Annotated in this window: 39 protein-coding genes and 1 rRNA gene; 18 read left to right on the plus strand and 22 right to left on the minus strand. The window is 73.1% G+C overall.

Features of this window, described 5'->3' with window-relative positions:
* Positions 1–161 precede the first annotated feature (161 nt).
* Positions 162–278 (plus strand): 5S ribosomal RNA (rrf, locus tag ACZ3KJ_RS00005).
* A gap of 100 nt (positions 279–378) precedes the next feature.
* On the opposite strand, the gene ACZ3KJ_RS00010 is transcribed toward rrf, so the two are convergent.
* The 5 genes from ACZ3KJ_RS00010 to ACZ3KJ_RS00030 are packed head-to-tail and all read right to left on the minus strand — an operon-like array spanning position 379 to position 6091.
* The gene (locus tag ACZ3KJ_RS00010) at positions 379–1689 is read right to left on the minus strand and encodes a DUF58 domain-containing protein (protein ID WP_467523400.1); all 1311 of its coding nucleotides are present in this window, start codon (positions 1687–1689) and stop codon (positions 379–381) included.
* Complete coding sequence (locus tag ACZ3KJ_RS00015) at positions 1689–2678, minus strand: AAA family ATPase (protein ID WP_467524748.1); 990 nt, start codon at positions 2676–2678, stop codon at positions 1689–1691. Before ACZ3KJ_RS00015 ends, ACZ3KJ_RS00010 begins: the two co-directional genes overlap by 1 nt.
* Entirely contained in the window at positions 2678–3880 is a 1203-nt protein-coding gene (locus ACZ3KJ_RS00020; RefSeq protein ID WP_467523402.1) for a DUF4350 domain-containing protein, read from the minus strand. Before ACZ3KJ_RS00020 ends, ACZ3KJ_RS00015 begins: the two co-directional genes overlap by 1 nt.
* Positions 3877–4719: a DUF4129 domain-containing protein gene (locus tag ACZ3KJ_RS00025; protein ID WP_467523403.1), complete on the minus strand. Its 843-nt coding sequence runs from the start codon at positions 4717–4719 to the stop codon at positions 3877–3879. The genes ACZ3KJ_RS00020 and ACZ3KJ_RS00025 overlap by 4 nt, the downstream gene beginning before the upstream one ends.
* Before the next feature lie 4 nt (positions 4720–4723).
* The gene (locus ACZ3KJ_RS00030) at positions 4724–6091 is read right to left on the minus strand and encodes a glycerophosphoryl diester phosphodiesterase membrane domain-containing protein (protein ID WP_467523405.1); all 1368 of its coding nucleotides are present in this window, start codon (positions 6089–6091) and stop codon (positions 4724–4726) included.
* A gap of 140 nt (positions 6092–6231) precedes the next feature.
* Between ACZ3KJ_RS00030 and mtnA the strand changes: the two genes are divergently transcribed.
* The 7 genes from mtnA (at position 6232) to ACZ3KJ_RS00065 (ending at position 15676) form a co-directional block, all read left to right on the plus strand.
* Positions 6232–7374 (plus strand): S-methyl-5-thioribose-1-phosphate isomerase, encoded by a 1143-nt coding sequence (mtnA, locus tag ACZ3KJ_RS00035; protein WP_467523407.1) that lies wholly within the window; start codon positions 6232–6234, stop codon positions 7372–7374.
* A 354-nt stretch (positions 7375–7728) separates the two neighbouring features.
* The gene (mtrA, locus tag ACZ3KJ_RS00040) at positions 7729–8418 is read left to right on the plus strand and encodes a two-component system response regulator MtrA (RefSeq protein WP_187283109.1); all 690 of its coding nucleotides are present in this window, start codon (positions 7729–7731) and stop codon (positions 8416–8418) included.
* Position 8419: 1 nt separating this feature from the next.
* Positions 8420–10483 (plus strand): MtrAB system histidine kinase MtrB, encoded by a 2064-nt coding sequence (gene mtrB / locus ACZ3KJ_RS00045; protein ID WP_467523409.1) that lies wholly within the window; start codon positions 8420–8422, stop codon positions 10481–10483.
* A gap of 142 nt (positions 10484–10625) precedes the next feature.
* Complete coding sequence (locus ACZ3KJ_RS00050; protein ID WP_467523411.1) at positions 10626–12410, plus strand: LpqB family beta-propeller domain-containing protein; 1785 nt, start codon at positions 10626–10628, stop codon at positions 12408–12410.
* A 219-nt stretch (positions 12411–12629) separates the two neighbouring features.
* Positions 12630–13721, plus strand: a complete 1092-nt coding sequence (locus ACZ3KJ_RS00055) for a ComF family protein (RefSeq protein ID WP_467523412.1) — start codon at positions 12630–12632, stop codon at positions 13719–13721.
* Between the two features lie 309 nt (positions 13722–14030).
* On the plus strand, positions 14031–14723 hold the full coding sequence (gene hpf / locus ACZ3KJ_RS00060) for a ribosome hibernation-promoting factor, HPF/YfiA family (RefSeq protein WP_467523414.1): 693 nt from the start codon (positions 14031–14033) through the stop codon (positions 14721–14723).
* Positions 14724–14929: 206 nt separating this feature from the next.
* Positions 14930–15676, plus strand: a complete 747-nt coding sequence (locus tag ACZ3KJ_RS00065; RefSeq protein ID WP_399420105.1) for a response regulator — start codon at positions 14930–14932, stop codon at positions 15674–15676.
* 58 nt (positions 15677–15734) lie between these two features.
* On the opposite strand, the gene ACZ3KJ_RS00070 is transcribed toward ACZ3KJ_RS00065, so the two are convergent.
* Together ACZ3KJ_RS00070 and ACZ3KJ_RS00075 are read right to left on the minus strand one after the other, a co-directional pair.
* The gene (locus tag ACZ3KJ_RS00070; protein WP_467523416.1) at positions 15735–16931 is read right to left on the minus strand and encodes a winged helix-turn-helix domain-containing protein; all 1197 of its coding nucleotides are present in this window, start codon (positions 16929–16931) and stop codon (positions 15735–15737) included.
* A gap of 49 nt (positions 16932–16980) precedes the next feature.
* Entirely contained in the window at positions 16981–17565 is a 585-nt protein-coding gene (locus tag ACZ3KJ_RS00075; RefSeq protein ID WP_467523418.1) for a GNAT family N-acetyltransferase, read from the minus strand.
* Positions 17566–17844: 279 nt separating this feature from the next.
* Here ACZ3KJ_RS00075 and secA point away from each other — a divergent pair, with 279 nt between their 5' ends.
* Positions 17845–20655 (plus strand): preprotein translocase subunit SecA, encoded by a 2811-nt coding sequence (gene secA, locus ACZ3KJ_RS00080; protein WP_467523420.1) that lies wholly within the window; start codon positions 17845–17847, stop codon positions 20653–20655.
* 111 nt (positions 20656–20766) lie between these two features.
* Here secA and ACZ3KJ_RS00085 read toward each other — a convergent pair whose 3' ends face one another.
* Positions 20767–21318, minus strand: a complete 552-nt coding sequence (locus ACZ3KJ_RS00085) for an Rv3235 family protein (protein WP_467523422.1) — start codon at positions 21316–21318, stop codon at positions 20767–20769.
* Between the two features lie 337 nt (positions 21319–21655).
* Here ACZ3KJ_RS00085 and ACZ3KJ_RS00090 point away from each other — a divergent pair, with 337 nt between their 5' ends.
* A complete protein-coding gene (locus tag ACZ3KJ_RS00090) occupies positions 21656–22171 on the plus strand; it encodes a DUF6912 family protein (protein ID WP_467523424.1) in 516 nt (171 codons plus the stop codon).
* Positions 22172–22309: 138 nt separating this feature from the next.
* Positions 22310–22972, plus strand: a complete 663-nt coding sequence (locus tag ACZ3KJ_RS00095; protein ID WP_467523426.1) for an HAD family hydrolase — start codon at positions 22310–22312, stop codon at positions 22970–22972.
* A gap of 103 nt (positions 22973–23075) precedes the next feature.
* Here the strand turns inward: ACZ3KJ_RS00095 and ACZ3KJ_RS00100 are convergent, their stop codons facing one another.
* Positions 23076–23642, minus strand: a complete 567-nt coding sequence (locus ACZ3KJ_RS00100; protein ID WP_467523428.1) for a DJ-1/PfpI family protein — start codon at positions 23640–23642, stop codon at positions 23076–23078.
* A gap of 611 nt (positions 23643–24253) precedes the next feature.
* Between ACZ3KJ_RS00100 and ACZ3KJ_RS00105 the strand changes: the two genes are divergently transcribed.
* Entirely contained in the window at positions 24254–29197 is a 4944-nt protein-coding gene (locus tag ACZ3KJ_RS00105) for an NAD-glutamate dehydrogenase (protein WP_467523430.1), read from the plus strand.
* A gap of 66 nt (positions 29198–29263) precedes the next feature.
* Here ACZ3KJ_RS00105 and ACZ3KJ_RS00110 read toward each other — a convergent pair whose 3' ends face one another.
* Together ACZ3KJ_RS00110 and ACZ3KJ_RS00115 are read right to left on the minus strand one after the other, a co-directional pair.
* Entirely contained in the window at positions 29264–30124 is an 861-nt protein-coding gene (locus ACZ3KJ_RS00110) for an ABC transporter ATP-binding protein (protein ID WP_467523432.1), read from the minus strand.
* Positions 30117–31034, minus strand: a complete 918-nt coding sequence (locus ACZ3KJ_RS00115) for an ABC transporter permease (protein ID WP_467523433.1) — start codon at positions 31032–31034, stop codon at positions 30117–30119. The genes ACZ3KJ_RS00110 and ACZ3KJ_RS00115 overlap by 8 nt, the downstream gene beginning before the upstream one ends.
* A gap of 308 nt (positions 31035–31342) precedes the next feature.
* On the opposite strand from ACZ3KJ_RS00115, the gene ACZ3KJ_RS00120 reads away from it, so the two are divergent.
* Complete coding sequence (locus ACZ3KJ_RS00120) at positions 31343–31969, plus strand: TetR/AcrR family transcriptional regulator (protein ID WP_467523435.1); 627 nt, start codon at positions 31343–31345, stop codon at positions 31967–31969.
* A 146-nt stretch (positions 31970–32115) separates the two neighbouring features.
* On the opposite strand, the gene ACZ3KJ_RS00125 is transcribed toward ACZ3KJ_RS00120, so the two are convergent.
* Complete coding sequence (locus ACZ3KJ_RS00125; RefSeq protein WP_467523437.1) at positions 32116–32637, minus strand: MarR family winged helix-turn-helix transcriptional regulator; 522 nt, start codon at positions 32635–32637, stop codon at positions 32116–32118.
* Between the two features lie 141 nt (positions 32638–32778).
* Here ACZ3KJ_RS00125 and ACZ3KJ_RS00130 point away from each other — a divergent pair, with 141 nt between their 5' ends.
* Positions 32779–33192, plus strand: a complete 414-nt coding sequence (locus ACZ3KJ_RS00130; protein WP_389523808.1) for an organic hydroperoxide resistance protein — start codon at positions 32779–32781, stop codon at positions 33190–33192.
* An 82-nt stretch (positions 33193–33274) separates the two neighbouring features.
* On the opposite strand, the gene ACZ3KJ_RS00135 is transcribed toward ACZ3KJ_RS00130, so the two are convergent.
* From ACZ3KJ_RS00135 to ACZ3KJ_RS00175, 9 genes are all read right to left on the minus strand, one after another.
* The gene (locus tag ACZ3KJ_RS00135) at positions 33275–34828 is read right to left on the minus strand and encodes a hypothetical protein (RefSeq protein WP_467523439.1); all 1554 of its coding nucleotides are present in this window, start codon (positions 34826–34828) and stop codon (positions 33275–33277) included.
* A gap of 87 nt (positions 34829–34915) precedes the next feature.
* Positions 34916–36184 carry a hypothetical protein gene (locus ACZ3KJ_RS00140; protein WP_467523441.1) on the minus strand — a complete coding sequence of 423 codons (1269 nt, stop codon included), beginning with the start codon at positions 36182–36184 and terminating at the stop codon, positions 34916–34918.
* Positions 36185–36540: 356 nt separating this feature from the next.
* Positions 36541–38754 (minus strand): bifunctional glycosyltransferase/CDP-glycerol:glycerophosphate glycerophosphotransferase, encoded by a 2214-nt coding sequence (locus ACZ3KJ_RS00145; RefSeq protein ID WP_467523443.1) that lies wholly within the window; start codon positions 38752–38754, stop codon positions 36541–36543.
* Between the two features lie 8 nt (positions 38755–38762).
* Positions 38763–40967, minus strand: a complete 2205-nt coding sequence (locus ACZ3KJ_RS00150; protein ID WP_467523445.1) for a bifunctional glycosyltransferase/CDP-glycerol:glycerophosphate glycerophosphotransferase — start codon at positions 40965–40967, stop codon at positions 38763–38765.
* A gap of 121 nt (positions 40968–41088) precedes the next feature.
* Positions 41089–43368 carry a bifunctional glycosyltransferase/CDP-glycerol:glycerophosphate glycerophosphotransferase gene (locus ACZ3KJ_RS00155; protein WP_467523447.1) on the minus strand — a complete coding sequence of 760 codons (2280 nt, stop codon included), beginning with the start codon at positions 43366–43368 and terminating at the stop codon, positions 41089–41091.
* A gap of 150 nt (positions 43369–43518) precedes the next feature.
* Positions 43519–44400, minus strand: a complete 882-nt coding sequence (locus tag ACZ3KJ_RS00160; protein WP_467523448.1) for a carbohydrate ABC transporter permease — start codon at positions 44398–44400, stop codon at positions 43519–43521.
* Complete coding sequence (locus ACZ3KJ_RS00165) at positions 44397–45680, minus strand: carbohydrate ABC transporter permease (RefSeq protein ID WP_467524750.1); 1284 nt, start codon at positions 45678–45680, stop codon at positions 44397–44399. The genes ACZ3KJ_RS00160 and ACZ3KJ_RS00165 overlap by 4 nt, the downstream gene beginning before the upstream one ends.
* Before the next feature lie 70 nt (positions 45681–45750).
* On the minus strand, positions 45751–47130 hold the full coding sequence (locus ACZ3KJ_RS00170; protein ID WP_467523450.1) for an ABC transporter substrate-binding protein: 1380 nt from the start codon (positions 47128–47130) through the stop codon (positions 45751–45753).
* A 371-nt stretch (positions 47131–47501) separates the two neighbouring features.
* A complete protein-coding gene (locus ACZ3KJ_RS00175) occupies positions 47502–51233 on the minus strand; it encodes an FHA domain-containing protein (protein ID WP_467524752.1) in 3732 nt (1243 codons plus the stop codon).
* Between the two features lie 323 nt (positions 51234–51556).
* Here ACZ3KJ_RS00175 and ACZ3KJ_RS00180 point away from each other — a divergent pair, with 323 nt between their 5' ends.
* The 4 genes from ACZ3KJ_RS00180 (at position 51557) to ACZ3KJ_RS00195 (ending at position 57286) form a co-directional block, all read left to right on the plus strand.
* Positions 51557–53242 (plus strand): serine/threonine-protein kinase, encoded by a 1686-nt coding sequence (locus tag ACZ3KJ_RS00180; RefSeq protein ID WP_467523452.1) that lies wholly within the window; start codon positions 51557–51559, stop codon positions 53240–53242.
* Between the two features lie 396 nt (positions 53243–53638).
* Positions 53639–54886, plus strand: a complete 1248-nt coding sequence (locus tag ACZ3KJ_RS00185; RefSeq protein ID WP_467523454.1) for a serine/threonine-protein kinase — start codon at positions 53639–53641, stop codon at positions 54884–54886.
* A 114-nt stretch (positions 54887–55000) separates the two neighbouring features.
* Positions 55001–56107, plus strand: a complete 1107-nt coding sequence (gene prfB / locus ACZ3KJ_RS00190) for a peptide chain release factor 2 (RefSeq protein ID WP_467523456.1) — start codon at positions 55001–55003, stop codon at positions 56105–56107.
* A 330-nt stretch (positions 56108–56437) separates the two neighbouring features.
* Complete coding sequence (locus tag ACZ3KJ_RS00195) at positions 56438–57286, plus strand: hypothetical protein (protein ID WP_467523457.1); 849 nt, start codon at positions 56438–56440, stop codon at positions 57284–57286.
* 84 nt (positions 57287–57370) lie between these two features.
* On the opposite strand, the gene ACZ3KJ_RS00200 is transcribed toward ACZ3KJ_RS00195, so the two are convergent.
* Entirely contained in the window at positions 57371–57562 is a 192-nt protein-coding gene (locus ACZ3KJ_RS00200; protein WP_385073572.1) for a hypothetical protein, read from the minus strand.
* Positions 57563–57671 lie beyond the last annotated feature (109 nt).

The raw sequence follows: 57671 nt of genomic DNA on the forward strand, positions 1-57671 counted from the left end.
GTTGATAGGCCGGATCTGGAAGCACGGTAACGTGTGGAGGTGACCGGTACTAATAGGCCGAGGGCTTGTCCTCAGTTGCTCGCGTCCACTGTGTTGGTTCTGAAACCACGAACAGCCCCGTCAGGGTTTACCTGGCGGTGCGGCTGACAGTTTCATAGTGTTTCGGTGGTTATAGCGTGAGGGAAACGCCCGGTTACATTCCGAACCCGGAAGCTAAGCCTTACAGCGCCGATGGTACTGCAGGGGGGACCCTGTGGGAGAGTAGGACGCCGCCGAACAATTTTTGAGAAATCCCCCGTGCCGGACGGCACGGGGGATTTCTGCGTTCAGGGTCGAGGACATGGACTACGGGCTCTCCTGCGAGAGCCCGTTTTTGCGTTACAGACGTCCGGCCGCTTTCAGGGACAGATAAGCGTCCGCCAGAGTTGGCGCCAGTTCGTCGGGAGGGGCGTCGACGACCGTCACTCCATGGCGGCGGAGGTGTTCGGCGGTGCGGTGACGTTCTGTCTGAGCCTGGGCGGCCGCCGCCGCTTCGTAGACGGCATCGATGGAGCCGCGGGCCTGAGCCATACCGGCGATGCGGGGGTCGGCGACCGAAGCGAGGAGAACGGTGTGGCCTCGGGTGAGCTGCGGGAGGAGCGGTAGCAGACCCGCCTCGATGGGGGCGGCGTCCAGCGCCGTCAGGAGCACGATCAGCGAGCGGCGACGGGCCGTACGAAGGGCGGTGGCGATGAGGCCGCGGGCGTCCGTCTCGATCAGCTCCGGTTCCAGGGCGGCCGTCGCCGCAACCAGTGACGGGAGCAGGTCGCGGGCCGTTCTGCCCTGGACGAGGGCGCGTACGCGGCGGTCGTAGGCAAGGAAATCGACGTGGTCGCCGGCGCGGGAGGCCAGTGCGGCCAGAAGCAGGGCCGCGTCCAGGGAGGCGTCGAGGCGGGGGGCGTCTCCGACACGGCCGGCGGACGTGCGCCCGGTGTCCAGGACGAGGAGGAGGCGGCGGTCGCGCTCGGGGCGCCACGTGCGGACGGCGACCGTCGACTGACGGGCGGTGGCACGCCAGTCGATGGAACGGGTGTCGTCACCGGGGACGTATGCGCGGAGACTGTCGAACTCCGTGCCCTCGCCGCGGGTCAGGGCGCTGGTGCCGCCGTCGAGGTCGCGGAGGCGGGCCAGTTTCGAGGGGAGGTGCCTGCGGCTGGTGAACGGAGGGAGGACCCGTACGGTCCAGGGGACTTTGTGGGTGCCCTGACGGGCGAAGAGGCCGAGAGGGCCGTACGAGCGGATGGTGACGCGGTCGGCGTGGCGGTCGCCGCGGCGGGTCGGGCGCAGGCGGGTGGTGAGGCGGCGCCGTTCGCCGGCCGGGACCGTGAGCCGGTGGCGGGAGGCGGCGAACTCGGTGCCGGGCAGCCAGCTGCTGGGCGGCCAGGCGTCGCGGAGGCGGGCCCGCAGGAGGCGGCCGGACGGATTGGTGATGGTGAGGGTGACGTCGGCGGTGTCGCCGAGGCGTACGGAGGTGTCGCCGGAGCGGGTCAGGCGCAGGCGGCGTACGGGGGCGGCGAGGGCGTAGTCGCAGGCGCAGGCCGCGGCCAGGGAGGCGTTGACGGCGAGGACGCCCGTCCAGCCGGGTTCCCAGATGCCGACGGGGAGGGAGCCGAGGGCCGCGAGGAGGGCGGCGCGTCCGGTGAGCGCCATCAGCGGGGGACGGGAACGTGGGCGAGGACGGCGTTGATGACCGAGTCGGCCGTAGTGCCGTCCATCTCCGCTTCCGGGTGGAGCCGCACGCGGTGGCGGAGGGCCGGCAGGGCGAGGGCTTTGACGTCGTCGGGGATGACGTAGTCGCGGCCGGTCAGCCATGCCCAGGCGCGGGCGGTGGACAGCAGGGCGGTCGCGCCGCGGGGGGAGACGCCGAGGGTGAGGGAGGGGGACTCGCGGGTGGCCCGGCAGATGTCGACGACGTAGGCGGTGATCTCCGGGGCGACGGTGGTGCCGGCGACGGCCGTTCGGGCGGCTTCGAGGTCGGCCGCGCCCGCCACCGGGCGTACGCCGGCGGTGTGCAGGTCGCGCGGGTCGAAGCCTTCGGCGTGGCGGGTGAGGACGTCGATCTCGTGTCGGCGGGAGGGGAGGGGGACGGTGAGTTTGAGGAGGAAACGGTCCAGCTGGGCTTCGGGCAGGGGGTAGGTGCCCTCGTACTCGACCGGGTTGTGGGTCGCGGCGACCAGGAACGGGTCGGGGAGGGGGCGGGGGGTGCCGTCGACGGTGACCTGGCGTTCCTCCATGGCTTCGAGGAGGGAGGCCTGGGTCTTCGGCGGAGTGCGGTTGATCTCGTCGGCGAGGAGGAGGTGGGTGAAGACCGGGCCGGGCTGGAAGGAGAACTCGGCGGTGCGGGCGTCGTAGACGAGGGAGCCGGTGATGTCGCTGGGCATGAGGTCGGGGGTGAACTGGACGCGTTTGGTGTCCAGGTCGAGTGCCGCGGCGAGGGCGCGGACGAGCAGGGTCTTGGCGACGCCGGGGACCCCTTCGAGGAGGACGTGGCCGCGGCACAGGAGGGCGACGACGAGGCCGGTCACGGCGGGGTCCTGGCCGACCACGGCCTTGGCGATCTCGGCCCGCAGGGCTTCCAGGGACGCGCGGGCGTCGCCCGGGTCCCCGGTCTTCCCGGCGTTGTCAGTGGTCGGGTCCATCATGGACGGCGTACCTCTCTTTCGAGGGCGTCGAGTCGGTCGGCGAGCGTGATCAGCGCTTGGTCGTCGCCGGGTGGCGGGCCGAAGAGGAGGGGGTGCAGGGCCTGTCCGTCGCCGTGGAGGCGGGCGGACAGGGCGGGGAGGAGCGTCTCGGGCGTGTGGGCCTGGGCGACGGGGAGGCCGACGAGAGGGGCGAGGCGGGTGCGGGTCGTGGAGCGAAGAGCGGTGGCCGCGCGGTCGCGTGCGCGGGTCTTGCGGTAGAGGCGGGCGCGGCCTTCGGCCGTTTCGGAGGCGCGGATCGCGACGGGGAGTCTCTCCGGCACGAGGGGGCCGAGTCGGCGTGCCCTCCACAGGGCGGTGATGGCTGCCGCGACGAAGAGCTGCACGGTGCCCCAGAGCCAGCCCGAGGGGAGCAGCTCTATGAGGCTCTTCTCGTCGTCCGGGGCGGTGGCGGAGGAGTCGGAGAGCGAGGGGAGGTACCAGACCAGGTGAGGGCGGGAGCCGAGGAGCTGGAGGGCGAGCGAGGCGTTGCCCTGTTCGTCGAGGCGGTCGTTGAAGAGGATGTCGGGGGCGCCGAGCACGATCGTGTCGCCGTCGCCGTCGCCGGAGGGTGTCGGGAGGCGCAGGAGGGTGGCGAGGCGGTTGCTGGGGTAGCACTCGTCCGCGTCGCGGAGGGTGGTGGTGTAGCGGATGCCGCCGGTGTCGGCGGTGCCGGCGCGGCGGGCGGCGGGCAGGGCGCAGCTTGGGGAGAGGGTGGGCTCGCGGCTGACGGCGGGGTCCGCGGCGACGCCGGGTGCGAGGGTCTGCACCGACCAGCCGCCGGGGGCGACGAGGACGGTGCGGCCGCCGGAGTCGGTGGTCGCCGCGTGCAGTCGGCGCTGCTGGCGTTTCGTCAGCAGATCGGGGTCGGCGACGAGGAGGGTGGTGTCCGGGCCGGTGGCGGCTCGGGCGTCCGCCACGGTGGTGACGACACGCGTGGCGACCCCGTGCTGGGAGAGCAGTTCGGCCACGGCGCGGCTGCCGTAGGGGTCGGCGGAGCGCGGGTCGAGGGCGCCGTGCCGGGCGTCGGAGCGGAGCGCGGCGAGGGCGACGGCCCCGGCCAGCAGGAGTGCGAGGGCGAGGACGACGCCTCGTGCGCGGGTCCACAGGTGGCGGGCGGTGGGCGAGGCCGAGGTGGACGGGAGCGTGGCCTCGGTCGTCATGCGGGCGCTCCGGGGCGGGTGTGGTGGTCCGCGCCGGGGGTGCTGCTGTGGAGGGCCTGGGGTGTGGTGTCGTCCAGGTCGCGGTCGAGGCCGGCGATGCGGTGGTACGTCTGGCCGGTGGCGGTGCGGCCGCCGTACGTGACGTCGTCGAAGTCGCGGGCGGCGGCGTGCAGCCGCTCGGTGTGGGCCGGAAGGGAGCGGCCCGCCTCCGCGGCGGCCTCGTCGGCGGTGCGTCCGGGGCGGACGTCGAGGAGTGCGCGTTCCTCCAGGGCGCGGACGACGGCGCGCATGCGTTCCTGGACGGCCTGGTTCCAGTGGCCCTGGGCGGCGTGTGCCTCGGCGGCCGCGCGGTGGTCGGCGGCGCTGCGGGGGCGGTCGTCGAACAGGGCGGCGGCGGAGGCGGGCCGGCGGCCCGGGGTGCCCAGGCGCCACCAGAGGGCGGCCAGGGCGGCGACGGCGGCCAGGACGATCACGACCAGGCCGACCGCTCCGCCCGGGGTGGCGGTGGAGGCGGCGGTGAGCAGGTCGCCGATCCGGTCCCACAGGCCGTTCATGAAGCGTTCGAACAGGCTGGGGTCGTTCTCGTGGTACAGCCCCTTGGACAGCTCGCGCCGGGCCGCTTCCCGCGCTGGATCGCGAGGCACGGTCACCGGCGGCTCGTCGCCCCGCAAGGACACGGGCAGGCCGTCGCCCGCCCGCAGCAGTATGCGTACGGCCCGGTCGGCGGCGTGGGAGAGGGACGACGGGGCGGAGGCGGGCGTGCCGTGCGGCACCGTCGCGGGCACCGGACTGCCCGGCGGTGCCGGCAGGGCTGTGAGGACTCCCCCCGTCGGGCTCACCGCATCAGCTCCGCGGCGGGGCGGCGGGGGAGGCGGTCCCGTAGCCCTGTATGCCGGCGGCGTCGGCCAGGTCGAGGTCGAGGGCCTCGCGGCGGATGCGCAGGTCGACGTAGAGGAGAGCGGTCACGCCCGCCGTGATCGGGAGCGTGATCATGGAGCCGATCACCGAGCCGATCCCGCTGACGACGAGGTACGACCAGCCGAGGTCGGTGTCGCCCTGTGTGAAGGCGGAGATTCCTCCCTCGCCGAGGGCGGCGCCGAGAAGGGCGAAGGGGACCACCACGATCGTCGCGATGAGGTTGGCGAGGATCATGGAGAGCAGCTGGATCCCGAAGACCCGCCACCAGGAGCCGCCCACCAGCTTCGCGGAGCGGGCGAGCGCTTTCTTGATGCTCTGCTTCTCCAGCATCAGCGCGGGCGAGGCGAGCGAGAAGCGGGTGAGCAGCCACGCCACGACGACGAGGGCCGCGATGACGCCCAGTGCGGACAGCCCGTCACCGGCGGCACCGCCCACCAGGACGCCGGGCAGGGCGCCCACGACGACGATCGCGACCGCCGTCAGCATCAGGAAGAAGACCAGGCCGAACAGTCGGGGTACCTGGGGGCGGGCGTCGCGCCAGGCCTGGCCGGTCGTCACCGGCCGGCCGATGACCGCGCGGCTGGTGACGGTCGTCAGGAGCGCGGTCGCCGTGATGCTGCCGACGAGGGCGATCAGGAAGACGACGCCCGAGTCGCGCGCGACGTCGACCATGGCGCGCCACTTCTCGTCCATGGTGGCGTACGGGTCGCTGAGGGCGGCCGTGCTCGCGCTGTCGTTGAGGAACAGGCCCTGGACGAGGACGACGGCGACCTCTATGACGACGGCGACGGTCAGGGAGATGCCGAGGACGGTGCGCCAGTGGGCGCGCATGGTGGAGACGGCGCCGTCGAGGATCTCGCCCACGCCGAGGGGGCGCAGCGGGATCACGCCGGGCTTGACGGCGGGCGGGGGGCCGCCCCAGCCGGCACCCCAGCCGCCGTAGCCGCTGTAGCCGCCGTGTCCGCCGGGGGTGCCGTGACCGCTGTGGCTTCCGTGTCCGCCGGGGCCTGTGGGACCGGGGTCGCCGGGCGGGCGGGTGCCCCAGCCGGGGGCGGGCGGGGGCGGCGGGGGAGACTGCGCCGGGTCGCGGGGGCCTGCGGGCGCGGACCACGGGGCCGGTGGCGGCTGTTCCTCGGACCACTTCGTGCCGGGGTTCTGCGGGTTCGCGGCCGGCTGGTCCGTGGGCTGCGTACCGCCGGGTCGGTCGGCGGAATCGGCAGGGTGGGACGCCCCGGGCTCCTGTCCGTCGGACGGGGCGGATCCGGGCGATGCCCAGCCCGGGGTGTCGTTCATCGTCGCTCCTTCACGGTGCCCGACCGCGGGCGCGGCGGCAGTTCGGGAGCCATCGTGCCATGGGCCGGTCGTCGACGGACCGGCCGCGGTCGGGGCTGCACGGCATCAATTGTCCGCCGGATAACGGGCAGACTGACGGCATGGCTGATCCGTACGCGCGACCCGGCGAGCACAAGCGGCCCACCGACATACCGGCGATCCGCTGGGAGGAACCGCCCGAAGGCCCGGTACTGGTGCTCCTGGACCAGACGAGGCTGCCGGCCGAGGAACAGGAACTGGTCTGTACGGACGCGTCCGCGCTGGTGGAGGCGATCCGCTCGCTCGCCGTGCGCGGGGCGCCGCTGCTCGGCATTGCCGGGGCGTACGGCGTCGCGCTCGCCGCCGCGCGTGGCTTCGACGTGGACGAGGCCGCGGCCGCGCTCGAAGGGGCCCGGCCCACCGCGGTGAACCTCTCCGTAGGGGTGCGCCGGGCCCGCTCCGCCTACCGGGCGGAGCTCGCCCGGGGCGGCGGTCACGAACAGGGCGCCCGGGCCGCGCTGGCCGCCGCGCGCCGGCTCCACCGGGAGGACGCCGAGGCGAGCGCACGGATGGCGGGGCACGGACTGGCCCTCCTCGACGAGCTGCTGCCCGGGGGCGGGCACCGGGTCCTCACGCACTGCAACACCGGTGCGCTGGTGTCGGGCGGAGAGGGGACGGCGTTCGCGGTGGCGCTCGCCGCGCACCGGGCCGGGCGGCTCCGGCGGCTGTGGGTGGACGAGACGCGGCCCCTCCTCCAGGGCGCCCGCCTGACCGCGTACGAGGCGGGCCGCAACGGCATGGCGTACACGCTGCTCACGGACAACGCGGCGGGGTCGCTGTTCGCGGCCGGTGAGGTGGACGCCGTGCTGATCGGGGCGGACCGCATCGCGGCCGACGGCTCGGTGGCGAACAAGGTGGGCAGCTATCCGCTCGCCGTGCTCGCCCGCTACCACCACGTGCCGTTCATCGTGGTGGCGCCGGTGACGACGGTGGACCCGGACACCCCCGACGGGGCGTCGATCGAGGTCGAGCAGCGGCCGGCGTTCGAGGTGACGGAGGTGACGGCGCCGCAGGTGCCGGTGGCGGGAGCAGGCGGGGGGATTCCGGTCGCGCCCCTGGGGACGCAGGCGTACAACCCGGCGTTCGACGTGACGCCGCCCGAGCTGGTGACGGCGATCGTCACGGAGGACGGCGTGGTGTCGCCGGTGACCGCCGAGGGCCTCGCCGAGCTGTGCGCCCGGCCTCGCCGGGTGGCGGCCGGCTGATCGTCGCGCCGCGGGAGAGGAGGGGAGGGGAGGGGTATGGCCGGGGGAGGGGCTTCCGTGCGCCGCCCTGTGCCGCCCTGTGCCGCCCTGCCCCGCGCTGGGGCGACGGTGATGGCCTTGGAAGGGCATCGGCCTGTACGGCCGTGTGTGGCAAGGGGCGGCCTGGGCGGAGAGCGGCCCGCACGGCCGCGTGGGCGGCGGGACGGCCTCGGCGGGAGCCGGCGCGCACCGCCGCGGCGGGCGGCGGTGAGGGGGGACCGGGGGACGGGGGCAGACAGTGACGGTTCGGTGCGGCTAAGGTCACTGGCCGGTGACGCTGCTCACCTGCGCCACCTTCACCGTTATGAGAATGGGATGATGTCGTTTATGAAGGGACGAGTCCTTGTCGTCGACGACGACACCGCACTGGCCGAGATGCTCGGCATCGTGCTGCGTGGTGAAGGTTTTGAACCGTCTTTCGTAGCCGACGGCGACAAGGCGCTGGCCGCTTTCCGGGAGGCCAAACCCGACCTGGTGCTGCTGGACCTGATGCTGCCCGGGCGGGACGGTATCGAGGTGTGCCGCCTGATCCGGGCGGAGTCCGGGGTGCCGATCGTGATGCTCACGGCCAAGAGCGACACCGTCGACGTGGTCGTCGGACTGGAGTCCGGCGCCGACGACTACATCGTGAAGCCGTTCAAGCCGAAGGAACTGGTCGCCCGGATCCGGGCGCGGCTGCGGAGGTCGGAGGAGCCCGCGCCGGAGCAGCTCGCCATCGGCGACCTCGTCATCGACGTGGCCGGGCACTCCGTGAAGCGGGACGGGCAGTCGATCGCGCTGACGCCGCTGGAGTTCGACCTGCTGGTCGCGCTCGCCCGCAAGCCCTGGCAGGTGTTCACGCGGGAAGTCCTGCTCGAACAGGTGTGGGGCTACCGGCACGCGGCCGACACCCGCCTGGTCAACGTGCACGTGCAGCGGCTGCGGTCCAAGGTCGAGAAGGACCCGGAGCGGCCGGAGATCGTGGTGACCGTCCGTGGCGTCGGATACAAGGCAGGACCGAGCTGACATGTCCGGAGACAGCGCCGCTTCGGCTCCCGGCCGGTCCGGGGCCCGTCCGGGGCGGCCTGTCGGCCGGAAGGCGGCCGGATCCCGCCTCGGGCATCTCTTCGACGGAGGGCTGCTGCACGGCGGGATCCGCAACAGCCCCGTCCTCAGGCTCCTGCTGCGCTGGGTGCGCCGGCCCCTGCTGCCCGTCATGCGGCTGTGGCGGCGCAACATCCAGCTCAAGGTCGTCGTCACCACCCTGCTGATGTCGCTCGGCGTCGTCCTGCTGCTCGGCTTCGTCGTCATCGGACAGGTGCGCAACGGACTCCTGGACGCCAAGGTCAAGGCCTCCCAGAGCCAGGCCACCGGAGGCTTCGCCGTCGCCAAGCAGAAGGCCGACGAGGCCGCCAGCGCCGCCGCCGACGCCGACAGCACCGTGGACGGCGGAACCTCCCAGAACGTCATCGAATGGATGAGCGAACTCGTGTCGTCGCTCTCCAGCGGCGGCCAGGGCGCCTTCGACGTCGTCACCCTGCCCCCCGGCGACGACAGCGGCGGCGGACGCGGACCACGCGCCTCCGGCTACGTCGACCCCAACAAGAGCGTCCCCGACGACCTCCGCACCCGCGTCAACACCAGCACCGGCGCAGCCCAGAGCTACACCCGCATCATCTACAGCAACGACAAGGAGTCCCAGCCGGCCCTCGTCATCGGCAAACAGCTCAACGACCCCAACGGCGAGTCCTACGAGCTGTACTACCTCTTCCCGCTCACCCAGGAGGAGAAGTCCCTCAGCCTCGTCAAGGGCACCCTCGCCACCGCCGGCCTCTTCGTCGTCGTACTCCTCGGCGCCATCGCCTGGCTCGTCGTGCGGCAGGTCGTCACCCCCGTGCGGATGGCCGCCGGGATCGCCGAGCGGCTGTCCGCCGGACGCCTCCAGGAACGGATGAAGGTCACCGGCGAGGACGACATCGCCCGGCTCGGCGAGGCCTTCAACAAGATGGCGCAGAACCTCCAGCTGAAGATCAACCAACTGGAGGACCTGTCCCGGATGCAGCGACGGTTCGTCTCCGACGTGTCGCACGAACTGCGCACCCCCCTGACGACCGTCCGCATGGCCGCCGACGTCATCCACGAGGCCCGCGAGGACTTCGACCCCGTCACCGCACGGTCGGCGGAACTCCTCGCCGACCAGCTCGACCGCTTCGAGTCGCTCCTCGCCGACCTGCTCGAGATCAGCCGCTTCGACGCCGGCGCCGCCGCCCTGGAAGCCGAACCGATCGACCTGCGCGAAGTCGTGCGCCGTGTCGTCAGCGGGGCCGCACCGCTCGCCGAGCGCAAGGGCACCACCGTACGGATCCGCGGCGACCAGCAGCCCGTCATCGCCGAGGCCGACGCACGCCGCGTCGAACGCGTCCTGCGCAACCTCGTCGTCAACGCCGTCGAACACGGCGAGGGCAAGGACGTCGTCGTCCGGCTCGCCGCCGCCGGCGGCGCGGTCGCCGTCGCCGTACGCGACTACGGCGTCGGACTCAAGCCCGGCGAGGCCACCCGCGTCTTCAGCCGCTTCTGGCGCGCCGACCCCGCACGCGCGCGCACCACGGGCGGCACCGGGCTCGGCCTGTCGATCGCCCTGGAGGACGCCCGGCTGCACGGCGGCTGGCTCCAGGCCTGGGGCGAGCCGGGCGGCGGCTCACAGTTCCGGCTGACCCTGCCCCGGACCGCCGACGAGCCGCTGCGAGGCTCCCCCATACCGCTGGAACCCAAGGACTCGCGCCGCAACCGCGGACTCGACGACGCCGGCCTGCCCCGCGGCGCGGGCGAGAAGAGCGCCACCGTGCCCGTGCAGCCCGCGCCCGGTGAACAGCGAACCCCGCTCACCCCCCGGCCGGCCCCGCCCGCCCCCACCGCCGACCCCACCGCGCTGCCCGGCAACGGCGCACGCGTCGTGCCCCGGCCCACGACCGGCACCCGCCGGCCGGACGAGCCGCCCGCCACCGGGACGGCCCACGGGGAGACACCCGAGCGGACGGGCACACGACCGGCCGGCCCGGACCAGCAAGGGGAGGCATTTCGTGAGCGCTGACCGCCAGGGGAGACATGTGGTGGGCGCCGACCTGGAGGGGGGACGTGCGGTGCCGTCTGCGGTGCCTATCGGTCGTGAGGGAACGCGTGCCGCGGGCGCGAGCCGACCCGGGGGGAGCCGCCGGCGCACGACGGCGCGCGCGATGGCGTACGCCGCCTGCGGTGCCGTACTGCTGGCCGGCTGCGCCTCCATGCCCGACAGCGGGGACCTCCAAGGCGTCGAGTCCACCCCGCGCCAGGACACCCAGGTGCGGGTGTTCGCCATGCCGCCCCGCGACGACGCCCCGCCCTCCGAAATCGTCCAAGGCTTCCTCGAAGCGCTGACCAGCGACGACCCGCGCTACTCCACCGCCCGCCAGTACCTCACCACCAAGGCCGCGCAACGCTGGGAACCCGACAGCTCCACGACGGTCCTCGCCGACGGGCCCGGCACCGAGGTCGTCCAGTCCGGCGACAGGGACGACGGCGACGACTTCGCCTTCGAACTGACCGGCACCGAAGTCGCCACCCTCGACGCACAGCAGTCCTACGCGCCCGCCTCCGGCAACTACCGCCAGACCGTGTACCTCACGCGCGACAAGAAGACCCGGCAGTGGCGCATCGACGCACTCCCCCAGGGCATCGTCATGGGCAAGTCGGACTTCCAGCGCAACTTCATGTCCGTCAACAAGTACTACTTCGCCTCCAACACCACCGCCACCGGCGCCGGCCGGCCCATGGCCGTCGCCGACCCCGTCTACGTGCGCGAACGCGTCGACCCCATGACCCAGATGGTGCGCTCCCTGCTCAACGGGCCCACCAGCTGGCTGGAGCCCGTCGTCCGGTCCAGCTTCCCCACCGGCACGGCACTCACCGAGGACGTCACCGCGCTCACCCTGGACGACCGCAACAAACTCACCGTGCCGCTCAACGCCAAGGCGGCCCGCATCGGCCAGGGCAAGTGCGACGAGATGGCCGCCCAGCTGCTGTTCACCCTCCAGAGCCTCAGCCCCACCGTCGACGAGATCGAACTGCGCGCCGGCGGCAGACAACTGTGCACCCTCAGCGACGACCGCGCCACAGCCGTCGCCGACCGCGGCGCGGAGACCAGCCCCGACTACCTGTACTTCATCGACGGCGGCCACCGGCTCGTCCGCATGCCCAACAGCGGCAGCGGCAGCGCCCGGGCCGAAGCCGTACCCGGAGCACTCGGCGACGGCAGCAAACAGCTGCGCTCCGTGGCCGTGGCCCGCGACGAGGACACCGCCGCCGGCGTCTCCCTCGACGGCAAGGCCCTCTACGTCACCCCCACCACGGCCGGCACCGCCCTCGGCCAGCCCCTCCTCCAGAGCAAGGGCAAGACCGAGGCCGACCGGCTCACCACACCCACCTGGGACGCCCAGGGCGACCTGTGGGTCGCCGACCGCGACCCCACCGCCCCCCGGCTGCTCCTCCTGGAGAAGGGCGGCGGCCAGCCCCTCACCGTGCTCACCCCCGGCCTCGACGGACGGATCAACGCCGTCCGGGTCGCCGCCGACGGAACACGCATCGCGCTCGTCGTGGACAAGGACGGCAAGCAGTCCCTGCTCATCGGACGCATCGAACGCGACCGGACCGGAACGCAGCCCACCGTCAGCGTCCAGGAACTGCGCTCCGCCACACCCGACCTCGAACAGGTCACCGCCGTGTCCTGGGCCGGAGACAGCCGGCTCGTCGTCGTCGGGCGTGAGACCGGCGGCGTCGAACAGGTGCAGTACGTGCAGTGCGACGGCTCCATCCCCGAAACCGGCACCCTGCCCGGTCTCACCGAAGTGACCAGCATCGCCGCCTCCGAGGACAGCGACGCCCCGCTCTTCGCCACCTCCAAGGACGGACTGCTGTGGCTGCCCGGGGGAAGCGGATGGCGGACACTGAAGGAGACCGCTTCGGTGGCCTTCTACCCGGGATGAGGGCGGTGTTCCGGCGGGGGTGGATGTTCTCGGGGAAACACCAGGGAACTTTGTCCCGCATGTGCGCGGCCGGCCTGGATCGTTCGTGCGGCTCGTCCGTTTGTTCGTAGAGCCGGTTTCTTTCGAGCCGGTTTCTTTCCCCGCCGCCTTTCGGGACTTTTCCACAGGCGTTTTCCACAGGGGTGGTCGACTCACTCCCACCCCGGCACAGTAGTCCCCATGGAAGGCCTTCGGCAGTGGTGGCGGGAACTGGCCGGGCTGGTGCTGCCGGCCGAGTGCGCCGGCTGCGGACAAGCCCGTACGGTGCTCTGCCCCGCATGCCGTACCGCACTCGGCGCAACCACGCCGCGCCGCGTACGGCCGGACCCCGAACCACCCGGGCTGCCCGCCGTGCACGCGGCGGCCCGGTACGCCGACGAGGTACGCGCCGTGCTGCTGGCACACAAGGAACGCGGGGCGCTGGGCCTGGCACGGCCGTTGGGGGCGGCGTTGGCGGGGGCGGTGGGGGTGGGGTTGGGGGAGGGGGAGGGGCCCCCACCCCTCGGAGAAGCCGGAGAGAACACAACCGGAAACAGCCCCCGCCCCCGCCCCCTCCCCCGCACCGCCCGCGCCGACATCCTCCTCGTCCCGATCCCCTCCTCCCCCCGAGCCGTCCGGGCCCGAGGGCACGACCCGGCTCGTCGTATCGCCCTCGCGGCCGCCGCCGAGTTGCGCAGGGCGGGGGCGTCGGTGCGGGTGGCCGCGGTGCTGCGGCAGCGGCGGGCGGTGGCCGACCAGTCGGTGCTGAGCTCCCGGCAGCGGCTCGAGAACCTGGTGGGCGCGCTGGCCGTGGTGCCCGGTGGGGCGCGGGTGTTGTGCGGCGGTCCGGTGGTACTCGTCGACGACCTCGTCACGACGGGTGCCTCACTGGCCGAGGCGGCGCGCGCCGTGCGTGCGGCGGTGGCCCGGGAGCGGGAGACGGAGAACGCGGCGGCCGCACGGGTCGCCGGTGCGACCGGCTCGACCGGTGCGACCGGGTCGGCCGGATGGGTCGGGTCGGCCGGGTGGGTCGGGTCGGCCGGGTGGGTCGGGCAGGACCGGCCGACCGGTGCGGTCGGGTGGCCGGCACGGGTTGAGGGCGCGACGGCTGTGTACGGGCGCGTCACCCGGGAAGGCAGAGAGGTACGGCCGTCCGGAGCACGGGAGGGAGGTGCGGGACGGGTGCCGGCGGGGACAGTCGGCGTCGGCGGTGCAGGTCAGGTGGTCTGCGCGGCCGTGGTGGCAGCGCCGCCGGACGCTTTCGAAATAAACCGGAACCGGCGACGGAGTTGAGTCGTTGCAGGTAATAGGAGCGTGAATTCACCTGATCGGAGGTACGTCGCAGTAGAGGGTGACGACATCCGTCCGGGCGAGATATGTTCGGTTGTGAGGGAAGCCGCAGGCCACACCCCTCCATTGCGAATGCTGTGCTGCGTGCTGCGGTTTTTGCTAATCACTCGCAGCACCTGGGTGGAGATCTCGCTCATTGGGGGAGGAGGAGGTGGAAGTCACCGAGTCCGAGGTTCCGGTGCTCGCCGGAGTCTGGTGCAAAAGGGAGATGCTCCGCCGTGGAAGCGGAGCGATCCGGGAACGGAGTTCTGCGTGGACATCGTCGTCAAGGGCCGCAAGACCGAGGTGCCCGAGCGGTTCCGCAAGCACGTGGCCGAGAAGCTGAACCTGGAGAAGATCCAGAAGCTCGACGGCAAGGTGATGAGCCTCGACGTCGAGGTGTCCAAGGAGCCCAACCCCCGACAGGCCGACCGGAGCGACCGAGTGGAGATCACGCTCCGCTCCCGTGGTCCGGTCATCCGGGCGGAGGCAGCGGCCAGCGACCCGTACGCGGCACTCGACCTGGCGGCGGAGAAGCTGGACGCCCAGCTGCGCAAGCAGCACGACAAGCGTTACACGCGGCGCGGCGCACGCCGGATCTCGGCAGCGGAGGTCTCCGACCAGGTCCCGGGTGTCGCGACCCTCGACGGCACCGGCCGTCTCACCTCGGCCGAGGAGTCGGAGAGCGTCCCCACCAAGCGGATCGGCTCGCTCGAGGTGCAGGGCGACGGCCCCCTCGTGGTGCGCGAGAAGACCCACGTCGCCGCACCCATGACCCTTGACCAGGCTCTCTACGAGATGGAACTGGTCGGGCACGACTTCTACCTCTTCGTCGACTCCGAGACGAAGGAACCCAGCGTCGTCTACCGGCGCCACGCCTACGACTACGGCGTGATCCACCTCAGGACGGACACGATGGTCACGCAGACGCACGCGCCCGAGGCGGGCGGTGCGCTGGGCGGCTGACCCGGTCCCGTGACAGCTGAGCGGGTGCCCCTGGAGCGCTGGTATGCGCCCCCAGGGGCACCCGTGTGCGACCCCTTCGCGCACCGCTCTGTCACACCGTTGTCGTCCTGGCATGGAATCATGGCGGCAACGGCTCAACCGGTGGGCCGTTGCCTTGCGTTGGCGATGGCACTGGACCACGGCCACAGCCTTCAGGGGGAGGAACGATGGCGGACAGCTTCGGACCGATGCATGACGGGGATGCCGTCGACGGCGTCGTCGGCACGGGCCCGGACGCGGGCACTCCCCGCAAGGAGCCGATCAGAGTCCTTGTCGTGGACGACCACGCCCTGTTCCGTCGTGGACTGGAGATCGTGCTCGCGGCCGAGGAGGACATCCAGGTCGTGGGTGAGGCGGGCGACGGCGCCGAGGCCGTGGACAAGGCGGCCGATCTGCTGCCGGACATCGTGCTGATGGATGTGCGGATGCCCAAGCGCGGTGGTATCGAGGCGTGCACGTCCATCAAGGAGGTGGCCCCCAGCGCGAAGATCATCATGTTGACGATCAGTGACGAGGAGGCCGATCTCTACGACGCGATCAAGGCGGGCGCGACCGGATACCTCCTGAAGGAGATCTCCACGGACGAGGTCGCGACGGCGATCCGCGCCGTGGCCGACGGGCAGTCGCAGATCAGCCCTTCCATGGCGTCGAAGCTGCTCACCGAGTTCAAGTCGATGATCCAGCGGACCGACGAGCGGCGGCTCGTCCCCGCCCCCCGGCTGACGGACCGTGAGCTGGAGGTGCTCAAGCTCGTCGCCACGGGGATGAACAACCGGGACATCGCCAAGGAGCTGTTCATCTCCGAGAACACCGTGAAGAACCACGTGCGCAACATCCTGGAGAAGCTTCAGCTGCACTCCAGGATGGAGGCGGTGGTGTACGCGATGCGGGAGAAGATCCTCGAGATCCGCTAGCGGCGTGGAGCGGTCCGGCAGCGCCGTCGCAGGTGGAGCGGTCCGGTGGTGCCGTCGGTCAGGCGAGGGCGCGGGCGAGTTCGTGGGTGAGGGGATCGCGCAGGTCCGGGGCGTCGACGCGTTCCACCCGTACGTCCGTGCAGTCGACCCAGGTCGCCGCCTCGACCAGGGCGCGGGCGACCGCCGGGACCGCCTTCGGGCCGTCCAGGGTGACCTGCCTGGCGACCAGGGTGCGGCCCTCGCGAGCCGGGTCCACGCGGCCGACGAGGCGGCCGCCGGCCAGGACCGGCATCGCGAAGTAGCCGTGGATCCGCTTCTGCCGGGGGACGTACGCCTCCAGGCGGTGGGTGAACCCGAAGAGGCGTTCGGTCCTGGCCCGTTCCCAGACGAGGGAGTCGAAGGGGGACAGCAGGGTGGTGCGGTGGCGGCCGCGCGGTGGTGTCCGCAGCGCCTCCGGGTCGGCCCAGGCCGGTTTCGCCCAGCCCTCGACGGTGACGGGGACCAGCCCGGAGTCGGCGATCACCGCGTCGACCTGGTCGCCCCTGAGGCGGTGGTAGTCGGCGATGTCGGCGCGGGTGCCGACGCCGAGGGACCGGCCGGCCAGGCGGACCAGGCGGCGCAGGCATGCGCGGTCGTCGAGTTCGTCGTGCAGGAGGTCGGCCGGGACGGCGCGCTCGGCCAGGTCGTAGACGCGTTTCCAGCCGCGGCGTTCGACGCAGACGACCTCGCCGTACATCAGGGCGCGTTCGACGGCGACCTTGGTGCCGGACCAGTCCCACCACTCGCTGGTCCGCTTCGCGCCGCCCAGTTCCGTCGCGGTGAGGGGGCCCTCGGTGCGGAGTTGCTTGACGACCTGGTCGTAGGTGCCCTCGGGGAGGTGGTGGTTCCAGTGGGGGCGGTTGCGGTAGGCGCGGCGGCGGAAGGCGAAGTGGGGCCATTCCTCGATGGGGAGGATGCAGGCGGCGTGGGACCAGTACTCGAAGGCGTGGGGGCCTGCCGCGGGCGTGCCGGGGGACGGCTTCCAGTAGGCGTCCTCGACCGTGCTCCGGCCCACGGCTCCCAGGCGGGCGTAGGGGACGAGTTCGTGGGACCGGGCGAGGACGGAGATGGTGTCGAGCTGGACGGCGCCGAGGTGGCGCAGGACGCCGCGGACGCCGGCTCTGCGGTCGGGGGAGCCGAGGAAGCCCTGGGCCCGCAGGGCGATGCGGCGGGCTTCGTCTGCGGAGAGCTCTGCGGTCGCGCGCGGGGTCGTCATGGTGCGCACGATAGGGGGTGGGTCTGACAGCGGGGCCGTCCGGGGAAGGTCAGGGGTGCGGCCCGTTCGTGGGTGCCGGGAGGTACGGGGCGGTGGACGGCAGGCCCAGGTCCGACGGGAGCAGGGAGCCCACCCAGCAGTCGCGGCGTACCCCCTTGTTGTCGATGGCGGAGCGCAGGGTGCCCTCCAGGGTGAAGCCGGCGTGCTCGGCGACCGCGCGGGAGGCGGTGTTGCCGACTTCGGCGCGCCATTCGACGCGGTCCACGGCGAGGTCGGTGAAGGCCCAGCGGGAGGCGGCGCGGGCGGCCTCGGTGGTGTAGCCGCGGCCGCGGTGTTCCTTGGTGGCCCAGTAGCCGATCTCGGCCGTGCCGAGGGAGCGCCTCATGAGGCTGTTGACGCCGACGAGGGTGCCGTCGGGGAGGAACACGCCGAAGGTGAACAGGGTGCCGTCGGCCCAGCCCGCCGGGGCGACCTCCTCGGTGAAGGTGCGGGCGTGTTCGGGGAGGTAGGGGGAGGGGATGGTGGTCCAGCGCTGGATGTCGGGGTCCTGGGCGGCGGTGTGGACGGCTTCGGTGTCCTGGGGGCCGACCGGGCGCAGGACCAGGCGGTGGGTGGTGAGCGTGACGGACTGCATCGGCCGATTCTGCGCGGGGCGCGGGACGGGCGCCATGAGTTTGCGGCGGGTGAGCGGGTGATCACAATTCGCGCAATTCGTCTGCGGGGGGCGGCACCATCCGCGGGGCCCGGCCGTTGTCCTTTTCGAAGCCGAACGTGAAGTCGCGCGCGGCGCCGTGCGGTCCTCGTCACGCCAGACCTCCCGGCGTGGTGGGGTCCTCGCATACGATGGCCGTTGCTCAGTAAGTCAAATGGAAACCGACCGTCCCAGGCCCGACCGGCAAGGAGACCAACCCCCGTGTCCGTCCTCTCGAAGATCATGCGTGCAGGCGAAGGCAAGATCCTGCGCAAGCTGCACCGCATCGCGGACCAGGTCAACTCCATCGAAGAGGACTTCGTCGACCTCTCCGACGCCGAGCTGCGGGCCCTCACCGATGAGTACAAGCAGCGGTACGCCGACGGCGAGAGCCTCGACGACCTGCTGCCGGAGGCGTTCGCCACGGTGCGTGAGGCGGCCAAGCGCGTGCTGGGCCAGCGCCACTACGACGTGCAGATGATGGGCGGTGCCGCCCTGCACATGGGGTACGTCGCCGAGATGAAGACCGGTGAGGGCAAGACCCTGGTGGGTACGCTGCCGGCCTATCTGAACGCCATCTCCGGGGACGGCGTCCACCTCATCACGGTCAACGACTACCTGGCCGAGCGCGACTCGGAGATGATGGGCCGCGTCCACCGGTTCCTGGGACTGAGCGTCGGCTGCATCCTCGCCAACATGACGCCCGCGCAGCGCCGCGAGCAGTACGCCTGCGACATCACGTACGGCACGAACAACGAGTTCGGTTTCGACTACCTGCGCGACAACATGGCGTGGTCGAAGGACGAGCTCGTCCAGCGCGGGCACAATTTCGCGATCGTCGACGAGGTCGACTCGATCCTGATCGACGAGGCCCGTACGCCGTTGATCATCTCCGGTCCGGCGGACCAGGCCACCAAGTGGTACGGCGACTTCGCGAAGCTGGTGACGCGCCTGAAGCGCGGTGAGGCGGGCAACCCGCTGAAGGGTCTCGAGGAGACCGGCGACTACGACGTCGACGAGAAGAAGCGCACGGTCGCCATCCACGAGGCGGGTGTCTCCAAGGTCGAGGACTGGCTGGGCATCGACAACCTCTACGAGTCGGTGAACACGCCGCTGGTGGGCTACCTGAACAACGCCATCAAGGCGAAGGAGCTCTTCAAGAAGGACAAGGACTACGTCGTCATCGACGGCGAGGTCATGATCGTCGACGAGCACACGGGCCGTATCCTCGCCGGCCGCCGTTACAACGAGGGCATGCACCAGGCGATCGAGGCGAAGGAAGGGGTGGACATCAAGGACGAGAACCAGACGCTCGCCACGATCACCCTCCAGAACTTCTTCCGCCTGTACAACAAGCTGTCGGGCATGACCGGTACGGCGATGACCGAGGCCGCCGAGTTCCACCAGATCTACAAGCTCGGCGTGGTCCCGATCCCGACGAACAAGCCGATGGTCCGCAAGGACCAGTCGGACCTGATCTACCGCACCGAGGTGGCGAAGTTCGAGGCGGTCGTCGACGACATCGCCGAGAAGCACGAGAAGGGGCAGCCGATCCTGGTCGGCACCACGTCGGTCGAGAAGTCCGAGTACCTGTCGCAGCAGCTCAGCAAGCGGGGCATCCAGCACGAGGTGCTGAACGCCAAGCACCACGAGCGTGAGGCGCAGATCGTCGCCCAGGCCGGCCGCAAGGGTGCCGTGACCGTCGCCACGAACATGGCCGGCCGTGGTACGGACATCAAGCTCGGCGGCAACCCCGAGGACCTCGCGGAGGCGGAGCTGCGGCAGGGCGGCCTCGACCCGGAGGAGCACATCGAGGAGTGGGCCGCGGCCCTGCCGGCCGCCCTGGAGAAGGCCGAGCAGGCCGTCAAGGCGGAGAAGGACGAGGTCGAGGACCTCGGCGGGCTGTACGTGCTGGGCACCGAGCGGCACGAGTCACGCCGGATCGACAACCAGCTGCGGGGCCGTTCCGGCCGTCAGGGCGACCCGGGCGAGTCGCGTTTCTACCTGTCCCTGGGCGATGACCTGATGCGGCTGTTCAAGGCGCAGATGGTCGAGCGCGTGATGTCCATGGCGAACGTGCCGGACGACGTGCCGATCGAGAACAAGATGGTCACGCGGGCGATCGCGTCGGCGCAGTCGCAGGTCGAGCAGCAGAACTTCGAGACGCGGAAGAACGTCCTGAAGTACGACGAGGTCCTCAACCGGCAGCGTGAGGTCATCTACGGTGAGCGGCGCCGCGTCCTGGAGGGTGAGGACCTCCAGGAGCAGGTCCAGCACTTCATGGGCGACACGATCGACGCCTACGTCACCGCGGAGACCGCCGAGGGCTTCGCGGAGGACTGGGACCTGGACCGGCTGTGGGGTGCGTTCAAGCAGCTCTACCCGGTGAAGGTCACCATCGAGGAGCTGGAGGAGGCGGCGGGGGACCGGGCCGGTCTGACCGCCGAGTTCATCGCCGAGTCCATCAAGGACGACATCAGCGAGCAGTACGAGGCGCGTGAGGCGCAGCTCGGTTCCGAGATCATGCGGGAGCTGGAGCGTCGGGTCGTGCTGTCGGTGCTGGACCGCAAGTGGCGTGAGCACCTCTACGAGATGGACTACCTCCAGGAGGGCATCGGTCTGCGCGCGATGGCGCAGAAGGACCCGCTGGTGGAGTACCAGCGTGAGGGCTTCGACATGTTCACCGCGATGATGGAGGGCATCAAGGAGGAGTCCGTCGGCTACCTGTTCAACCTGGAGGTCCAGGTGGAGCAGCAGGTCGAGGAGGTTCCGGTCGAGGAGGCCGAGCCGGTCGACATGGAGAAGCAGGACGTGGTTCCGGCGCAGGCGAGCGGGCGGCCCGAGATCCGGGCCAAGGGCCTGGACGTGCCGCAGCGGCGGAACCTGCACTTCTCCGCGCCGACCGTGGACGGTGAGGGCGGCACCGTCGAGGGCGACCTCGTCGACGAGGAGCCGGTGCGGTCCGAGGCCGACGGTCTCACGCGTGCGGAGCGCCGCAAGCAGGCCAAGGCGGGGCGGCGCCGCAAGAAGTAGGAGCAGGGCGCTGGGAGCCTGCTGAGGCTTCGCAGGGCGTGAGGGCCGGGTCACCTGGGGGTGGTCCGGCCCTTCCGCGTGTGTGCTTCGCCGGTGCGGGAGGGGGTGGGGTCAGTCGTCCGTGGGGCGGGGGCTGCGGGGGCCGCCCAGTTCGACGGCCGTGCAGCGCCAGCGGCGGTCGGCGCCCAGTTCCAGGCGGAAGGCCATCGCGCGCAGGCGGTCGCCGGCGCTGATGCGGGCGAAGGCCTCGATGGCGCCGGGGCGGGGCATCTCGTAGCCGATGTCGCGGACGACCGGCCGGAGGCCGTGGGTGGTGCGCAGGGGCCCGCGTTCGGCGAGGTGGGCCAGGTCGTCGTAGGCGCGGCCGAGGGTGTGGCGGAGCATGGCGTGGACCGGGCGCTGGCCGCTGAGGACGGCGACGAGGAGGTCGGCGAAGAGGTCGGTGGGGCGGGGCTGGGGGAGGTGCCGGTGGGGGGCGGGGGCCGGGGCGGTGGGGGAGTCGGGGCGCGGGGTGGTGCGGGGGGTGCTGCCGTTCGGGGAGCGCGGTGGTGCGCCGGCGGGGCGGCGGGTGTCACGGCGGCCGGGCGGACGCGTGCCGGCCGGACGGGTGCCGGGCGGACGGGCGCCGGGGGTGTGCTGGGCCCTCGTCATGACCTTGTTCATGGGTGTCCCCGTTCGGTGGTTGCCCGGCCGGTCGTCTACCGGGCGGTAACTTCCTGCTGCGGATCTTGTACGGGGTCGCGGTGCGTGACGGCAAGGCGGCGGAGGGTGCCGGTGGCCGGGCGTGCGGGTTCACCTATCAGGGTGGCCGGGGAGGGAAAGTCCCTGGAAGACGGGGCGGGTGGGGTGAATCGGCGGGCGTGGGGCTGACGTCTGCGGGGGCGTGGGCCGGAACTCGAAAGGGGACTCCCGCACGTATCCTGAAGGCGCTCCGGAGGCGCGGACCGCGCCCTCCCCGGGGCCTCGAACGGAGCCTCCGACCAGGAAAGAGCGGCCCACCATGCGTGTCTACGTCCCCCTGACCCTCCCCGGTCTCGCCGAGGCGCACGAGACGGGGCGGCTGGGGGCCGGGCCGCTCGTCGCGTACGCCGTCACGCCCGCGCTGCGCGAGTGGTACCTCTCCGACGACATGGAGGAGCTGGAGTACGCGGCCCTCGGCCGGGCCGGGCTCGCCTCGCTGCGGCTGCTGGCGGCGGACCCGGGCGCGCCGCGCCGCCGGGTCGTCGTCGCCGTGGACGTACCGGACGGCGCGGCCACGGCCGACCCCGGCCGGGGGTCCGACCCGGCCGCGCCCGGCGAGGTGCGGGTGGCCGGCGTCCTGCCCCTGGCCAAGGCGGCCTCGGTGCACGTCGACGCGCCGGACGCGGAGACGGACGTGACCGCCGCGGCCCGGGCCCTGGCGGCGGCGGACGGCGGCGACGACGACGCGCAGTCCGTCGTGGACGGCGCCGAGGAGCACGAACTGCTGTGGTTCGCCACCCAGGAGATTCCCCACCTGGTCGGATCCGGGCACTGAGACCGCCCGGGCCCGGCCGGCCGACGGCCGGGCCCGGCGCTCTGCCCGGCGCTCTGCCCGGCGTTCTGCCTGGCGCTCTGCCTGGCGCTCTGCCCGGCGCTCTCTTGATTGTCGGTGGCGGCGGGTACGTTTGCGGACATGGGGAAGTCAGCGGCGCACATCGTCTGGGACTGGAACGGCACGCTGTTCCACGACAACGACGCGATCATCGGGGCGACGAACGCGGCGTTCGCCGAGTTGGGGCTGGAACCGATCACGATAGAGCGGTACCGGGCGCTCTACTGCGTGCCGGTGCCGAAGTTCTACGAGCGGCTGATGGGCAGGCTGCCCACCGACGCCGAGTGGGAAGTCATGGACGACATCTTCCACCGGTACTACGCCGAGCACCGGACGCGGTGCGGGCTCACCGAAGGCGCGGCCGACCTGCTCGCGCGGTGGCGGTCGGAGGGGCGCAGCCAGTCGCTGCTGAGCATGTACGTCCACGAGGAGCTCGTTCCGCTGGTGCGCGGTTTCGGGATCGAGCCGCATTTCCTGCGGGTCGACGGGCGGACCGGGCCGTCCGGGGGCAGCAAGGCGGAGCACATGGTGCGCCACCTCCTGGCGCTGGCGGACGTGGACCCCGAGCGCACGGTGGTGATCGGGGACGCCGCCGACGACGCGGTGGCGGCGCTGCACGTGGGGGCGCGGGCCGTGCTGTACACCGGCGGCTCGCACGGCCGGGCCAGCCTGGAGGAGGTGGGCGTGCCGGTGGTGGACTCGCTGGAGGAGGCCGTGGAGGTGGCGGAGCGGATCGCCGCGTGAACCGGACGCCGGCCGGTGGGGTGCGGCGCCTCCGGGAGGCACCGCACCCGTGCCTGCTGCGGGCCGGTGGTGGCTGCGGGGGCGCGGGGTGTCGGCGGGCGGTTCAGACCGCCGGTGCCTTCGCGCGCAGCACGGTGAGGAACTCGCGCATCCAGGCCGGGTGGTCCGGCCAGGCGCGGGAGGAGACCAGGGTGCCGTCGACCACGGCCTCGGTGTCCTGGAAGGTGGCGCCGGCGGTCTGCATGTCCGGCTCCAGCGCCGGATAGGCGGTGACCCGGCGGCCGCGGAGGCTGTCGGTGGCGGCGGTGAGGAGGGGGCCGTGGCAGATCTGGGCGACCGGCTTGTCCGCGTCGAAGAACGACTTGAGGATCTTGCGGAGTTCGGGGTCGTTGCGCAGGTACTCGGGGGCGCGGCCCCCGGGGACGACGACGGCGGCGTACTGGCCGGGATCGACCTCGGAGAAGGCCAGGTCGGCCGGCCAGGTGTAGCCGGGCTTCTCGGTGTAGGTGTCGAAGCCGGGCTCGAAGTCGTGGACGACGAAGCGGAGCCGCTTGCGGGTGGGGGCGGCGATGTGGACCTCGTAGCCCTCCTCGCGCAGGCGTTGGTAGGGGTAGAGGACCTCCAGGGACTCCGCTGCGTCGCCGGTGACGATGAGGATCTTCGCGGTCATGACGGACGGCTCCTCTCGGGCGGGCGCTCTTGCAGCAACGTGCCTCTTGGTGGCGGCCCTGCCAAGAGGTGGGGTGCTTTCAGGTTGCCCCGGCGGCGGGCCGCGCGTCGACTTTTCCCCTTGAGGCCCGAGGGCGGGGGCCGGCCGGCGGCCGGTCCCTCACACACGGTCCCGCACCCCGCCGCTGTGCAGAACGTCAAACTTCCAGCCCCTGTTTTGTACACATACGGCTCATGACGGGCCCCCGGTGGAGAGCGATAGCCTTGGTGGCGTGATCAGCGCGATATCTCGCGGGGGCGCTGCTGCCCCTGCCCCGCGCCCGGTGACCGCGGACGACGACCGCGACCGGGTGGCAGTCGCTGGTCCGCACGGGCGGGACGGGGCCGCGAGGGCCCCCAGGACGCCGTACCCACCCGGGGCGCGAGTGGCACGGAGATCAGCGTCACACCCCGGAGCGGCGTCGAGAATGGCTGATAATGCCCCGCTCATCTCCCCTTGCGGCATAGCGTCGGAGCAGACCGGAGACCCCGGGACGTGGCGTCGAGCCGCAGGGGAAGAGACCGTACTTCCTTCTACGTCACGCAACGGCGCGCGACAGGAGTCAGAGGACAATGCAGACCAAGCTGGACGAAGCCAAGGCCGAGTTGCTCGAAAGGGCGGCCCTGGTCGCTGAGAACAGCCCGGTCGGGGGGTACCTACCGACCGGGACGACGGACGAGGGCACTCCGGGGATCCCGGACCGCGACGCCGTGCTGTCGTTCCTCCAGCGCTACTACCTGCACACCGCCCCGGAAGACCTCACCGGCCGCGACCCGGTCGACCTCTTCGGAGCCGCCTTCTCCCACTACCGGCTGGCCGAGAACCGCCCGCAGGGCACCGCGAACGTCCGCGTGCACACCCCGACCGTCGAGGAGAACGGCTGGACCTGCTCCCACTCCGTCGTCGAGGTCGTCACCGACGACATGCCCTTCCTGGTCGACTCGGTGACGAACGAGCTGACCCGGCAGGGACGGGGCATCCACCTCGTCATCCACCCGCAGGTCGTCGTCCGCCGCGACCTCACCGGCAAGCTCGTCGAGGTGCTCACGGCACCGCCCGCCGAGGGCCTGCCGCACGACGCGCACGTCGAGTCCTGGATCCACGTCGAGACGGACCGCGAGACCGACCGCGCCGACCTCAAGCAGATCACCGCCGACCTGCTGCGCGTCCTGTCCGACGTCCGCGAGGCCGTCGAGGACTGGGAGAAGATGCGGGACGCGGCCCTGCGCGTCGCCGACGGGCTCGAGGACGAGCCCGTCCCCGGCGACCTGCCCGCGCCCGAGGTCGAGGAGGCCCGCGAGCTGCTGCGCTGGCTGGCCGCCGACCACTTCACCTTCCTCGGCTACCGGGAGTACCAGCTGCGGGAGGACGACTCCCTCGCCGCCGTCCCCGGCACCGGCCTCGGCATCCTGCGCTCCGACCCGCACCACGCCGAGGGCGACACCCACCCCGTGAGCCCGTCCTTCGAGCGGCTCCCGGCCGACGCCCGCGCCAAGGCGCGCGAGCACAAGCTGCTCGTGCTGACCAAGGCCAACAGCCGCGCCACCGTGCACCGGCCGTCCTACCTCGACTACGTCGGCGTCAAGAAGTTCGACGCGGACGGCAACGTCGTCGGGGAGCGGCGCTTCCTCGGCCTGTTCTCCTCCGCCGCCTACACCGAGTCGGTGCTGCGCGTGCCGGTCGTCCGGCGCAAGGTCGACGCCGTCCTGACGGGCGCCGGCTTCTCGCCCCACAGCCACGACGGCCGCGACCTGCTCCAGATCCTGGAGACGTACCCGCGCGACGAGCTGTTCCAGACGCCGGTGGGCGAGCTCCGGTCCATCGTCACCTCCGTCCTCTACCTCCAGGAACGCCGGCGGCTCCGCCTCTACCTGCGGCAGGACGAGTACGGCCGCTACTACTCCGCGCTCGTCTACCTGCCCCGCGACCGCTACACCACCGGTGTCCGGCTGCGGATCATCGACATCCTCAAGGAGGAGCTCGGCGGCATCAGCGTCGACTTCACCGCCTGGAACACCGAGTCGATCCTCTCCCGCCTGCACTTCGTCGTCCGCGTCCCGCAGGGCACCGAGCTGCCCGAGCTGTCCGACGGCGACAAGGAGCGCATCGAGGCCCGGCTGGTGGCGGCGGCCCGGTCCTGGGCCGACGCGTTCTCCGAGGCGCTCAACGCCGAACTGGGCGAGGAGCGGGCCGCGGAGCTGCTGCGCCGGTACGGCAACGCCTTCCCCGAGGGCTACAAGGCCGACCACATCCCGCGCTCCGCGGTCGCCGACCTGGTCCACCTCGAACGCCTCGACGAGCAGCGGGACTTCGCGCTCAGCCTGTACGAGCCGGTGGGCGCGGGACCGGACGAGCGCCGCTTCAAGATCTACCGCAAGGGGGACGCGATCTCCCTGTCGGCCGTGCTGCCGGTCCTCAACCGGCTCGGCGTCGAGGTCATCGACGAGCGGCCGTACGAGCTGCGCCTGGCCGACCGCAGCGTCGCCTGGATCTACGACTTCGGTCTGCGCATCCCGCGCTCCCTGGGCGGCGGCAACGGCGACCACCTCGGGGACGACGGCCGTGAGCGGTTCCAGGAGGCGTTCGCCGCGACCTGGACCGGCAGGGCGGAGAACGACGGCTTCAACGCCCTGGTGCTGAGCGCCGGCCTGAACTGGCGGCAGGCGATGGTGCTGCGCGCGTACGCCAAGTACCTGCGGCAGGCCGGCTCCACCTTCAGCCAGGATTACATGGAGGACACCCTCCGCAACAACGTCCACACCACCCGGCTGCTGGTCTCCCTGTTCGAGGCGCGGATGTCGCCGGACCGGCAGCGCGCCGGGCACGAGCTCGTCGACGCCCTCCAGGAGGAGCTCGAGGCCGCCCTCGACCAGGTGGCCTCCCTCGACGAGGACCGCATCCTGCGCTCCTTCCTCACCGTCATCAAGGCGACCCTGCGCACCAACTTCTTCCAGCGGACCGCCGACGGCACACCGCACGGCTACGTGTCGATGAAGTTCGACCCGCAGGCCATCCCGGACCTGCCGGCGCCCCGCCCCGCCTTCGAGATCTGGGTGTACTCGCCGCGCGTGGAGGGTGTGCACCTGAGGTTCGGGAAGGTCGCGCGCGGCGGTCTGCGCTGGTCCGACCGGCGGGAGGACTTCCGCACCGAGATCCTCGGCCTGGTCAAGGCGCAGATGGTGAAGAACACCGTCATCGTGCCGGTCGGCGCCAAGGGCGGCTTCGTCGCCAAGCAGCTGCCCGACCCGGCCGTGGACCGCGACGCCTGGATGGCCGAGGGCATCGCCAGCTACCGGACCTTCATCTCCGCCCTGCTCGACATCACCGACAACATGGTCGCCGGCGAGGTCGTGCCCCCGGCGGACGTGGTCCGGCACGACGAGGACGACACCTACCTGGTCGTCGCCGCCGACAAGGGCACCGCCACCTTCTCCGACATCGCCAACGAGGTCGCCGAGACGTACGGCTTCTGGCTCGGCGACGCCTTCGCCTCCGGCGGCTCCGCCGGGTACGACCACAAGGCGATGGGCATCACCGCGCGCGGCGCCTGGGAGTCGGTGAAGCGGCACTTCCGCGAGCTGGGCGTGAACACGCAGGTCGAGGACTTCACGGTCGTCGGCATCGGCGACATGTCCGGTGACGTGTTCGGCAACGGCATGCTGCTGTCCGAGCACATCCGCCTGGTCGCCGCCTTCGACCACCGGCACATCTTCATCGACCCGAACCCGGACGCGGCGACGTCGTACGCCGAGCGCCGCCGCCTGTTCGACCTGCCCCGCTCCAGCTGGGCCGACTACGACACCGCCCTGCTGTCGGCCGGTGGCGGCGTCTTCCCCCGCACGGCGAAGGCGATCCCGGTCAACGCGCACGTCCGCGAGGCCCTCGGCATCGAGGGGGGCGTCACCAAGCTGACCCCGGCCGACCTGATGCGGGCGATCCTCGCCGCGCCGGTGGACCTGCTGTGGAACGGCGGCATCGGCACGTACGTCAAGGCGTCCACCGAGTCGAACGCGGACGTCGGCGACAAGGCGAACGACGCCATCCGCGTCGACGGCGCCGACCTGCGCGTCAAGGTCGTGGGCGAGGGCGGCAACCTGGGCCTGACCCAGCTCGGCAGGATCGAGTTCGCCCGGCGCGGCGGCCGGATCAACACGGACGCCATCGACAACAGCGCGGGCGTGGACACCTCCGACCACGAGGTGAACATCAAGATCCTGCTCAACGGCGTGGTCGCCGACGGCGACATGACCGTCAAGCAGCGCAACAAGCTGCTCGCCGAGATGACCGACGAGGTCGGCGGGCTCGTCCTGCGCAACAACTACGCGCAGAACACGGCGATCGCCAACGCCCTCGCCCAGTCCAAGGACATGCTCCACGCCCAGCAGCGGTTCATGCGCCACCTGGTGCGCGAGGGCCACCTCGACCGGGCGCTGGAGTTCCTGCCCGCCGACCGGCAGATCCGCGAGCGTCTCGCCGCCGGCCAGGGCCTGACCGGGTCGGAGACGGCCGTCCTCATGGCGTACACGAAGATCACGGTGTCGGACGAGCTGCTGCACACCTCGCTGCCCGACGACCCCTACCTGCGGACCCTGCTGTACGCCTACTTCCCCGGCGCGCTGCGCGAGCGGTTCCCCGAGCACATCGACAGCCACCCGCTGCGCCGCGAGATCACCACGACCGTCCTGGTCAACGACACCGTCAACACCGGCGGTACGACCTACCTGCACCGGTTGCGGGAGGAGACCGGTGCCTCGCTGGAGGAGATCGTGCGGGCGCAGACCGCGGCCCGGGCGATCTTCCGTTCGGCTCCCGTGTGGGACGCGGTGGAGGACCTCGACAACAAGGTCGAGGCGGCTGTCCAGACCCGCATCCGCCTGCACTCGCGCCGCCTGGTGGAACGCGGCACGCGCTGGCTGCTCAACAACCGGCCGCAGCCGCTTCAGCTCGCCGAGACGGTGGAGTTCTTCGCCGACCGCGTCGAGCAGGTCTGGTCGCAGCTGACGAAGCTGCTGCGGGGCGCGGACCTGGAGTGGTGGCAGATGATCCACGACGAGCTCACCGGCGCCGGCGTGCCCGACGAGCTCGCCACCCGGGTGGCCGGGTTCTCGTCGGCGTTCCCGGCGCTCGACATCGTGTCGGTGGCCGACCGCACGGGCAAGGACCCGCTGGACGTCGCCGAGGTGTACTACGACCTCGCCGACCGGCTGCACATCACCCAGCTGATGGACCGCATCATCGAGCTGCCGCGCGCCGACCGCTGGCAGTCCATGGCCCGCGCCTCCATCCGCGAGGACCTGTACGCGGCCCACGCGGCGCTGACCGCGGACATCCTGTCCGTCGGCAACGGCACCTCGACGCCCGAGCAGCGGTTCACGGCCTGGGAGCAGAAGAACGCGGCGATCCTGGGGCGGGCGCGCGTCACCCTGGAGGAGATCCAGGGGTCGGAGACGTTCGACCTGGCCAACCTGTCGGTGGCGATGCGGACGATGCGGACCCTGCTGCGGACGCATGCGTAGGGCGTGACCGCACCGCGTGAGGGCGCCCCCCGAGGCATCGGGGGGCGCCCTCACGTCTGACGGGACCTACGCCGGCTCCGGGCGCGGCTTCTTCTTCGGCTTGTCGCCGGTGAACGCCTCGTAGGCCTGCATGACCTCTTCCGTGGGGCCGTCCATGCGCAGTTCGCCGCGCTCCAGCCACAGCACCCGGTCGCAGGTGGTGCGTATCGTGTTGTTGCTGTGGCTGACGAGGAAGACGGTGCCGGCGTGCCGGCGCATCTCCTGGATGCGCTCCGCCGACCGCGTCTGGAAGCGCGCGTCGCCGGTGGACAGCGCCTCGTCGATGAGCAGGACGTCGTGGTCCTTGGCGGCGGCGATGGAGAAGCGCAGCCGGGAGCCCATGCCGGAGGAGTAGGTGCGCATGGGCAGGGAGATGAAGTCGCCCTTCTCGTTGATGCCGGAGAAGTCGACGATCTCCTGGTAGCGCTCCTTGATCTGCTCGCGGGACATGCCCATGGCCAGGCCGCCGAGGTAGACGTTGCGCTCGCCGGTCAGGTCGCCCATGAGGGCCGCGTTGACGCCGAGGAGGGAGGGCTGGCCGTCGGTGTAGATCTTGCCGCGCTCCACGGGGAGCAGGCCGGCGACCGCCTTGAGCAGGGTCGACTTGCCGGAGCCGTTGGTGCCGATCAGCCCGATCGCCTCGCCCTTGTGGGCGACGAAGGAGACGTTCTTGACGGCGTGCACGGTGCGGACGCCCGCCGCCTTCTCGGTCTGCTTGCGGCGCAGGATGCGGTTGAGGGCGGCGGTCGCGGAGCCGCGTCCGGCGCCGGTGCCGTTGACCCGGTAGACGATGTCGACGCCGTCCGCGACGACGGTGGGGACGCGCTCGTCGGCGGTGACGCGTCCGCCGGTCGGTGTCGGCTCGGTGAGTCCTGCGGTGTCAGCCACGGCCGTACGTCTCCTCAGCCTTCCAGAAGTAGATGAAGCCGCCGACGCCGGCGAGCAGCGCCCAGCCGGCCGCCCAGGCCCACACGTGCGGGGGCAGCTGGCTCGCGGTGAACGTGTCGATCAGCGCGAAGCGCATCAGGTCGATGTAGATGGCGGCCGGGTTGGCGCGCAGCAGGTCGGCGATCCAGGGCGGCAGGTCGCCGTGCTGGCTGAGCAGGTTGTCGATGCTCCACATCACGCCCGAGGTGTACATCCAGGTGCGCAGGACGAACGGCATCAGCTGGGCGATGTCCGGCGTCTTGGCGCCGAGGCGGGCCAGGATCATCGAGACGCCCGCGTTGAAGACGAACTGGAGCACCAGGGCGGGCACCGCCAGCACCCAGGAGACGGCGGGCGGGACGCCGACGCACAGCAGGATGACCACCAGCGCGGCCATCGAGAACAGCAGCTGTTGCAGCTGCTGGAGGCAGAAGGAGATCGGCAGGGCGGCGCGCGGGAAGTGCAGGGCCCGCACCAGGCCGATGTTGCCGGAGATGGCCCGGGTGCCCGTCATGATCGAGCTCTGGGTGAACGTCCACACGAACACACCCGTGACCAGGAACGGGATGAAGTCCGGCACGCCCTCCTTGGTCTCCAGCAGGACGCCGAAGATGAAGTAGTAGACCGCCGCGTTCAGCAGCGGGGTCATGACCTGCCAGACCTGGCCGAGCTTCGCCTGGCTGTACTGCGCGGTGAGCTTGGCGGTGGCGAACGCGCTGATGAAGTGGCGGCGGTCCCACAGCTGGCGGACGTATTGCGGCAGGGACGGGCGGGCGCCGCTGACCGAGAGGCCGTGCCGGGCCGCGAGGGCGGCGAGGTCTTCGTGGACCTCGGGCCGCGTCGGGGGCGGTGTGTGGAGGACCTGGCTCACATCCGCTGCTTTCACTCGGGGGGTGGGGTGCGTGCGTCCGGCGTGCGCCCGTCGTCGCCCGGCGTTTCCTTACGCTTCTCTTCACGTTCTCTTACGTCGGGACGGGACCGTATCGTCGCAACGTGAGCGTAAGGCGAGCGGGCGTCGGAACGCAACCGTTTCGTCGTCACGGCGAGGCCGTCCGGCCGGGGCCGCGCGGGGGAGGGGCGCGAGGGCGCGTGGGGGAGGGGCGTGAAGAGCGCGTGAGGAGGGGCCTGGAGGGCGCGTGGGGACGGGCCCGTATCGTCGCAACGCCCTATGCTGTCCGCATGACGACGAACGCCGACGGTCCCCAGACGCGTCCGCGCCGCCGGACCCCCGCCGGAGCGGCCGTGCTCCGGGAGGACGTGACGGAGGCCATCCGGGCGGCCGTGTTCGAGGAGCTCGCGACCGTCGGCTACGCGCGGATGTCCATCGAGGGCATCGCCCGGCGCGCCGGCGTCGGCAAGACCGCGGTGTACCGGCGCTGGCGCTCCAAGCTGCACCTGGTGCTGGACGTCGTCTCGGCGATCGCCGTGCAGGGGCTGCCGGCCCCGGACACCGGGAGCCTGGAGGGGGACCTGCGGCTGCTGTACGAGGTGACGTCCCGGGCGCTGCGGCATCCGGTCGCCTCGCAGATCATCCCCGACCTCCAGGCCGAGGCGGCCCGCAACCCGGAGATCGCCGAGGCGATGCAGAAGGCGCTCCGGGACGGGCAGGAGGGGGTCGCGCTGAAGATCGTGGCGGCGGCGGCCCGGCGCGGCGAGGTGCGCGAGGGACTCAACGGCGAACTGGCGCTCGACCTGATCTCGGGACCGCTGTACTGGCGCTCGGTGGTGATCCGTGCCCCGAAGCTGCCCAAGGGATACCTGGACGCCCTGGCGCGCGCGACCGCGGAGGCGATCAAGGCCCTGTGAGCGGGGCCGGCCCTGGGACCACGCCCGAGGCCTGCACCCGAGGCCTGCACCCATCCCTCCCAGCGGAGACGAGCACGTCCTGGACGTCGTGCCTCCCCCTCCTCGGCCGCGAGTCGTCCGTCTCGCAGTCGAACAGGCGCCCGGCCCTACCGCCCCGGCCGGTCGTGGCCCTCCTCGCCGCCGGTGTCCGCCACCGCCGCCGCGTCCAGCGCCTCGGTGAGCCGGTCGAGGCGTTCGCGCAGCTCGCGGATCTCCTCCAGGTCGAAGCCCGTGGCGCCGGCGATCCGGCGCGGCACCCGCAGGGCCCGTTCGCGCAGCGCCGTGCCCTCTTCGGTCGGCCGGACCACGACCGAGCGTTCGTCGCGCGCGTTGCGCTCCCGCCGGACCAGGCCGGCCGACTCCAGCCGCTTCAGCAGCGGTGAGAGGGTGCCGGAGTCCAGCCGCAGGTGTTCGCCCAGCTTCTTGACGGGCAGCTCTCCCTCCTCCCAGAGCACCAGCATCACCAGGTACTGGGGGTAGGTCAGCCCGAGGTCCTTGAGGATCACGCGGTAGACGCCGTTGAACGCGCGCGAGGCGGCGTGCAGGGAGAAGCAGATCTGGCGGTCCAGGCGGAGCCAGTTCTCCTCGGGGGCGGCGGCGCCGGTGTCGGGCGGCGGGGGCGGGGTCATGGCTCCAGGGTAGCTCTTGGAAGCCATTTAGTTGTGCACAACTTAATTGTGTGCTTCACTTCTCGTGGGACGGCCCGGACGCCACCGCGCGAGGACCGGCCACCCCCCGACACCGATCTCCGTAAGGGATGGTTCATTTCCATGGACGCGCTCTACACCGCGGTCGCCACCGCCACCCACGGCCGCGAGGGCCGCACCGTCTCCTCCGACGGCAGGATCGACCTCCAGCTGGCCATGCCGGTGGAGCTCGGCGGCAACGGCCAGGGCACCAACCCCGAGCAGCTCTTCGCCGCCGGGTACGCGGCCTGTTTCGGCAGCGCCCTCGCACTGGTCGGCCGCCAGGCGAAGGCCGACGTCAGCGACGCCGCGGTGACCGCCGAGGTCGGCATCGGCAAGCAGGGCGAGGGCTTCGGCCTCAAGGTCACCCTCCGCGTCGAGCTGCCGGACACCGTGGACGAGGAGACCGGCCGCAAGCTGGTCGAGCAGGCCCACCAGGTCTGCCCCTACTCCAACGCCACCCGCGGCAACATCGAGGTCGACCTCGTCATCGAGTGACGGCCGCGAGTACACGGTGACGGCCGGGAGTACGCGGTGACCGCCGGGAGTACACGGTGAGGCGCCGGGAATCCCCGGCGCCTCACCCGACCCGCGCCAGCACCTCCCCCGTCCGCCGGCTCCACGTCACCACCACCGCCTCCTCGGGCACCCGCTGCCGGCGGGTGAGCAGCAGCCAGCGGACGCGGTGGCGGCGGACGATCGCCGACCGCTCGGCGCGGGTCGACCCCGGGGAGAGGTAGGCGCGGACGTCCGCGAGCCGCCGCAGCCGCTCACCCTCCCCGACCGCCGCGTCCGGCCAGGCGGGCGCGGCGAGGTTCGGCCCGTACCCGGCGATGGCGTGGACGGCGTAGTACCCGTCGGTGATCACCACCTCGCCGGGCCGGATGTACGCTGCGGCCCAGTCGTACGCGGGCCAGCGCGGCGGCTGCGCGAAGCCGACCGGATCCAGCGAGCGCGGTACGACCGCCCCGGCGTGCACGGTCAGGAAGCCCAGGCAGGCCGCGCCCGCCGCGGCCGCCCCCAGCACCCGCCGCCCCGCGCCCCACGGCCGGGGCGCCGCCAGCTCCACCGCCAGCGCGAACTGCGGCGCCACCAGCGTCAGCCCCAGGATCCGCCCGTAGGTGTAGTGACCGCTGACCCAGCCGTACGCCACCACCAGACAGTCCGCGGCGAACATCAGCACCAGCGGATCGCGCGCCGAGACCCGCCCGCGCAGCCACAGCGCCGGCAGCCCCAGCAGCGCCAGCCCGAAGTGGTCCACGAGCCCCTCGTACAGCCGCCGGTGCATCGCGTCCACGCTGCCGTCCCCGGCCAGCGCGAACACGTCGAAGTACGGCCAGGACGCCGCGACGAGCAGCGCCGCCGCGCCCGCGGCCGCCCACCGCAGCACCACCGCCGGCCGCCACCGCCGCTGCCGGCCCAGGACGAGGGCCGCGCCCCCGGTCACCGCCGCCACCGACGTGATCGGATGCACCAGCAGGACCACCCCGTACAGCGCGCCCACCGCCGCGTAGCCGGTGAAGCCGCGCAGCCCGCCCGGCCCCACGAACCGCACCCGCCGCGCGTCCCGCGCGCGTGCCCCCGTCAGCGCCCACGCCCAGAAGGCGAGCCCGATGGCGAACGTCGACGGGTAGCCGAGGTTGCCGGTCATCGACATCAGGCCCAGGTAGCCGCTCCACCACGCCCGCTCGGTGCCCCACAGCAGGGTCATCGCGCCCAGCGCGAACACCGGCGCCCACGGCCGGGGCGTCAGCACCCGCGTGAAGCGGCCGATCCCGGTCAGCAGCACCAGCAGGTTCACCGGCCCCGCGACCCGCAGCACCTCCCAGCCCCGCAGACCGGTCAGCCGGGCGAAGGCGCCCTCGGCCACCGCGTACGGCGAGTAGTAGGGGCTGCCCGCGCCCGGCAGGTCCGCCGTCGGATGGCGCGGACGGAGGAGGTCGGCCCTCAGCCGCTCGACGACCGCCGCGTGCTGGCCCGCGTCGCAGCACAACGGCACCCGCCAGAACGCCAGCGACACCACCAGCCAGAACAGGAACCCGCACACCTGGTACGGCGTCGGACGCCACAGGCGCCCGCCGCGCAGCGCCGTCGCCCCGCGCACCGGACGCCGGATCAGTACGCCGACGCTCATCGGACCGGGAGGAGCGGGAACAGGGGACGGGGCATGGGAGACATCGGCCGTATGTGTTCCCGCCCGCGTCAACAGCCTTGCCGACTGTCACCTCATCGAGTGAGCCTTGACGGTTCCGGTCCGGTCCCGGGGTGCCGGCGGCACGGCCCGCTCCCGGACCGCGGACTGAAGCAGCAGCGGCAGGCCCAGCACCGGCAGCAGCCAGGCCAGCACGATCAGCCGGCCGCCCCAGATGGCGATGTCCGGGTGCCCGGCCTGGGTGAGGACCCCGGTGCAGGCGGCCGCCACCAGGAACACGCCGAACGTCCGCCGCCGGCCGCCCAGCGCCCCCCACGCCCCCGCCGCCAGCGCCGCCGGGAACAGCGGATCTCCCAGCTGCCGCCGCGCCCACTCCCCCCAGAAGTTCCCCTGGAGCTGCCAGAACTCCGGCCAGGGACGGACGCGGTCGGGCCGGGTGAAGTGGTGGGTCAGCAGGTCCTGGAGGCTCTCCGACGCCGACGGGTAGTGCAGCAGCCAGGCCAGCAGCACCGTCCCCAGCACCCCGCACCCGCCCACCGCACCCAGCACCGCCACCCCGCGCCCCACCGGCCCCCCGCGCCGCCGTCGCCGTACGGCGACCAGCGCGCCCGCACCCGCCAGACACAGCCCGAGGAACAGCGCCTGCGAGTGCTTGACCGTGAACAGGGCGGCCAGCGCGCCGCCCACCAGCCCCGCCCCCCACCGCACCCGCCCGTCCAGGGCCAGCGCGCAGCCCCACACCGCCGTCAGCGTCAGCGCCAGCAGCAGCCCCTCGGTCATCGGGCGCATGGCGGTCGCACCGCACGGCAGGACGTAGTACAGCACCTGACCGGTCAGGCAGAACCGGGCCGGCGCGCGCAGGGTCCGCAGGATCAGGAACGCCAGCATCCCGCCCGCCACGGTCACCGCGACGCCCGCCGCCCACATCCCCCACACCACCCCGAACACGGTGACGAACGGGACGAGGAACACCGGATAGCCCGGCCGCACCTCGAAGATCCGCATGAAGCGTTCTGACATGAACGGCACGGTGTGTCCGCCGGTCTGCCCCGCCGCCAGCCGGGCCCCGGCGTTGCGCCACTCCCGCGCGCGGCAGTCGCCGCCGACCCGGGCGCCGGGGTCGGGACGGTGGAAGCGGATCACGTCCACGCTCTGCCGCCGGACGGCGATCGAGGCCTGCCCCGCGCACGCCCAGTCGATCGTGGCGGCCGCCGCCTCCCGCTTGCCCTCCCCCCGCAGGCTCAGCGCGTACGACAGGTAGTTCTTGCTGTCCGGGGTGTCCCGGCCGGTGACGCTCGTGAGCTGCACCAGCGCGAACACGACCGCCAGGACCAGCACCCAGACACGGGGCCGCGAACGGAACCAGGCCCGGACGCCTGTCGGCCCCGGACGCGTTCCCACCCGTGCGCCGACGGGCCGGAGGCGGAACCACATCCGTGCGCCGGCTGGCCGGAGGCGGAACCACATCCGTGCGCCGGCGGGCCGCGGACGGAACCAGTCCCGGCCACCGGCCGGCCGCGGACGCGTCCCCACCCGGCCACCGGCCTGCCGCGCGCGGAACCACATCCGTGCGTCGGCGGGCAGCGCGCGGAACCACACCCGCACGTCGGCGGGTCGCGCGCGGAACCACCCCCGGACGTCGGCCGGCCGTCGGCGCGGGCCCACCCGGTCACCGGCGGATCGCGGGCGCACGCTCACGTGGACGCCAGCAGGTCGTGGGCCGTCGCCGGGCCCGGGACGCGCACCCGCGCCCGCTGCGGCATCGGCTCGCCCAGCAGCAGCGTCCGTACGACCCGCTCGGCCGCCCGCCCGTCGTCGAACGCGCAGAACCGCTCCCGGAAGGCCGCCCGCAGCCGCGCCGACTCCTCGTCGCGCCAGCCGCCGGAGGCGAACAGCCGGGCCAGCTCCCGGTAGTCGCGCGAGACATGGCCGGGCGGCTCGGCGGTGACGTCGAAGTAGACGCCCCGGCTCGCCGCGTACGTGGCCCAGTCGTCGGCGTGGACGACGACCGGCCGGTCCAGGTTCGCGTAGTCGAACATCAGGGCCGAGTAGTCGGTGACCAGGACGTCGGCGGCGAGCAGGACGTCCTCGACGTGCGGTTCGTCGGTCGCGTCGACGAGGATCCCGCGCCGGTGCAGCTCGGCCAGGCCGGTCCCGCGCGCCGGACCGGCCGCCAGGGAGGGGTGCAGCCGCACCACGAGGGTGTGGTCCTCGCCGAGGTCGGCGGCGAACCGGGCCAGGTCGATCCGGTCGACGTGCCCGCCGCGCACGTACTCGCGGCGCGTCGGCGCGTACAGCACGACCGTGCGGCCCTCCGGGACGCCCAGCCGGGCCCGCACCGCCGCGCCCGCGCCCTCGCCCGCGTTCACCAGCACGTCGTTGCGCGGGCTGCCGGTCCGCGCCGACGCGAAGTGGCACGGGTACGCCCGCTCCCACACCAGCTCGGAGTGCGGGTTGGCGACCAGGCTGTGGTCCCAGCGGTCGGCGCGGCGCAGCATCTGCGGCACGTCCACCCCGTACCGGGCGCCGGGCCGCTCCAGCAGGTCGGCCGCCATGTACTTCAGCGGGGTGCCCTGGTGGGTGTGGATGTGGACGCTGCCGGGGCGCTTGACGAGCGAACCGGGCCAGTTGACGTTGTTGACGAAGAAACCGGCCCGCGCGGTCACCCGCCGGTAGGCGGGGGAGTCCAGGAGCACGTGCTCGACGCCGTCCGGGAGCCGCGCGGCCGTCTCCTCGTCCCGCACCACCCACACCCCCCGCAGCTGCGGGGCGATCTCGCGGGCCGTGCGGTAGACGGCGCCCGGATCGCCGAGCACGCCCCGGTGCGAGAACGCCGAGTACACGACGAGGTGCGGATCGAGCGGGCGCCGGGCCTGGACGGCGCCCGCGGCCCGGTGCGCCCGCGCTCCCGCCGCCGCGCGCGCCTGCCCCGCGCGCCGGGCCAGCTCGCGCCCGGCCCGCCCGGCCAGCCGCCGGGCCCGGTAGGCCTGGTAGCCGCCCTCCAGCACGCGCAGCTCGTCGGGGACCGGCTCGGCCGTCCGGTGGGCGCGGAACAGCTCGGCCGTGCGGCGGAAGAACTCGCCCTTGTCCGACGGCGGCAGCCGGTCCGGCTTGGCGAGGATGTCCAGACAGTGCTCGCCCATCTTGCGGTGCAGGTAGGGGCGCCAGCCCGCCAGCTCCGGACGGGAGCCGACGAACGCGAACACCCGCTCGTACTGGTCGTGGACGTCGAAGTGCTTGCGGCTGGTGGTGGACAGGATGTTGCCCTGCCTGCGCTGGCGGTAGTACAGGCAGATCCGGTCCAGCGTGGCGATCCGCTCCGCGCTCAGCATCACCGGGAACGTCCAGGGGGTGTCCTCGTAGTAGCCGGGCGGGAAGCGGAAGCCGTTCGACTCGACGAAGTCCCGCCGGTACACCTTGTTCCACACGACCATCAGCAGGTCGAGGATCTCGGGGCGCTCGGCGGCCGTGAACGTCTCCTGGCCGCAGTCGGCGAGGACGTGCGCGAGGGCGTTGCGGCGGGTGCCGCCCCACCAGTAGGTGCGGGCGTAGTCGAAGACCAGGACGTCCGGGTCGCCGGCCTCGTCGAGGCGGTCGGCCGCCGCGCGCAGGGCGCCCGGGGCGAGGGTGTCGTCGCTGTCGAGGAAGAAGAGGTAGTCGCCGGTGGCGTGCGGCAGGCCGGCGTTGCGGGCGCGGCCGAGGCCGACGTTCTCCGGCAGGTGCAGGACCCGCACCCGGTCGTCGCGGGCCGCGTACGCGTCGAGGATCGCGCCGCAGCCGTCGGGGGAGCGGTCGTCGACGGCGATCACCTCGAGGTCCCGGTACGACTGCTCCAGGACGGAGTCGAGGCACTCGCGCAGGAAGCCCTGCACCTTGAAGCAGGGGACGATGATGCTGAAGCGGGGCACTGCTGCGGTCAGCTCCTTACGAGGGGGGAGGCGGCGGGGGCCGGGACGCGCTCGGTGAGCGGCCGCACGGGCGGGAGCGCCTGCGCGGGCTCGCCGAGCAGCACCCGGCGCACCACGCGCTCGGCGGCCCGGCCGTCGTCGAACCCGCAGAAACGGGCCCGGAAGTCGGCCCTGAGCCGTGCGGACCCGGCGGAGGCGTACGAGCCGTCGCGGAAGACGCGCGCCAGCTCCCGAGGCGTGCGGGCGACCGGTCCGGGCGGGGCCGCCAGCAGGTCGAAGTACACGCCCCGCGTCTCGGTGTAGACGTCCCAGTCGTCGGCGTACACCACGATCGGGCGGTCCAGGTTGGCGTAGTCGAACATGATCGACGAGTAGTCGGTGACCAGCGCGTCGGCGGCGAGGCACACCTCCTCGGTGGAGGGGTGGCCGGTGACGTCGATGATCCGGCCGGTGCCGGCGCCCACCCCCCGGTCGTAGAAGTAGTGGGCGCGCAGCAGCACCACGACGTCGTCGCCGGCGGCCTCGCAGAACGCCTCCAGGTCCAGGCCCGTGTCGAACCCGGTCCGCCAGTCACGGTGGGTGGGGGCGTACAGCACGGCCGTCGCCCCGTCGGGCACGCCCAGCTCCCGCCGGATCCGGGCCACGTCCTCGGCGGTCGCCGTGCAGAAGACGTCGTTGCGCGGATAGCCGTACTCCAGGTGCTCGTAGGAGCCGGGGAAGGCGCGCTCCCACACCTGGGTGGAGTGGGTGTTGGCGGAGAGGTTGAAGTCCCAGCGGTCCACCCGGCCCAGCAGCTTGGTGAAGCTGCCGCTCGCGGCGGCCACCACCGGGTACGTCGACTGGTCGACGCCCATCTTCTTCAGCGGGGTGCCGTGCTGGGTCTGCACGTGCACGCTGCCGGCGCGCTTGACGACCCCCTCCGCGAAGTTGGCGTTGTTCACCAGGTACCTGGCGCGCGCCAGGACCCGCCAGTACCGGCGGGAGCCGATCACGGCGTGGTCGACGCCCTCGGGGAGGGTGTGCGCCCGGTCGGCCTCGACGAGGAACACCGACCGGATGTGCGGGGCGAGTTCGGCGGCCTTGGCGTGGATCGCGGCCGGGTTGCAGGCGTATCCGCGTCCCCAGTAGGCGCAGTACACCGCCAGGTTCGGGTCGATGCGGCGGCGCAGCTGCATCCGGTAGTACAGGCGCGTGCGCAGCCCCCGGGGGCGCGGGACGCGCCGGACGGCCGCCGACGCCGCCCGGTTGGCGTCCCGCAGCGCGCGGAACGCCGTGTACGCCCCCGCCGCCAGCAGCCGGTGCTGCACCCCCATGCTCCCGCCGGGCCTGCGGAAACCGGCCGGGCGGTGGAGCCGGTACAGCCGGGCCGCCCGGCGGAAGAAGGCGCGGCGCAGCGGACCGGGGAGCCGCGCCGGATGCGCGGCCGTCTTCAGGACGGCGGCGAAGAGCTGCTCGAAGAGCGGCCCCGACCGCCCGGCCGGCACGGACAGCCCGGCCGCCGCCGTCAGCACCGCCTCCGCCCGGTCCAGCAGCTCGGTGTGGTGCTCGCCCGGCAGGTTGAGCCGGCCGCCCTGCCGGCGCAGCCGGTGCCGTACGACGACCCGGCGCAGCACCGCGATCCGCTCGGCGCGCAGGGTGACCAGGCCGCCGAAGCCGATGTCGGTGAAGTGGCCGTCGGGGAAGGCGAGCCGGTGCCCGGTGAGGAAGGACCGCCGGTAGGCCGCGCTCCACGCCGGCAGCTCCACGCCGGTCACCCGGGGCGCCTCGGCGGGGGCGAAGGCGCCCCGCGGCGCGCCCGCCAGCAGCGGGGCCGCCGGGTTGGTCGGCTCGCCCTCCCACCACGGGCAGCGCTCGTGCTCGGCGTACAGGACGTCGACCTCGCCGGTCTCGGCCAGGCGGGCGGCCACGGCGGTCAGCGCGCCCGGGGCGAGGGTGTCGTCGCCGTCGAGGAACAGCAGGTACGCGCCGGTCGCCGCCCGCAGTCCGGCGTTGCGGGCGCCGGCCAGGCCCGCCGACGGGGGCGAGTGCACGGGCGTCACCCGGGAGTCCCGCGCGGCGTACCCGGCGGCGACGTCCGCGGCCGGGGTGCCGGGCGCGTCGCAGACCGGGAGCAGCTCGAAGTCGCCGAAGGACTGGGCGAGGACGGAGTCCAGCGCCAGGGACAGCCGGCCCGCGACACCGTGGGACGGGACGATGATGCTGAAGCGGGGCATACTGCTCTTTCTCTGTTCTTTCTCTGTCGAGGGTCCGGAGGGGCCGCGGTGGCCGCAGTGGCCGCGGTGGCCGGAGGGTCCCGGAGGCCGGGCCCGGCCGGGCCGCGGGGGCGGGCGGCCCTCAGAGCCGGTCGGTGACGGTGCGGCGGTCGGACGGCTGCGGACCGGACGGTTGCGGCACGGTGGTGAGCGGGGTGCGGGTGGACGCCGAGGCCGCCGACGGCACGGGCCGGCGCTCGGCGAGCGGCACGACCGGCGGCAGCGCCGTCTCGCCCAGCACGACGTGCCGTACGACGCGCTCGGCGGCCCGTCCGTCGTCGTACGGGCAGAACCGCTCGCGGAACGCGGCGCGCAGCTGGGCGGAGCGGGAGCCGCGCCAGTGGCCGGTGGCGAAGATGTCGATCAGTTCGTCCTCGCTGCGGGCGACCGCGCCCGGCGGGCAGGCCCGCACGTCGAAGTAGGTGCCGCGGGCCGCCTCATAGGCCGCCCAGTCGTCGTCGGGGGCGTGGACGACGATCGGGCGGTCCAGGTTGGCGTAGTCGAACATGATCGACGAGTAGTCGGTGACCAGGACGTCCGAGGCCAGGCAGAGGGACTCCACACCGGGGTGGCCGCTGACGTCGAGGACGCGGCCGCCGCGCGGCGGCGGGGCGGGCTGCCAGTAGTGGGACCGGGCCAGGATCACGAAGCGGGGGCCCAGGCGGCGCAGGATCCGCTCCAGGTCGAGGACGGCGCGCTGGGTGCGGCGGTGGTCGCGGTGGGTCGGCGCGTAGAGGATCGCGACGGTGTCGCGGGGGATGCCGAGCGCGTCGCGCAGCCGGGTCACGTCCGCGGCCGTCGCCTGCTGGAAGACGTCGTTGCGGGGGTAGCCGTACTCCAGCGTGGTGTACCCGCCGGGGTAGACGCGCTCCCAGGTCAGGGTGGTGTGGCGGTTGGCGGACAGGACGTAGTCCCACTTGTCGACGCCCCGCAGCAGCTCGGCGAAGTCCATGTCCCGCGCGGCCGCCGGGTACTCCTGGAGGTCCAGGCCCATGCGCTTGAGGGGGGTGCCGTGCTGGGTCTGGACGAAGACCTGGCCGGGGCGCTTGACCAGCCGGCGGTCGAAGTTGACGTTGTTCACGAGGTACTTGGAGCGGGCCAGCGCCGTCCAGTAGGCGGCCGTGCCGGGGCGCAGCGGGCGCGGGCCCGGCGGGATGTCCCGCCGGTGCTCGGGGCGGGCGATCCACGCGGTGCGCACGTGCGGGGCGAAGGCGCGGAACGCGGCCTCCAGCGCGCCCGGGTTGCAGCCGTGGCCGCGCCCCCAGGAGGCGGCGAAGACGGCCCGGTCGGCGCGGAGCGGCAGCCGCAGCTGGATGCGGTAGTGGACCTGGAGCAGGCCCGCCCGCAGGGCGTGGCCCAGCTTCCCGGCGAGCCCGCGGGCGCGGCGGGCCGCGGTCTCGCCGGCCTGGAGGGCCCGGTAGGTGCGGTGCAGGCCGAGGCGGACCAGGGCGTGGCGCAGCCGGGAGCGGGGCGGGACGGGCGCGCCGGGGGCGCGGTAGCGGCGGTAGTGGGCGCGGGCCCGGCGCAGGAACTCGGCGCGCGCCCCGCGGGGCAGCCGGCCGGGCCGGGTGAACACGGTCGTGAAGTGGTCGACCATCCGGCGGAACAGCACCGGCCGCCACCGGGCGAGCGCGGGCCGCTCGTCGAGGAACGCGAAGACCCGGTCGTACTGGTCGAAGACGTCGAAGTGCCGGCGGCTGGTGGTGGACAGGATGCTGCCCCGGCGGCGCTGCCGGTAGTGCACGCAGACCCGGTCCAGCGTCGCGATCGACTCGGCGGTCAGCAGCGCCGGGTACGTCCAGGGGGTGTCCTCGTAGAAGCCGGGCGGGAAGGTCAGGCCGGCGCGGGTGACGAAGTCCCGCCGGTAGGCCTTGTTCCAGGCCACCATCAGCACCCTGAGCAGGCCCGGCCGGTCCTCCAGCCGGAAGGGCGCCGGGCCGTCCTCGGTGAGCTGCGCGGCGACCTTGTTGCGCCGCGCCTCGCCCGTCCAGTCCGTGCGGGCGTAGTCGTAGACCAGGACGTCCGGCTCGCCGGTCTCCTTCAGCCGGTCGGCGATGGCCTCCAGCGCGTCCGGGGTGAGCGTGTCGTCGGAGTCGAGGAAGAGCACGTAGTCGCCGGTCGCCCGGGCCAGGCCGGCGTTGCGGGCCGGGCCCAGTCCGGCGTTCTCCGGCAGGTGCAGGGGGTGCACGCGCGGATCGCGCGCCGCGAACTCGTCGATGATCTCGCCGCAGGCGTCCGGCGAGCGGTCGTCGACGGCGATCACCTCCAGGTCGGGGTACGACTGGGACAGCACCGATTCGAGGCACTCGTGCAGATACGCCTGAACCTTGTACGCGGGGACGATGACACTGAACCTGGGCAAGGGACATCCATGGGTCGGCGCGGGACGACAGGGCCTGGCCCGGCAACGGCCGATGGAGTGACTTGGTTACGTTCGCCTACGGCATCCGGGGGACACCGGGTGAACGGCGAGGGGCGGACCGGTGACGGCCCACCCCCCTTGTCCGGACGCCTACTTGACCGCGCCGGCCATCACACCGGACACGAACTGCCGCTGGAACGCGAAGAACACGGCCAGCGGGATCACCATCGAGATGAACGCGCCGGGCGCCAGCACGTCGACGTTGTTGCCGAACTGCCGTACCTGGGTCTGGAGGGCGACCGTGATGGGCTGGCTGCCGGCGTCGGTGAACACCAGCGCCACCAGCATGTCGTTCCACACCCACAGGAACTGGAAGATGCCCAGGCTGGCGATGGCCGGCCCGCCCAGGGGCATCACGACCCGCACGAACAGGCGCAGTTCGCCGGCGCCGTCGAGGCGGGCCGCCTCCAGCAGCTCGCGGGGGATCTCCGCGAAGAAGTTCCGCAGCAGGAACACCGCGAACGGCAGACCGAAGCCCACATGGAACAGGATCACCCCCAGCACCGACCCGAACAGGCCGACGGCGCCGAACAGTTCGGCGATGGGGATCAGCGCCACCTGCACGGGCACCACCAGCAGGCCCACCACGCCCAGGAACCACCAGTCCCGGCCCGGGAACTCCATCCACGCGAACGCGTAGCCGGCGAGCGAGCCGACGACCACGACCAGCACCGTCGCCGGGACCGTGATCAGCACGGTGTTGACGATCGAGTCCGTGATGTCGCCGTTCTCCAGCAGCTTCTCGTAGCTGTCCACGGTGAGCTGGGACGGCTCCGTGAACACCGTCCACCAGCCGCTCGCGCCGAGGTCCTCCGGCGAGCGCAGCGAGGAGATCAGCAGGCCGATGGTCGGCACCAGCCAGAACAGGCCGACCAGCAGCAGGAACACCCGGACCAGACCGCCGCCCAGCCTCTCCACGATCCTCGTGGCCGGGGACCGCTCGGCCCGCACCGGTCCGTCGGAGGCCTTCATCGCCGCACCTCCCGTCGGAGCCTACGGATGTTGAACCACATCACCGGGATCACCAGCAGCAGCAGGAACACCGCGATGGCGCTGGCGACACCTGGTCGGTCCTCGGAGAAGCCCTTGCGGTACAGCTCCAGGGCGAGCACGTTCGCGTCGTCCTGGGAGGAGCCGGGGGCGATGATGAAGACCAGGTCGAACACCTTCAGCACATTGATCATCAAGGTGACGACGACGACCGCGAGAACGGGCGCGAGCAGCGGCACGGTGACCCTGCGGAACACCTGCCACTCGTTCGCGCCGTCGACCCGCGCCGCCTCCAGCAGCTCCCGCGGCACGCTCGCCAGCCCGGCCGCGATGAGCACCATCGCGAAGCCCGCCCACATCCAGACGTACGAGCCGATGATCGCCGGTGTGACCAGGGACGGGCCGAGCCAGTCCAGGCCGTTGTACGGCTCCTGGAAGTTGCTCGCGGGCAGCCGCAGCCGGGCGCCGTCCGCCGCCGCGGGGAGGGTGAAGGTGCCGTCGGCCGCGGCCTCGGCGGACGCGACGACCTCGCCGTCCTTGACCGCCTCGATCCGCATGCCCGCGTAGCCCAGCTCGGAGGGGTCCGGGGCGCCGAGCGTGCCGACGCCCTTGCCGCGGGTGAAGTCCTGCCAGGTGGTGCCCGTGACCTTGCCGGGCTCGGGCTCCGCCCGGACGGCGTTCTCGGCGCCGTCGGGCATCTGGTCGGGGGCGACGCCGACCAGGGGCAGGGCGACCGGTTCGCCCGCGCGGACGGGCTCCGCGGTGATGAACGCCCCGCCCTTCTCCGCCCGGAGCGGCGACTCACGGCCCGGGTGGGCCTTGGGGAACGCCGACGACCGCGCGAACGTGTCGTGCACCCCGACCCACACCGCGTTCGCCACGCCCTTGTCCGGGTCCTGGTCGTAGACCAGCCGGAAGATGATGCCGGCGGCGAGCATCGAGATCGCCATCGGCATGAAGACGACCAGCTTGAACGCGGTGCCCCAGCGGATCCGTTCGGTCAGCACCGCGAACACCAGACCGAGCGCGGTCGCGACCGTCGGCGCGAACACCACCCAGATCACGTTGTTCTTCAGCGCCGTGCGGATGCCGTCGTCGGTGAAGAGGGCCTGGTAGTTGTCGAGTCCGGCGAAACCGTCGCCGGACTGGTCGTAGAAACTGCGTACGACCGAGTACCCGATCGGGTAGACCACGAGCGCGCCCAGCAGCACCAGGGCGGGCAGCAGGAACAGTGCCGCCACGCTCCGGCGGGTGCCGGTCACGCTCTTGCGCGGGCGAGGAGGGGCGGGGGCTCCGGGAGCCCCCGCCGCCGCGGCCGACTTCATGGCCGGGTCAGTTCCCGTACGCCGCTGCCGCGTCCGACTCCAGTTTCTTCTGGATGCCGGCCACGTCCGTCGGGTTCTTCAGGAAGTCCTGGAGGTCCTTCCACTCGCCCTTGCCGGGCGTGCCGCCGAATGCCTGCGGGGCCTGGTCGGACATGTCGAAGCGGAAGTCGTCGCCCGCCTCGATCAGCGCCTCGGCGATCGTGCGCTGCACGTCGTTCGGGTACGCGGACAGATCGACGTTCTTGTTGGGCGACAGGTAGCCGCCCAGCTTCGCCTGGATCTCCGCCGCGTCCGGCGAGGCCAGGAAGGTCGCCAGCGCCTGGGCGCCCTCGGAGTCCTTCAGGATCACCGCCGCGTCACCGCCGGAGACCACGGGCGCGGTGTCGCCGACCTTCGGGAACGGGAACACCTTCGCGTCCGTCCCCACCTCGGCCTTCGTCTGCCCGATGTTGACCTGCACGAAGTCGCCCTCGTAGACCATGGCGGCCTTGGGCTGGTCACCGCCGGTGAAGGTCTGGGTGACCGCTTCGGTGAACTCCGTCTGGAGGGCTCCGCCGGCGCCGCCCGCCACGTAGTCCTTCTTGCCCCAGATCTGCGCCAGCGTGGTCAGGGCCTCCGTCACGGAGGGGTCCGTCCACTTGATCTCGTGCTTGGCGAGCTGGTCGTACTTCTCCGGCCCGGCCTGGGAGAGGTACACGTTCTCGAACCAGTCGGTCAGCGGCCAGCCGTCCGCGCCCGGGATGGAGAACGGGGTGACACCGGAGTCGTAGACCGTCTGAGCGGTCGTCAGCAGCTCGTCCCAGGTCTTGGGTTCACTCGCGCCCGCGTTCTCGAAGACCTGGGCGTTGTACCAGATCAGCGACTTGTTGGCGGCCTTGAAGTAGACGCCGTACTGGGTGCCGTCGACCGCGCCGATGTCCTGCCAGCCCTGCGCGTAGTTCTTCGCCAGCTCCGCCTTCGCCTCGGCGCCCAGCGGCTTGGCCCACTTCTTCTCCACGGCCTGCTGGATCGCGCCCGGCTGCGGGAGCATCGCGACGTCCGGCGGCTGACCGCCCGCGATCTTCGAGCCGAGGAAGTTGACGATCGGGTCCTGGGCGGGCACGAAGGTGACCTTCGCGCCGGTGCGTTCCTCGAACTCGGCCAGGACCTTCTTGAAGTTGGCCTGCTCGGCGCCCGTCCACACGGCGGCGACCGAGAGCGTCGTGCCGTCCAGCTTCGGGAGGCTGAGGGAGCTGCCCGATTCCTCGGCCGGGCTGCTCTCGCCTCCGCTGCTCTTGTCGTCGTCACTGCCGCACGCGGTGAGCGAGAGCGCGAGTGCTCCCGCGAGGAGTGCGGCGGCGGCCCTTACGGTCCTGCGGGTCCGGCTGGTGTTGCTCGTGCTGCGCATCACTGCCCCGTTCTTCGTCCTCGTCGAAGGTCCGAGCGCTGTCCCGTGGGCACTGGTCTACGCCGGGTGCGAAAGGTCGGCAAGTACGCATGCGGTGTCAAGTGGACGATCGTGACCGCGTCGTGACTGCGGGGTGCACTTTCGGCCGTACGCCGCCCGGCCGTACACCGCCGCCGCTGTACGCGGCCGGCCGTGAGTCGCCGTTGTATGCGGCCTGGTCCTGTGAGTCGCCGTTGTATGCGGCCGGCCGTGAGTCGCCGTTGTACGCGCCCGGCTCTGTGAGTCGCCGTTGTATGCGGCCGGCCGTGCGCCACCGCTGTACGCGGCCCGGCCCCGTGCGCCGCCGCCGTACGCCGTCCGGCCGGGCGGCGCTACAGCAGCGACGGCACCTCGACCGCCGACACCTCGCGTGCCGCCCGTTCGAGCGCGCTGGCCAGCAGGGCCAGGTCGGTGGGGCCGTTGCCCAGCTCCCGCACCGGTCTGCGGGCCGGGGGGTCGCCCATGCGCTGCCACTCCAGGGGGACCACCGTGGGGCGCAGGGTCGCCGTGCGGGGGATGCGGCCGGTGACGCGGCCGCCCTGGAAGGGCGTGAGGCTGTCGTCCGCGCCGCGCAGCCGTCCGCGCCCCGGTGACGGTTCGTCGGCGCCGGAGCCGGGGGCGTCGAGGGTGATCCGCAGCGTGGCCTGCCGGGCGGGCTCCGAGTCGGCCGTACGGCCGCCGGGGCCGGCCGCCGCGACCAGATGGACGCCGAGCCGCTCGCCGTCGCGGGCCACCGCCTCCAGGGCGCGCATGACGGAGCCCGCGGCGGGCCGGCCGGGGGAGCCGAGGGCCGGTGAGACCAGGGCGTCCAGGTCGTCGACGACGACCACGAGCCGGGGCAGCGGCGGTGCCGCCTCCGCCCGCTGCCGGGCCGCCGCCGCCCTGGGGCGCAGGCGCAGCGTCGAGCTGGGCGGGGTGTCGAGATCGGCGGCGCCGGCCGCCGGGACACCCGGCTGCCGCTGCGGGACGACCGATTGCCGGGGCGGCACGCCTTGCTGTCGCTGCGGGCCGCCGGGCTGTCGCTGGGGCACGATACGGCCCGAGACCGCGCGGTGCGTGTGCCACTCGGTGAAGTCGGACCGGCCGAGCAGTTCCGCCCGCCGTTTCAGCTCGGCGCTCAGCGACTGCGCGAACTCCCGCATCCGCACCGGATCGTTGGCGGTGAGATGCGTGGTGACGTGCGGTACGTCCGTACAGACGCGCAGGCCGTCGCCGTGGCCGTCGGCGCCCTTGCCCACGGTGTCCCGGCCGTCGAGCAGGACGATGCTCAGCCGGTCGGGGCGCTCGGCGGCGGCCAGCGAGGCGACGGCCGCCCGCAGCAGCTCGGTGCGGCCGCTGCCGGGCGGGCCCTCGATCAGCAGGTGGGGGCCTCCGGCGACGAGGTCCGCGGTGACCGGGCCGCGGGGCCCGGCGCCGAGTACGGCCCAGGCCCGGCCGCCGAGGGCCTCGGCGTCGTCGGCCGCGTCCGCCCAGCGGGCCATCAGGGAGGCGGGCGTCGCCCTGGCCAGGCCCAGTTCGTCCAGGAGGCGGGCCGACTGGGGGAGGGGCGCGGAGACCCGCGGGGCGCGCTCGCCGCCGCCCGCGCCGTCCGGGCGCAGCGGGGCGAGCGCCCGGGCGAAACGCTCCGCCCAGGCCGGGGAGACCGCGTCCACGGCCCCGGTCGTGCCGTGACCCACCGGGCCGGGCCGCTGCGGGTCGGGCCGTTGCGGGTCGGCGCCGCCCGGTGCGATCCTCAGCAGCCGCAGCGCGGTCGCCACGTCCCCGCTGAGCAGGGCGACCGCCCCGCACGCGCGGAACGTGGGCGCCGCCGCGCAGGCCGCCTCGTACGTCTCCGCCACCGGCGACGCGGGGGAGGCGGCGGCCGTCTCGGCCAGCGACACGACATGTATGCCGACGCGGGGACCCGCCGTCGCCAGCCGGGCCAGCGCCTCGCGCAGCTCGGCGCCGCCGGGGTCGCCGTCCACGACGACGACCGTGTACGGGCCCGTGGAGCCGTCCCGGCCGTCGTCGGCCAGCGCCCAGGAAGGGCGTCGGCCGGTGCCCCGGGGCGGCGGAACGGACGCCGCGGACCCGCGTCCGCCGGTCCCCGCTTCCGCCCCCGTCCTCGTGTCCGTCCTCGTGTCCGTGTCCGTTCCCGTGGCCGTGTGCGGGTTCGCCGTCGGCCGTCCGGGGTCGGTGAGGTGGTCCTCCAGACGGCGCAGGAGTTCCCCGGCGCGGGCCGCGGCCTGGTCGTGGTCGTAGGCGAGGAGAAGACGGCAGTCCTGTCCGTGCGCGGGGCGCAGGTGCGGGAGCCAGCCCAGCCAGGACCATTCGGCGACCCGCTCCTCCTCCGGACGCGCGCGGTCCGTGCTGATCAGCACGATCTCCAGGAGGTCCGGCGAGTGCAGCGCGGCGAGCTGGGCCAGCACGGCCCGTGCCAGACCGGCCAGGCGCGGGCGCGGCCCGGCCAGGCCGAGCGCCCCGGCCTCGCGCAGGCCCACGGTCACCGGTACGGCGGGCAGCAGGCCCGAGCCGTCGGGCGTCACCCGGTCGGCGGTGCCGAGCCGGACCGCGAGCGCCTCCGGATGGCCCGGCCCGCGCTCCCACAGACGCGGGCCCGGTCCCAGCGCCGCCAGCAGCAGCGCGGCCGGGTCCGGCCAGGTGTCCGGCAGGGGAGACACGCCGGCGGCCGGCTCGGGGCCGGCCGGTTCCTCGGGGCACGCCTCGGGTGCGGCCGTGTCCTGGTCGCCGCCCCGGCCGCCGGTCAGGCGCCGCGCCCACGCCGAGAGACCGCCGCGCCGGCGCAGGCCCTGCGGCACGTCGGTGCCGCGCAGCGGGGTGCCCTTGCGGCGGCCGGCGGCGCCCTCGTCGTCGTACGGCGGGCCGGCGGGCTGCGGGGCGGGGGCGTGCGGGCCGCGGGCCCCGGAGGGCGTCCCGTCCGACGCGAAGGAGCCGAGGACGGCGCGTCCGCCGTGCGTCTCACCGGAGCCGTCGCCCCCGGCCGCGGACCGGGCGCCCGTACGGCTCTCGACGCGCGGGGCACCGCCCTGGACGGGCACCACGGAAGCGCTTCCGGGCCCGTGGGCCCGGTCGTCCTGTGCCGCGCGGGCCGGGGCGGAACCGCTCCAGTCGACCGCGCCGTGGGTGTGGCGGGTGGGGCCCGAGGGGTGCGAGGCGCTGCCGGAGGGAGAGGAGGAGTCCCCGGGGTGATGCAGGCCACCGGAGGGCTCGCGAGGGCCCGGGGGACGCCGGGGGCCCGAGGCGTGGGGGAGTCCGGTGGTGCCGCCCGCGCGGGCGGACGGGATGCCCGTGGTGCCGGCGCCCGGCTCGCGCGGGTGCCCCGCTGCCGCCGGGCCCGCCCCGCGCGCGTGAGCCGCGCCCGCCGCCGGTACGCCGTCGGCCGGCGCGCCTTTGCACGCCACCCGGACGTGCCCCTCCCCGTCCGGTGTCGTCGCCACCCGGGCGCCCGGCCCCCCGGGCGGAGCCAGCCGGAGGGCGGACTCACCCACCCGGAGCAGCGCGCCGGGGGCGAAGCGCAGGGGACGGCTCTCGACGCGGGCGCCGTCCAGGGTGGTGCCGTTGGTGGACCCGAGGTCGGCGACCGTGACGCGGCCGTCGGCCTCCAGGGTGACCGCGCAGTGCAGCCGGGAGACGTCCGGGTCGTCGACCGGGACGTCGGCGTCGGCGGAGCGGCCCACGCGGACCTGGCCGCCGTGCAGCAGATGGACCCCGCCGGCGTCCGGGCCCGCCACCACGTCCAGCCGGGCCGGGGCGTCGTCGACCTCGGGATGCGGCTCGGGGTCGGCCGGGGCGCCCACGGCCAGCACGGCGCCGTCGACCAGCGGCGGCTCGCCGAGCGTGCAGCGCCCGGCGTCCAGGCGCTCCGCGCCCGTGTACAGCACGGGCTGCGCTCCCCCGGACGGCGCGGCGCCGCCCTCCCCGGTGACCGCCGCGGCCAGTGCGGACGCCACCGCGGCCAGGGCCGTGCCGGCGGGCGCGGTGACCAGCACGTCGCACCTCACGGCACGGCCGCGCGCCCCGGCGGGCGGGGCCTGCGGGTCTACGACGGTCAGCCGGATCTGCATCGCCGTCAACGGTCCCTTCTGCCCGGGCGCGGACTTCCCCCACCCCGCCGAGCACTCGGCCAGTTACTGCACGCATCCTCGCACCTGCCGCCGACAATCCGCCCGCCATCCGAAGGCAAGTGATCTTGATTGGTCGGCTCTGCCCGCAAAAGTGCCTGACCCGTGTCCCACCCGTGATCAGTTGAGATCGGTCACGTCCCGGCCCGGCAACCGCCCGGACCGGCGGGTGCGTCTTTCCTTCCACGCCTTGCCACGAAGGCCCCGGCACTACAGTGGGTCGGAACATCGCAACACAGGCAAGCAAGCAGCAGGGAGCGCGTGACGTGCGGCCAGTCGGCAGCAAGTACCTGCTCGAGGAGCCGCTCGGACGCGGCGCCACGGGCACCGTCTGGCGAGCCCGCCAGCGCGAGACGGCGGGCGCCGAGGCGGCCGTGCCCGGCCAGCCCGGGGAGACCGTCGCGATCAAGGTCCTCAAGGAGGAGCTCGCGAGCGACCCCGACGTCGTGATGCGCTTCCTGCGGGAGCGCTCCGTCCTGCTGCGCCTGACCCACCCGAACATCGTCCGGGTCCGCGACCTGGTCGTCGAGGGCGATCTGCTGGCGCTGGTCATGGACCTCGTCGAGGGCCCCGACCTGCACCGCTACCTGCGGGAGAACGGCCCCTTCACGCCCGTCGCCGCGGCGCTGCTGACCGCGCAGATCGCCGACGCGCTCGCCGCCAGCCACGCCGACGGCGTCGTCCACCGCGACCTGAAGCCGGCCAACGTCCTGCTGATGCAGAACGGCGGGCAGATGCACCCGCTGCTCACCGACTTCGGCATCGCCCGCCTCGCCGACTCCCCGGGCCTGACCCGCACCAGCGAGTTCGTCGGCACGCCCGCGTACGTCGCGCCGGAGTCCGCCGAGGGCCGCCCGCAGACCTCCGCCGTCGACGTCTACGGCGCCGGCATCCTGCTGTACGAGCTGGTCACCGGCCGTCCGCCGTTCTCCGGCGGGTCGGCCCTGGAGGTCCTCCACCAGCACCTGAGCGCCGAACCGCGCCGCCCCTCCACCGTCCCCGACCCGCTGTGGACGGTCATCGAGCGCTGCCTGCGCAAGAACCCCGCGGAACGCCCCAGCGCCGAGAACCTCGCGCGCGGGCTGCGGATCGTCGCCGAGGGCATCGGGGTGCACGCGAACTCGATGCAGATCGCCGCCGCCGACGGCGTGGGCCACCTCCTCGCGCCCGACCCGGCGCCCGCGCCCGTGCCGGGCGACCCGGCCGGCGCCTACGACCCCAACGCCGCGACCAGCGTCCTGCCGCACACCTCCGGTCCCGGCACCCCGCCCGGCGCGGCCGACCCCACCGCCGTCCTGCCCCACACCGGGGGCCCGGCGGGCGCGGCCGACCCCACGGCCGTCCTGCCGCCGGTGCCTCCGCACCAGCCCGGCGGGCAGGGCGGGCAGCCCGAGGAGCCGCACCCCTGGCAGAACCAGCTGCGCGCCGCCCGCGACCGCAACGAACAGACCCAGGTCCAGTACCTCGACCCGAACGAGGACCCGCTGCGCCGCCGCCCCCAGCGGCAGGTCGCCCGCCCCCAGCAGCAACCGCGCCCGCAACAGCAGCAGCGGCCCCAGCAGCAGGGCTACGGCCATCCGCAGCAGCAGCAGCCGCAGCAGTACGCCCCGCAGCCCCAGCGCCAGCCCCAGAGGTACGCGCCGCAGCCGCAGCAGCCCCCGCAGCGGCCCGCGCCGGAGCCCCGCCCGGCCCGTCCGCCGCGCGAGCCGCGGCAGCGCAGCGCCAACCCGATGAAGATCCCCGGCCTGGGCTGCCTCAAGGGCTGCCTGTTCACGATCGTCATCCTCTTCGTGGCCGGGTGGCTCATCTGGGAGCTCAGCCCGTTGCAGGACTGGATCGGCTCCGGCAAGGGCTACTGGGACCAGCTGACCACGTGGATCGGCGACATCGCCGGGTGGATCGAGGACCTGGGCGGCAGCGGATCGAGCAACGGCACGAGCGGCGGCGCCTAGCGGCGGCGCCCCCGCTGCGGCGACTCCTGCCGAGGCGCCCCCGTTTGCGGCGTCCCCCGCTGCGGAAATTCCTGCCGAGGCGATTTCCGCCGTGGCGGCCCTGCCGAGGCGGTCCGTGCCGGTGGCGGCTGTGCCAAGGCGGTCCCCGTCGGCGACCCCTGCCGAGGAGATCCCCGCCGCGGCGCGCCCGCCGAGGCGATCCGTGCCACGGCGCCCCCGTCGTGGTGACCCCCCGCCGTGGTGCCCCGCCGCGGCGGCTCCTGCTGTCGCGGGGGCCGGATCCGGCCGCGACTTCGGGGATTTGTCGACTCCTGACGGGTGATTTCCGTCTCCGCGGTGAAGGTTGGCTCGTCGGACGCGTACTTTTGTCGGCAACACGCGTCTGTAGGAGCAGTCTTGGCACGGAAGATCGGCAGCCGGTACACCGCCCATCAGATCCTGGGCCGGGGCAGCGCCGGCACGGTGTGGCTGGGCGAGGGGCCGGACGGACCCGTCGCCGTCAAGCTGCTGCGCGAGGACCTCGCGTCCGACGAGGAGCTGGTCGGCCGCTTCGTGCAGGAGCGCACCGCCCTGCTCGGCCTGGAGCACCCGAACGTGGTCTCCGTACGGGACCTGGTGGTCGACGGCAACGACCTGGCCCTGGTCATGGACCTCGTCCGCGGCACCGACCTGCGCACCCGCCTGGAGCGCGACCGGCGCCTCGCGCCCGAGGCCGCCGTCGCGATCGTCGCCGACATCGCCGAGGGGCTCGCCGCCGCGCACGCGGCCGGGGTCGTGCACCGGGACGTCAAGCCGGAGAACGTCCTGCTGGACATGCAGGGCCCGCTGGGCCCCGGCGGCTCGCACCGGGCGCTGCTGACCGACTTCGGGATCGCCAAGCTGATCGACACCCCGAAGCGGACCCGCGCCACGAAGATCATCGGCACCCCGGACTACCTCGCCCCCGAGATCGTCGAGGGCCTTCCCCCGCGCGCCTCCGTCGACATCTACGCCCTCGCTACGGTCCTGTACGAGCTGCTCGCGGGCTTCACCCCGTTCGGCGGCGGGCACCCGGGCGCGGTGCTGCGCCGCCATGTCACGGAGTCGGTCGCCCCGCTCCCCGGCATCCCCGACGAGCTGTGGCAGCTGCTCGTGCAGTGCCTGGCCAAGGCCCCGGCCTCCCGTCTGCGGGCCTCCGAGCTGGCGGCGCGGCTGCGGGAGCAGCTGCCGACGCTGGCGGGGATGCCGCCGCTGGACGTCGACGAGCCCGACGCGGAGACGGCCCAGGAGGGCCGCCGGGAGGAGACGGCGCCGGCCGCCGAGTCCCCCGCCCCCGCCGGGCGGGCCCGCCGGGGCTCGGTCCCCCTGGTGCCCGGCGCCAAGCCGGACTCCAGCCGGGACACGCACACCTCGATGCGGGTGCCGGCCCCCGACGAGCTGGCCGGGGGCGCGCACGGGACGGCACGGGTGCCGAGGGCGGCCGGGTCACCGCGCCCCGGCTCCGCGCGCAACCGCGCGGCGACCCGGCGCCGCCGGATCACGCTGGGCGTGGCCGCGGCGGTGCTGCTCGCCGCCGTGGGCGTCGGCACCTGGGCGGCGACCTCGGACGACGACCCCGGCACCGGCCCCGGGGACACGAAGAACTCGGCACCGGCCTCGCCGTGACCCGGCCCGTCACCGGGGGCCGCCGCCCCCGGTGACGGCCGCGTCCGCGCCGGGGAGCACCCCAGGCCCGGTCCTCCGGCCGTCCCCGCCTGGCGGAGCCGTTACGCTGGAGGCGTGGCAGTCGTCGATGTATCCGAAGAGCTCAAGTCCCTCTCCTCGACCATGGAGTCGATCGAGGCCGTTCTGGACCTCGACAAGCTGAGGGCAGACATCGCCGTGCTCGAGGAGCAGGCGGCCGCGCCGTCCCTGTGGGACAACCCCGAAGAGGCGCAGAAGATCACCAGCAAGCTGTCCCACCTCCAGGCCGAGGTCAGGAAGGCCGACGCGCTGCGCGGCCGGATCGACGACCTCGCCGTGCTGTTCGAGATGGCCGAGGAGGAGGACGACCCGGACACCCGTGCCGAGGCCGAGTCCGAGCTCGCCGCCGTCCGCAAGGCGCTGGACGAGATGGAGGTCCGCACGCTCCTCAGCGGCGAGTACGACTCCCGCGAGGCGCTCGTCAACATCCGCGCCGAGGCCGGCGGCGTCGACGCCGCCGACTTCGCCGAGAAGCTCCAGCGGATGTACTTGCGGTGGGCGGAGCAGAAGGGCTACAAGACCGAGGTCTACGAGACGTCGTACGCCGAGGAGGCCGGCATCAAGTCGACCACCTTCGCCGTGCAGGTCCCCTACGCCTACGGCACCCTCTCCGTCGAGCAGGGCACGCACCGGCTGGTGCGCATCTCGCCCTTCGACAACCAGGGCCGGCGCCAGACCTCCTTCGCGGGCGTCGAGATCCTCCCCGTCGTCGAGCAGACCGACCACGTGGAGATCGACGAGTCCGAGCTGCGGGTGGACGTCTACCGCTCGTCCGGGCCCGGCGGCCAGGGAGTGAACACCACCGACTCGGCGGTGCGCCTCACCCACATTCCCACCGGCATCGTCGTCTCCTGCCAGAACGAGCGGTCGCAGATCCAGAACAAGGCGACCGCGATGAACGTCCTCCAGGCCAAGCTGCTGGAGCGGCGCCGGCAGGAGGAGCAGGCCAAGATGGACGCCCTCAAGGGCGACGGCGGCAACTCGTGGGGCAACCAGATGCGCTCCTACGTCCTGCACCCGTACCAGATGGTCAAGGACCTGCGCACCGAGTTCGAGGTCGGCAACCCCGAGGCCGTGTTCAACGGGGAGATCGACGGTTTCCTGGAGGCCGGGATTCGCTGGCGCAAGCAGCAGGAGAAGTAGTCTCGTAGTTTTGTCGACAAGGCAACTGCCCCTGGGGAAGGGGTGGTTGCCTTTTGTCTTGCCCGCGCTTTCCCGGATGTCTGGGTTTTACATCACACTCACAGCTTCAACTTCCGGCAAAGCGTGTCGTCTGGGACATCGCGTGCGCAACGACCTTGACGTTGCTTAAAAAAATAGGAATCGTGCAGTGTGGCATGCGTATCTCTGGGGCGCATGTGAACCGGGGGCCTTCGCTACATCCCAGCTGCCTCCGTCGATCACCGCCCGGAACGCGGCCTCTTTGACGAATCGGCTACTGGGGGTAGCAACCATATGACCAGGAAGACGCGCGTGCGTATCGCGCGCATCGCCGCGGGCGCAGTGATCGCCGCGGGCGCCTCGCTGACGGTGGCGGGTGTGGCTTCGGCCGACGAGATCGGCCTCGATGTCCTCGTGCAGACGACTGACGGTGACGCGGACGGCGACACCTCGGGCAGTGACGACGACTGCACCGTCCAGGTCTGCACCGCCGGCGGTACTGAGTCCGCGGGCGGGAACGACGCTGGTGGTGAGGAGTCCGCGGGCGGCAGCGACGCTGGTGGTGAGGAGTCCGCGGGCGGCAGCGACGCCGGTGGTGAGGAGTCCGCGGGCGGCAGCGACGCCGGTGGTGAGGAGTCCGCCGGTGGCAGCGACGCCAGCGCCGGTGGCAGTGACGCTTCTTCGGGCGACCAGAGCAGCTCCGGTGGCTCCAGCTCCAGCTCCGGTGGCTCCAGCAGCTCCGGCGGCAGCAGCTCCAGCTCCGGCGGCAGCAGCTCCAGCAGCGGCGGTTCGTCCAGCAGCTCCGGCGGCTCCACCTCCACCACGGGCGGCAGCACCACCACGGGCGGCTCGGACTCCTCCACCGGCGGCTCCGCCTCCACCACGGGCGGCAGCAGCACCGGCGGTTCCACCACCGGCGGCTCCGGCACCACGCCCGACGGCACCTCCGTCCAGGAGGCCGGCAGCTCCGCGCTGACCGACACCTCGGACTCCACCAGCACCGACACCACCGCCCAGGGCGGTGGCGAGGAGCTGGCCGAGACCGGTGCCGGCCAGACCACGTTCCTGATCATCGGCGCGGCGACGATGATCGCCGGCGGCATCGGCTTCCGGGTGCTGCCGCGTCTCGTCGAGGGCCGCGGCGGGGCGGCGGCTGCCTGACGGTAGTCGCGCCCGTACCCACGGTACGCGGACACGCGAAGGGGCCCGGAGCCGACAGCTCCGGGCCCCTTCGGCGTCGTACGGCTACGCGCTCTGGTGGGCCAGCAGCGCCACCGCCGCCACCAGCACCGCCAGTAGTGCGATCAACGCCATCGGGTTGAGCCCCGCGAAGAAGTTCTCCTGCTGCATCCGCTCGCGGTTCGCACGGCACACGGGGCACCGGCCCTCGCTCACGGGCGCCGCGCAGTTGGCGCACACCAGCCGGTCATACGTCATGCGCTCGCCCTCCTCGCACCGGTTCCAGGTATCTCAACGCTCGCGGAGGCGCGAACGTTCCCCCACCCACTGTGCCAGGTTCCCGCGGAGGTTGCGCGGGGGCCCCGGA

The sequence above is a fragment of the Streptomyces sp. NPDC003248 genome (genome assembly GCF_055563235.1).

Coding starts and splice junctions, on each gene's coding strand:
- ACZ3KJ_RS00010 (WP_467523400.1), bottom strand. CDS start 1,689: ATGGCGCTCACCGGACGCGCCGCCCTCCTCGCGGCCCTCGGCTCCCTC.
- ACZ3KJ_RS00015 (WP_467524748.1), bottom strand. CDS start 2,678: ATGGACCCGACCACTGACAACGCCGGGAAGACCGGGGACCCGGGCGAC.
- ACZ3KJ_RS00020 (WP_467523402.1), bottom strand. CDS start 3,880: ATGACGACCGAGGCCACGCTCCCGTCCACCTCGGCCTCGCCCACCGCC.
- ACZ3KJ_RS00030 (WP_467523405.1), bottom strand. CDS start 6,091: ATGAACGACACCCCGGGCTGGGCATCGCCCGGATCCGCCCCGTCCGAC.
- mtnA (WP_467523407.1), top strand. CDS start 6,232: ATGGCTGATCCGTACGCGCGACCCGGCGAGCACAAGCGGCCCACCGAC.
- mtrA (WP_187283109.1), top strand. CDS start 7,729: ATGATGTCGTTTATGAAGGGACGAGTCCTTGTCGTCGACGACGACACC.
- mtrB (WP_467523409.1), top strand. CDS start 8,420: ATGTCCGGAGACAGCGCCGCTTCGGCTCCCGGCCGGTCCGGGGCCCGT.
- ACZ3KJ_RS00050 (WP_467523411.1), top strand. CDS start 10,626: ATGGCGTACGCCGCCTGCGGTGCCGTACTGCTGGCCGGCTGCGCCTCC.
- ACZ3KJ_RS00055 (WP_467523412.1), top strand. CDS start 12,630: ATGGAAGGCCTTCGGCAGTGGTGGCGGGAACTGGCCGGGCTGGTGCTG.
- ACZ3KJ_RS00065 (WP_399420105.1), top strand. CDS start 14,930: ATGGCGGACAGCTTCGGACCGATGCATGACGGGGATGCCGTCGACGGC.
- ACZ3KJ_RS00070 (WP_467523416.1), bottom strand. CDS start 16,931: ATGACGACCCCGCGCGCGACCGCAGAGCTCTCCGCAGACGAAGCCCGC.
- ACZ3KJ_RS00075 (WP_467523418.1), bottom strand. CDS start 17,565: ATGCAGTCCGTCACGCTCACCACCCACCGCCTGGTCCTGCGCCCGGTC.
- ACZ3KJ_RS00085 (WP_467523422.1), bottom strand. CDS start 21,318: ATGAACAAGGTCATGACGAGGGCCCAGCACACCCCCGGCGCCCGTCCG.
- ACZ3KJ_RS00090 (WP_467523424.1), top strand. CDS start 21,656: ATGCGTGTCTACGTCCCCCTGACCCTCCCCGGTCTCGCCGAGGCGCAC.
- ACZ3KJ_RS00095 (WP_467523426.1), top strand. CDS start 22,310: ATGGGGAAGTCAGCGGCGCACATCGTCTGGGACTGGAACGGCACGCTG.
- ACZ3KJ_RS00100 (WP_467523428.1), bottom strand. CDS start 23,642: ATGACCGCGAAGATCCTCATCGTCACCGGCGACGCAGCGGAGTCCCTG.
- ACZ3KJ_RS00105 (WP_467523430.1), top strand. CDS start 24,254: ATGCAGACCAAGCTGGACGAAGCCAAGGCCGAGTTGCTCGAAAGGGCG.
- ACZ3KJ_RS00120 (WP_467523435.1), top strand. CDS start 31,343: ATGACGACGAACGCCGACGGTCCCCAGACGCGTCCGCGCCGCCGGACC.
- ACZ3KJ_RS00125 (WP_467523437.1), bottom strand. CDS start 32,637: ATGACCCCGCCCCCGCCGCCCGACACCGGCGCCGCCGCCCCCGAGGAG.
- ACZ3KJ_RS00130 (WP_389523808.1), top strand. CDS start 32,779: ATGGACGCGCTCTACACCGCGGTCGCCACCGCCACCCACGGCCGCGAG.
- ACZ3KJ_RS00135 (WP_467523439.1), bottom strand. CDS start 34,828: ATGAGCGTCGGCGTACTGATCCGGCGTCCGGTGCGCGGGGCGACGGCG.
- ACZ3KJ_RS00150 (WP_467523445.1), bottom strand. CDS start 40,967: ATGCCCCGCTTCAGCATCATCGTCCCGTCCCACGGTGTCGCGGGCCGG.
- ACZ3KJ_RS00160 (WP_467523448.1), bottom strand. CDS start 44,400: ATGAAGGCCTCCGACGGACCGGTGCGGGCCGAGCGGTCCCCGGCCACG.
- ACZ3KJ_RS00170 (WP_467523450.1), bottom strand. CDS start 47,130: ATGCGCAGCACGAGCAACACCAGCCGGACCCGCAGGACCGTAAGGGCC.
- ACZ3KJ_RS00175 (WP_467524752.1), bottom strand. CDS start 51,233: ATGCAGATCCGGCTGACCGTCGTAGACCCGCAGGCCCCGCCCGCCGGG.
- ACZ3KJ_RS00200 (WP_385073572.1), bottom strand. CDS start 57,562: ATGACGTATGACCGGCTGGTGTGCGCCAACTGCGCGGCGCCCGTGAGC.